This window comes from Streptomyces sp. WM6372, assembly GCF_001279655.1.
Classification (GTDB): Bacteria; Actinomycetota; Actinomycetes; order Streptomycetales; family Streptomycetaceae; genus Streptomyces.
This window is the reverse complement of sequence record NZ_LGDB01000200.1, coordinates 1-57,155: the sequence shown is the minus strand read 5'-3', so window position 1 is coordinate 57,155 and position 57,155 is coordinate 1. Positions and strand designations below refer to the sequence as shown.

Annotated in this window: 47 protein-coding genes and 2 pseudogenes (1 of these 49 running past the window's edge); 17 read left to right on the top strand and 32 right to left on the bottom strand. The window is 73.4% G+C overall.

Translation table 11 applies throughout. The features are described from left to right. Nucleotides 1-91: the 3' end of an ornithine--oxo-acid transaminase gene (gene rocD, locus ADK52_RS24655; RefSeq protein ID WP_053692025.1), read on the top strand. 1,112 nt of this gene lie to the left of the window's left edge; the window shows 91 of its 1,203 coding nt (coding positions 1,113-1,203); its start codon lies beyond the left edge, outside the window; its stop codon occupies nt 89-91. Between the two features lie 163 nt (nt 92-254). Then, nucleotides 255-797, top strand: coding sequence for a hypothetical protein (locus ADK52_RS24650; RefSeq protein WP_159046020.1), 543 nt, complete (start codon nt 255-257; stop codon nt 795-797). On the opposite strand, the gene ADK52_RS24645 is transcribed toward ADK52_RS24650, so the two are convergent. Both ADK52_RS24645 and ADK52_RS24640 read right to left on the bottom strand, forming a co-directional pair. Next, nucleotides 794-1,987 carry a glutathionylspermidine synthase family protein gene (locus ADK52_RS24645; protein ID WP_053692023.1) on the bottom strand — a complete coding sequence of 398 codons (1,194 nt, stop codon included), beginning with the start codon at nt 1,985-1,987 and terminating at the stop codon, nt 794-796. The genes ADK52_RS24650 and ADK52_RS24645 overlap by 4 nt on opposite strands. A gap of 6 nt (nt 1,988-1,993) precedes the next feature. Further along, nucleotides 1,994-2,320, bottom strand: a complete 327-nt coding sequence (locus tag ADK52_RS24640; RefSeq protein ID WP_053692022.1) for a hypothetical protein — start codon at nt 2,318-2,320, stop codon at nt 1,994-1,996. A gap of 97 nt (nt 2,321-2,417) precedes the next feature. Here ADK52_RS24640 and ADK52_RS24635 point away from each other — a divergent pair, with 97 nt between their 5' ends. Further along, the gene (locus tag ADK52_RS24635) at nt 2,418-3,278 is read left to right on the top strand and encodes a hypothetical protein (protein ID WP_053692021.1); all 861 of its coding nucleotides are present in this window, start codon (nt 2,418-2,420) and stop codon (nt 3,276-3,278) included. Between the two features lie 75 nt (nt 3,279-3,353). Here the strand turns inward: ADK52_RS24635 and ADK52_RS24630 are convergent, their stop codons facing one another. After that, entirely contained in the window at nt 3,354-4,805 is a 1,452-nt protein-coding gene (locus ADK52_RS24630; RefSeq protein ID WP_053692020.1) for a PLP-dependent aminotransferase family protein, read from the bottom strand. 46 nt (nt 4,806-4,851) lie between these two features. Between ADK52_RS24630 and ADK52_RS24625 the strand changes: the two genes are divergently transcribed. Beyond that, nucleotides 4,852-5,355, top strand: coding sequence for a carboxymuconolactone decarboxylase family protein (locus ADK52_RS24625; RefSeq protein WP_053692019.1), 504 nt, complete (start codon nt 4,852-4,854; stop codon nt 5,353-5,355). Between the two features lie 33 nt (nt 5,356-5,388). Here ADK52_RS24625 and ADK52_RS24620 read toward each other — a convergent pair whose 3' ends face one another. The 6 genes from ADK52_RS24620 to ADK52_RS24595 all read right to left on the bottom strand — a co-directional run bounded on the left by ADK52_RS24620 (nt 5,389) and on the right by ADK52_RS24595 (nt 11,300). Continuing rightward, entirely contained in the window at nt 5,389-6,270 is an 882-nt protein-coding gene (locus ADK52_RS24620) for a hypothetical protein (protein ID WP_053692018.1), read from the bottom strand. A gap of 3 nt (nt 6,271-6,273) precedes the next feature. Continuing rightward, on the bottom strand, nt 6,274-6,678 hold the full coding sequence (locus ADK52_RS24615) for a hypothetical protein (RefSeq protein WP_053692017.1): 405 nt from the start codon (nt 6,676-6,678) through the stop codon (nt 6,274-6,276). Beyond that, nucleotides 6,668-8,425, bottom strand: coding sequence for a hypothetical protein (locus ADK52_RS24610; RefSeq protein ID WP_053692016.1), 1,758 nt, complete (start codon nt 8,423-8,425; stop codon nt 6,668-6,670). The genes ADK52_RS24615 and ADK52_RS24610 overlap by 11 nt, the downstream gene beginning before the upstream one ends. A gap of 188 nt (nt 8,426-8,613) precedes the next feature. Next, nucleotides 8,614-9,603, bottom strand: coding sequence for a malate dehydrogenase (locus tag ADK52_RS24605; RefSeq protein WP_030154844.1), 990 nt, complete (start codon nt 9,601-9,603; stop codon nt 8,614-8,616). A gap of 271 nt (nt 9,604-9,874) precedes the next feature. Then, nucleotides 9,875-10,447 (bottom strand): DUF3017 domain-containing protein, encoded by a 573-nt coding sequence (locus tag ADK52_RS24600; RefSeq protein WP_053692015.1) that lies wholly within the window; start codon nt 10,445-10,447, stop codon nt 9,875-9,877. Then, on the bottom strand, nt 10,437-11,300 hold the full coding sequence (locus tag ADK52_RS24595) for a bifunctional methylenetetrahydrofolate dehydrogenase/methenyltetrahydrofolate cyclohydrolase (protein ID WP_030154841.1): 864 nt from the start codon (nt 11,298-11,300) through the stop codon (nt 10,437-10,439). Before ADK52_RS24595 ends, ADK52_RS24600 begins: the two co-directional genes overlap by 11 nt. Before the next feature lie 260 nt (nt 11,301-11,560). Between ADK52_RS24595 and ADK52_RS24590 the strand changes: the two genes are divergently transcribed. Further along, the gene (locus ADK52_RS24590) at nt 11,561-12,217 is read left to right on the top strand and encodes a hypothetical protein (RefSeq protein ID WP_053692014.1); all 657 of its coding nucleotides are present in this window, start codon (nt 11,561-11,563) and stop codon (nt 12,215-12,217) included. A gap of 133 nt (nt 12,218-12,350) precedes the next feature. On the opposite strand, the gene purH is transcribed toward ADK52_RS24590, so the two are convergent. Both purH and purN read right to left on the bottom strand, forming a co-directional pair. Next, entirely contained in the window at nt 12,351-13,940 is a 1,590-nt protein-coding gene (gene purH, locus ADK52_RS24585) for a bifunctional phosphoribosylaminoimidazolecarboxamide formyltransferase/IMP cyclohydrolase (RefSeq protein WP_053692013.1), read from the bottom strand. Beyond that, a complete protein-coding gene (gene purN, locus ADK52_RS24580) occupies nt 13,937-14,560 on the bottom strand; it encodes a phosphoribosylglycinamide formyltransferase (RefSeq protein ID WP_053692012.1) in 624 nt (207 codons plus the stop codon). The genes purH and purN overlap by 4 nt, the downstream gene beginning before the upstream one ends. Nucleotides 14,561-14,872: 312 nt before the next feature. Here purN and ADK52_RS24575 point away from each other — a divergent pair, with 312 nt between their 5' ends. Continuing rightward, a complete protein-coding gene (locus tag ADK52_RS24575; RefSeq protein WP_053692011.1) occupies nt 14,873-15,499 on the top strand; it encodes a hypothetical protein in 627 nt (208 codons plus the stop codon). Between the two features lie 10 nt (nt 15,500-15,509). On the opposite strand, the gene ADK52_RS42540 is transcribed toward ADK52_RS24575, so the two are convergent. Beyond that, on the bottom strand, nt 15,510-17,177 hold the full coding sequence (locus ADK52_RS42540) for a DUF6350 family protein (protein WP_159046019.1): 1,668 nt from the start codon (nt 17,175-17,177) through the stop codon (nt 15,510-15,512). 123 nt (nt 17,178-17,300) lie between these two features. On the opposite strand from ADK52_RS42540, the gene ADK52_RS44590 reads away from it, so the two are divergent. Beyond that, the gene (locus ADK52_RS44590; protein ID WP_053692009.1) at nt 17,301-18,944 is read left to right on the top strand and encodes a helix-turn-helix domain-containing protein; all 1,644 of its coding nucleotides are present in this window, start codon (nt 17,301-17,303) and stop codon (nt 18,942-18,944) included. 88 nt (nt 18,945-19,032) lie between these two features. Here the strand turns inward: ADK52_RS44590 and sucD are convergent, their stop codons facing one another. From sucD to ADK52_RS24540, 5 genes are all read right to left on the bottom strand, one after another. Next, on the bottom strand, nt 19,033-19,923 hold the full coding sequence (sucD, locus tag ADK52_RS24560) for a succinate--CoA ligase subunit alpha (protein ID WP_030864229.1): 891 nt from the start codon (nt 19,921-19,923) through the stop codon (nt 19,033-19,035). A 21-nt stretch (nt 19,924-19,944) separates the two neighbouring features. Continuing rightward, complete coding sequence (sucC, locus tag ADK52_RS24555; protein ID WP_030154827.1) at nt 19,945-21,123, bottom strand: ADP-forming succinate--CoA ligase subunit beta; 1,179 nt, start codon at nt 21,121-21,123, stop codon at nt 19,945-19,947. Between the two features lie 351 nt (nt 21,124-21,474). Beyond that, nucleotides 21,475-22,623: a VWA domain-containing protein gene (locus tag ADK52_RS24550; RefSeq protein WP_053692008.1), complete on the bottom strand. Its 1,149-nt coding sequence runs from the start codon at nt 22,621-22,623 to the stop codon at nt 21,475-21,477. Between the two features lie 94 nt (nt 22,624-22,717). Continuing rightward, nucleotides 22,718-25,054: a DUF5682 family protein gene (locus ADK52_RS24545; RefSeq protein ID WP_053692007.1), complete on the bottom strand. Its 2,337-nt coding sequence runs from the start codon at nt 25,052-25,054 to the stop codon at nt 22,718-22,720. Then, nucleotides 25,051-26,157, bottom strand: a complete 1,107-nt coding sequence (locus ADK52_RS24540) for an ATP-binding protein (protein WP_053692006.1) — start codon at nt 26,155-26,157, stop codon at nt 25,051-25,053. The genes ADK52_RS24545 and ADK52_RS24540 overlap by 4 nt, the downstream gene beginning before the upstream one ends. A gap of 134 nt (nt 26,158-26,291) precedes the next feature. Here ADK52_RS24540 and ADK52_RS24535 point away from each other — a divergent pair, with 134 nt between their 5' ends. Together ADK52_RS24535 and ADK52_RS24530 are read left to right on the top strand one after the other, a co-directional pair. Next, complete coding sequence (locus ADK52_RS24535) at nt 26,292-27,641, top strand: SWIM zinc finger family protein (RefSeq protein WP_053692005.1); 1,350 nt, start codon at nt 26,292-26,294, stop codon at nt 27,639-27,641. Between the two features lie 107 nt (nt 27,642-27,748). Continuing rightward, nucleotides 27,749-29,476: a DUF5691 domain-containing protein gene (locus tag ADK52_RS24530; RefSeq protein ID WP_234344209.1), complete on the top strand. Its 1,728-nt coding sequence runs from the start codon at nt 27,749-27,751 to the stop codon at nt 29,474-29,476. Nucleotides 29,477-29,613: 137 nt separating this feature from the next. Here ADK52_RS24530 and ADK52_RS24525 read toward each other — a convergent pair whose 3' ends face one another. After that, complete coding sequence (locus tag ADK52_RS24525) at nt 29,614-30,018, bottom strand: cobalamin B12-binding domain-containing protein (RefSeq protein WP_030154817.1); 405 nt, start codon at nt 30,016-30,018, stop codon at nt 29,614-29,616. 233 nt (nt 30,019-30,251) lie between these two features. Between ADK52_RS24525 and ADK52_RS24520 the strand changes: the two genes are divergently transcribed. Both ADK52_RS24520 and ADK52_RS24515 read left to right on the top strand, forming a co-directional pair. After that, the gene (locus ADK52_RS24520) at nt 30,252-31,037 is read left to right on the top strand and encodes an esterase/lipase family protein (RefSeq protein ID WP_053692003.1); all 786 of its coding nucleotides are present in this window, start codon (nt 30,252-30,254) and stop codon (nt 31,035-31,037) included. A gap of 78 nt (nt 31,038-31,115) precedes the next feature. Next, on the top strand, nt 31,116-32,780 hold the full coding sequence (locus ADK52_RS24515) for a M23 family metallopeptidase (RefSeq protein WP_078988570.1): 1,665 nt from the start codon (nt 31,116-31,118) through the stop codon (nt 32,778-32,780). 76 nt (nt 32,781-32,856) lie between these two features. Here ADK52_RS24515 and pcrA read toward each other — a convergent pair whose 3' ends face one another. Beyond that, entirely contained in the window at nt 32,857-35,385 is a 2,529-nt protein-coding gene (gene pcrA, locus ADK52_RS24510; RefSeq protein ID WP_053692001.1) for a DNA helicase PcrA, read from the bottom strand. After that, nucleotides 35,369-35,716, bottom strand: a complete 348-nt coding sequence (locus tag ADK52_RS24505) for an ArsR/SmtB family transcription factor (protein ID WP_053692000.1) — start codon at nt 35,714-35,716, stop codon at nt 35,369-35,371. The genes pcrA and ADK52_RS24505 overlap by 17 nt, the downstream gene beginning before the upstream one ends. Before the next feature lie 128 nt (nt 35,717-35,844). Between ADK52_RS24505 and ADK52_RS24500 the strand changes: the two genes are divergently transcribed. The 3 genes from ADK52_RS24500 (at nt 35,845) to ADK52_RS24490 (ending at nt 38,379) form a co-directional block, all read left to right on the top strand. Further along, a complete protein-coding gene (locus ADK52_RS24500) occupies nt 35,845-36,771 on the top strand; it encodes an alpha/beta fold hydrolase (protein ID WP_053691999.1) in 927 nt (308 codons plus the stop codon). Between the two features lie 26 nt (nt 36,772-36,797). Further along, on the top strand, nt 36,798-37,151 hold the full coding sequence (locus tag ADK52_RS24495) for a hypothetical protein (RefSeq protein WP_053691998.1): 354 nt from the start codon (nt 36,798-36,800) through the stop codon (nt 37,149-37,151). Nucleotides 37,152-37,299: 148 nt separating this feature from the next. Further along, nucleotides 37,300-38,379 (top strand): C40 family peptidase, encoded by a 1,080-nt coding sequence (locus ADK52_RS24490; RefSeq protein WP_053691997.1) that lies wholly within the window; start codon nt 37,300-37,302, stop codon nt 38,377-38,379. A 57-nt stretch (nt 38,380-38,436) separates the two neighbouring features. On the opposite strand, the gene ADK52_RS24485 is transcribed toward ADK52_RS24490, so the two are convergent. The 3 genes from ADK52_RS24485 to ADK52_RS24475 form a co-directional block, all read right to left on the bottom strand. Further along, nucleotides 38,437-39,549, bottom strand: coding sequence for an alpha/beta hydrolase (locus ADK52_RS24485; protein WP_053691996.1), 1,113 nt, complete (start codon nt 39,547-39,549; stop codon nt 38,437-38,439). Nucleotides 39,550-39,643: 94 nt separating this feature from the next. Continuing rightward, nucleotides 39,644-40,339, bottom strand: a complete 696-nt coding sequence (locus ADK52_RS24480) for a LuxR C-terminal-related transcriptional regulator (RefSeq protein ID WP_030154804.1) — start codon at nt 40,337-40,339, stop codon at nt 39,644-39,646. Then, a complete protein-coding gene (locus ADK52_RS24475; protein ID WP_053692078.1) occupies nt 40,336-41,631 on the bottom strand; it encodes an ATP-binding protein in 1,296 nt (431 codons plus the stop codon). Before ADK52_RS24475 ends, ADK52_RS24480 begins: the two co-directional genes overlap by 4 nt. A 131-nt stretch (nt 41,632-41,762) precedes the next feature. Here ADK52_RS24475 and ADK52_RS24470 point away from each other — a divergent pair, with 131 nt between their 5' ends. Both ADK52_RS24470 and ADK52_RS40455 read left to right on the top strand, forming a co-directional pair. Then, complete coding sequence (locus tag ADK52_RS24470) at nt 41,763-43,118, top strand: PspC domain-containing protein (RefSeq protein WP_053691995.1); 1,356 nt, start codon at nt 41,763-41,765, stop codon at nt 43,116-43,118. Further along, nucleotides 43,105-43,350, top strand: a complete 246-nt coding sequence (locus ADK52_RS40455; RefSeq protein WP_078988568.1) for a hypothetical protein — start codon at nt 43,105-43,107, stop codon at nt 43,348-43,350. Before ADK52_RS24470 ends, ADK52_RS40455 begins: the two co-directional genes overlap by 14 nt. On the opposite strand, the gene ADK52_RS24465 is transcribed toward ADK52_RS40455, so the two are convergent. The 4 genes from ADK52_RS24465 to guaA all read right to left on the bottom strand — a co-directional run bounded on the left by ADK52_RS24465 (nt 43,275) and on the right by guaA (nt 47,736). Continuing rightward, nucleotides 43,275-43,796, bottom strand: coding sequence for a TQO small subunit DoxD (locus ADK52_RS24465; RefSeq protein ID WP_053691994.1), 522 nt, complete (start codon nt 43,794-43,796; stop codon nt 43,275-43,277). The two genes, ADK52_RS40455 and ADK52_RS24465, sit on opposite strands and share 76 nt — an antisense overlap. A gap of 19 nt (nt 43,797-43,815) precedes the next feature. Beyond that, entirely contained in the window at nt 43,816-45,066 is a 1,251-nt protein-coding gene (locus ADK52_RS24460; RefSeq protein ID WP_420714932.1) for a hypothetical protein, read from the bottom strand. Between the two features lie 153 nt (nt 45,067-45,219). Then, the gene (locus tag ADK52_RS24455; protein ID WP_053691992.1) at nt 45,220-46,026 is read right to left on the bottom strand and encodes a class II aldolase/adducin family protein; all 807 of its coding nucleotides are present in this window, start codon (nt 46,024-46,026) and stop codon (nt 45,220-45,222) included. 117 nt (nt 46,027-46,143) lie between these two features. Then, nucleotides 46,144-47,736: a glutamine-hydrolyzing GMP synthase gene (guaA, locus tag ADK52_RS24450; protein ID WP_053691991.1), complete on the bottom strand. Its 1,593-nt coding sequence runs from the start codon at nt 47,734-47,736 to the stop codon at nt 46,144-46,146. Between the two features lie 316 nt (nt 47,737-48,052). Here guaA and ADK52_RS24445 point away from each other — a divergent pair. After that, nucleotides 48,053-48,349 (top strand): annotated as a pseudogene (locus ADK52_RS24445) (chorismate mutase); the annotation flags it as partial. Between the two features lie 286 nt (nt 48,350-48,635). On the opposite strand, the gene ADK52_RS24440 reads toward ADK52_RS24445, so the two are convergent. The 5 genes and pseudogenes from ADK52_RS24440 to ADK52_RS24420 all read right to left on the bottom strand — a co-directional run. After that, complete coding sequence (locus ADK52_RS24440) at nt 48,636-50,288, bottom strand: hypothetical protein (RefSeq protein WP_053691989.1); 1,653 nt, start codon at nt 50,286-50,288, stop codon at nt 48,636-48,638. A gap of 192 nt (nt 50,289-50,480) precedes the next feature. After that, a complete protein-coding gene (locus tag ADK52_RS24435) occupies nt 50,481-52,310 on the bottom strand; it encodes a GMC oxidoreductase (protein WP_053691988.1) in 1,830 nt (609 codons plus the stop codon). 83 nt (nt 52,311-52,393) lie between these two features. Beyond that, complete coding sequence (locus tag ADK52_RS24430; protein ID WP_053691987.1) at nt 52,394-54,022, bottom strand: succinic semialdehyde dehydrogenase; 1,629 nt, start codon at nt 54,020-54,022, stop codon at nt 52,394-52,396. Between the two features lie 93 nt (nt 54,023-54,115). Beyond that, nucleotides 54,116-55,753, bottom strand: coding sequence for a serine/threonine-protein kinase (locus ADK52_RS24425; protein ID WP_053691986.1), 1,638 nt, complete (start codon nt 55,751-55,753; stop codon nt 54,116-54,118). A gap of 124 nt (nt 55,754-55,877) precedes the next feature. Beyond that, nucleotides 55,878-57,155: pseudogene (locus ADK52_RS24420) on the bottom strand (serine/threonine protein kinase); the annotation flags it as partial.

The following is a 57,155-nucleotide window of genomic DNA, read 5'->3' as shown; positions in this document are numbered from 1 at the left end:
GGCGACGATCCGCATCGCACCCCCGCTGGTGATCAGCAAGGAGGACCTGGACTGGGGCCTGGACCAGCTGCGGGAGGTGCTGGCCGCCTGACGGCGTTCGGCGGCGTTTCGACGGCGTGCACGGCCGGGCTCGCGCTGGTCCCGGCCGTGCACGCCGCCGCGGTGGACAGCGTGTGCGGTCCGCCGGACGATGGAAGGACCCTTGCGGGTGCGCGCCCCTGATCATTCCGGGCCGACCTCCGATGGGAGCACTCATGCACCGACGCAACCGACGCACGTTGATCTGCGCCGTCCTGACCTCCTGCGTCGCACTCGGCGGCGTCGCCGCACTCGCACCGCCCACCGCCGCGGCGGCGCCCGCCGCCAGCTGTACGGTCACCCCCGCCCCGAACGGGATGTCCGTCATCATCACCGGCGAGGGATTCACGCCCCCGCGCAACCTCAACGACGGTGAATCCACCGAGCCCTTGAACATCGACGCGGACGGGAACTTCCGCGTGCAGCGGTTCCAGAAGAACGTCGACTACACCGTCCTCGCGGTGAACGAGGACCAGCAGTTCGTCTTCGTGAACTGCAAGGTCGGGCCGGCGGGCACTCCCCCGGCCCCGCAGTCGCCCAAGAAGGACTTCGAGCAGGGTTACGCGGCCGGGTTCTCGGCCGGCAGGCAGGCGGGCAAGACGGACTGCGCCGGCAAGCCGCCCGAGCCGGACCAGAGCCAGACGCGATCCGACGCCTACGTGAAGGGCTGGACGGCAGGCGCCGACAACGGCTTCAAGATCACCTGCGCGAACCGCTAGAGGATGACGTGGGGCAGGAAGCGGGCGTACTCGTCCGTGACCGGGCCCGCCGATTCGCGAATGCCCAGGCCCGCCGCCTCCTCCTCGACGACCCAGGCGCCGAGCACCACGCGGTTGCCGTCGAAGTCGGGGAGCGGGGCCAGGCCCTGGAAGACGTACGTCTCCCCCTCGGCCGGCGTGAACGGCTCGTCGCCGCCGGCCGGGTGCAGGGTGACCCCGGCGCCCTCGCGGCCCAGCAGCGGCTTCGCCGCGTACCCGGTGGTCTCCGCGAGCTCGCGCGGGCCGTCGAGGTAGGCGGGCAGCAGGTTCGGGTGCTCCGGGAAGAGCTCCCACAGGATCGCCAGCAGCGCCTTGTTGGACAGCAGCATCTTCCACAGCGGCTCGATCCAGGTGGTGGTCCCGGAGCCGCCGCCGTGGTCGTACGTGCCGAGGACCTGCGGGCCGAACGTGTCGGTGGCCAGCCACTCCCACGGGTAGAGCTTGAAGCAGCTGCGGATGAAGCCGAGCCCCCGGTCGACGAACCGGCCCGACAGGCTGTCCCAGCCGATCTGTTCGACGGACAGCTCCACGGTCGCCAGGCCCGCCTGCTCGGCGGTCTCCTGGAGGTAGGCGACCGTCATCAGGTCCTCGCCGAGCTCGTCCGTCTCGGAGTGCGCGAAGTGGACCGGGCCGGGCGGCAGCAGTTCCGCCTGCCGGCGCCAGGCTTCGACGAGCCGCTCGTGGAGGGAGTTCCACTGGTCGGCGCCGGGGAAGCGCTCCTCCATCCAGAACCACTGCGGACTGGCCGCCTCCACGAGGGAGGTCGGGGTGTCGGCGTTGTACTCCAGCATCTTGGCCGGGCTGCCGGAGCCGTCGTAGCGCAGGTCGAACCGGCCGTAGAGGGAGGGCTGTTCGGCGCGCCGGCGCCAGGACTCGGCGATGAGCCGCGCGAGGCGCGCATCGGTGATGCCGAGGTCGGCGAAGCGGTCGTGCTCGACGATGTGCGCGGCCGCGGCCAGGCACATGGCGTGCAGCTCCTCGACGACGTTCTCCAGCGCCTCCACCTCGGGGAGCGAGAAGGAGTAGTACGCGCTCTCGTCCCAGTAGGGGCGCAGGGAGTCGTCGGGGTAGCGGGTGAGGGGGTAGATCAGCCCCTGCTCCTCGACGGTCTTCTGCCAGTCGGGGCGCGGCTCGATGGTGTGGCGCTGCACGCTGGATCAGCCGCCCGAGGAGCTCTTGTGGCTGCCGCCGATGCCGCCGCGGGTGACGGCGGACTTGTCGAAGCTGCCGCCGCTGACGCGGTTGTTGGAGGCGCTGGAGCCGCCGTAGTAGTACGCGCCGCGGCCGCCGCTCTTGCACTCCTTGGTGTTCAGCTTCTCCAGGGTGACGCGGTCCGCGCAGCGCTTGTCGGGCTCGCTGCTGCTGCCGCAGGCCACGAGGGCGGCGGCGAGCAGGCCCATGCCGCCGAGGGCGACGCCGCCGGAGCGCATGCGGCGTCGGGTGGTGCCGGTGGTGTTGCTGCTGCTCGTACTGCTGTCGTCCATGGCGGACAGACTAGAACGGGGCGGCGAAGCGATGGAATCCGGCCGTCGAAACCCCCGCATGACCTCCATGATCTAGAGTCATTTCGTGCTCCTTGGGATGGTTTGCGCGCTCGGTGCGGCGGTCTGTTTCGGTACGGCGTCGGTGCTCCAGGCGATGGCCGCGCGGGCGGCGGAGCCGGGGACCGGGTCCGGGCTGGACACCGCGCTGCTGCTGCGGGCGGCCCGGCAGTGGCGGTACGTGGCGGGCCTGGGGCTGGACGCGGCCGGGTTCGTCCTCCAGATCGTGGCGCTGCGGAACCTCCCGATCTACACGGTGGGGGCGGCGCTGGCGGCGAGCCTCGCGGTGACGGCGGTGGTCTCGGCTCGGCTGCTGCACGTACGGCTGAGCGGGGCCGAGTGGGGCGCGGTGGGGATGGTGTGCGCGGGGCTGGCGATGCTGGCGCTGGCGTCGGGCGAGGAGGGCTCGGGGACGGGTTCGTTCGCGCTGAAACTGGGGCTGCTGGGAGTGGCGGTACTGGTGCTGCTGGTGGGGGCGGTGGCCGGGGGGCTCCCGGACCCGACGCGGGCGCTGGTCCTCGGTCTGGCGGCGGGGACGGGGTTCGGGGTGGTGGAGGTGGCGGTCCGCCTCATCGACGACGTCTCGCTCGCGTCGTTCGCGAACCCGGCGCTGTACGCACTCCTGCTGGGCGGCGGCGCGGCGTTCCTCCTGCTCACCTCGGCGCTCCAGCGCGGCTCGGTGACGGTGGCCACGGCGGGCATGGTGCTCGGCGAGACGATCGGCCCGGCGGTGGTGGGCGTGGTCTGGCTCGGCGACCGCACCCGCGAGGGCCTGGCCTGGCTGGCGGTCCTCGGCTTCGCGGTGGCGGTGGCCGGCGCCCTGGCCCTGGCCCGCTTCGGCGAACCGCCGAACCCGAACCCGGAGCCGGAGCCGGCGCGTCCCGGCCCCGTCGACGCCTGAGGCGCGGGGTTCGCCCCGGTGCGGCGAGGGGCCGCACCGGACGCCGCGGGTCAGGCAGGACCGTGCGGACACCCCCTACGGCAGAGCGGCGAGCAGGGCCGTCAGGGTCGCCGACCAGGCGCTCGTGGGCGGGGTGCCGTAGCCGACCACCAGCGCCTCCCGCCGGGGGAGCTCCGCGTCCGGGTGGGCGAAGAAGGACAGGGGCACCACCGCCAGGTCCTGCCAGGCCGCGGCCCGCAGGGCCGCGGCCTCGGTCCCCGCCGGGAGGTCCAGCACCGCGTGCAGGCCCGCCGCGACGCCCGACACCGCCACCCGGCCGGAAACCGCCGCGACCAGTTCGTCCCGGCGCCGCCGGTACCGCAGCCGCATCCCGCGCACGTGCCGGTCGTAGGCCCCGGACCGGATGAACTCCGCCAGCGTCAGCTGGTCCAGGGCGCTCGACGTCCAGTCGGTCTTCCCCTTCGCCGCGACGACCTCGTCCAGCAGCCCCGGCGGCACCACCATCCACCCCATCCGCAGCCCCGGCGCGAGCGACTTGCTCACCGTGCCGAGGTACACCACGCGGTCCGGATCCAGGCCCTGCAACGCGCCCACCGCCTGGCGGTCGTAGCGGAACTCCCCGTCGTAGTCGTCCTCCACGATCAGCCCGCCCGTGCTCCGGGCCCAGTCGACCGCCGCCGCCCGGCGGGCCGGGGTCAGCGCCGCCCCGGTGGGGAACTGGTGCGCGGGGGTCAGCAGCACCGCCCCGGCGCCCTCGCCCACCGGCCCCGACAGGTCCTGCGTCCGGGCGCCCGCGTCGTCCACCGCCAGCGGCCGGGTCCGCAGCCCCGCCCGCGTCAGCGTGTCCCGGTGCATGTAGAGGCCGTACCCCTCCACCGCCACGTCCCGTACCCGGCGCGCCCGCAGCACCCCCGCCAGCAGCATCAGCGCGTGCGCGAACCCCGCGCACAGCACGATCCGCTCCGGGTCCGCGTACACCCCGCGCGCCCGCGCCAGGTACCCGGCGAGCGCCTCCCGCAGCTCCACCCGGCCGCGCGCGTCGATCGCGTACCCGAAGGCCTCGTTCGGCGCGTCCGTCAGCGCCCGCCGGGCCGCCGTCAGCCAGGCGGCCCGCGGGAAGGCGCCCAGGTCCGGGGTGCCGGGCACCAGGCTGTACGAGTGCCGCCGGGGCGAGGGGTGGCGGACCCGGGCGGACCCGGCGGGCCGCAGCGGCCGGGCCCGTTCCGCGACCCGGGTGCCCGAGCCCTGGCGGGCCGTCAGCCAGCCCTCGGCGACGAGCTCGGCGTACGCCTCCGCGACCGTGTTCCGCGCGATCCCGAGGTCGGCGGCGAAGGAGCGCGAGGACGGCAGCCGGGTCCCGGGCGCCAGCCGCCCGCTGCGCGCGGCCTCGCGCAGCGCGTCGACGAGCCCGGCGCGCACGCCGCGCCCGGCGGAGAGGTCCAGATGCAGGTCAGCGCCGAAATCGGCACCGGCACCGCCGCCCGCGCCACCCGTCCCGTTCTCGGAAGTGGCCCATGATTCCGTCATGGATATGGACCATACGGGCGGGCCGCCTGCTTCTTAAAGTGGAGACATGACCACCACGTACGAAGACACCACCGCACACGCACCCGAGCACACCCCCCGCATGGGCTGGGCCAAGCACGCACCCGAGGTTTACAAGGCGATCGTGGGCCTGGAGATGGCCGCGAGGAAGGGCCTGGACCCGGCCCTGATCGAACTGGTCAAGATCCGCGCCTCGCAGCTGAACCACTGCGCGTTCTGCCTGGACATGCACACCAAGGACGCCATCGCCGCCGGCGAGAGCGTCGAGCGGATCATCCAGCTCAGCGCCCTGGAGGAGTCGCGCCACTTCTACACCGAGAAGGAAGTGGCCGCGATCGAGCTGACCGAGGCCGTGACCGTCCTGACCGACGGATTCGTTCCCGACCACGTGTACGAGAAGGCGGCGAAGCACTTCGACGAGAAGGAGCTCTCCCACCTGATCGCCATGATCGCGACGATCAACGTCTGGAACCGCTTCGCGGTCACCACGCGCATGGTCCCGGGCCACTACACCCCGGGCATGTTCAAGTAGCAGGCGGACGGCCGGCCGGGCTGAAGACCCCTCTCAGTCCGGCCGGAACGAGCCCAGGGCCGCCGCCATGCGCGTACGGACGGCCTTGGCCTCGCGGGCCGGGCCGTAGCCCATCAGCACCCAGCGGCTGCCGTCGGACGCGACGGTCAGCCGCCCGATGGCGTGCGCGGTCCCTTTCGTTTCCCCGTCGGGGATCTCGTAGACGAGCTCGCAGCCGGTGGTGTCCCTCGATTCGAGCGAGATCCGCCGGTAGCCGTCCCGGGAGCTGAGTTCCCTGGTGCCCTCGACCAGGACCTCGCACGGGTTGTCGGGGCCGCCGGTGACCCGGAAGACCTGGAGCAGGACGCCCCGGCCCTGCCCGGGGCGGAACACCGTGCCGGCCGCGCTCCCGCTCTCGGCCGTGCTGAGCTCCCAGTCGTCCGGGACCGCCACCTGGAACCCCGACCCGGCGCTGCGCAGCACCTTGTAGCCGTCGGGCAGGGCCGTGGGGGCCGCCATCAGGTACGAGGCGCCCAGCGCGGCTCCGCCGGCGGCCACCGCCACGCCGATCGCGATCCCGAGGCGGAGCCGCCACCGGCGCCCCGTGCGCCGCGCGGGCCGGGCGCCGGCCGGGGCGTCGGCGCCGGCCGGGGCGTCGGCGTCCGCCGGGCCCTCCGTGTCCGCCGGGGCCTCCGCGTCCTCGGGGGTCTGCGGGTCCTCAGGGGCCTCCCGGTCCTCCCGGTCCTCCCGGTCCGGCGGCGCGGTGCCCGGCGGGTAGGCGGGCTTCGGCGGGATCTTCGGCCCCGCGCGCCCCGGCTCCGCGCGCCCGGCCTCGGGATCCGGGCGCCCCCGTCGGTCGCGCCGCTCCGGGTCCTGCGGGCGCTCCCACCGCTGCGACTGCGGGTTCCAGCGGGCGGGGCCGCTCCCCGGGGCCACGGATCACCCCCCGAACGAGGTCAGCAGGGCGGCCAGCGCGGTGGCCGCGCTCACCGAGTCCACCAGCGGGGCCCAGCGTTCCAGCGCCCCGCGCAGCCGGGCGGGCAGGCCCGGCCGGACCCCCTCGCCGCCCGCCGTCTCCAACTCATCCGCCGCCGCGTCCAGTTCGGCGTCGAGGGCGGCCCTCCCGTCGCTCCGGGGCAGCCGTACGAGGGCCGCGCGGAGGTCCCGTACGGCCTCCAGCAACTCCTGCGCCGTCGGCCCGGCCGCACCGGCGTCCGTCCCCGTACCGCCGTGGTTGACCGTGCTGTTGCTGACGTCCGTGCCGCCGATGCTGAAGGCGCTGCCCCGTACGTCGCCGATCCGCACCGAGGGCTGCCCGGCGCCTTCGCCTTCGCTATTGGCCACTTCTGCTCTCCTTGCCCGCGCGCACGCGCCCGTCCTTCCGGTCCGACGTGTCCTTGCCCTGGTTCACCGTGCTGTTGTGGCTCACGCCGTTGATGCCGAAGGCGCTGTTGCTCACCGACTGGATGAACACCCCGCCCTCCGCGACGTTGACGGCGCGCTCCGCGAACTCCTCGGTGTGCCAGCCCGCGTCGTGCAGCGCCTGCGTCACCCCGCCGACGATGCGCTCCTGGATGGTCTTCACGTACCGGTCCAGGTCCATCAGCTGGAACAGCGACAGCTCCCGCTGCGAGGCGAGTTCGCGTACGGACGCGGCCGGCCCCGCCGCGTACGCGACGCCGTGACCGGCGGTCGCCAACCGCCACGGGAGCCGGCAGGCCCCGCCGAGGGTGGCGAGGGCCACGCCGAGCGAGCCGGGGGCGTTGCTGAGGGCCAGCAGCACCTTGGCGATCGGGGTGTTGCGGCGGTGGCGCCGGGCGATGTCGTCGGCGCGCTGGAAATCGGGGCGCACCGGCAGCAGCACGTGCGGGGCGACCTCCAGCATCAGCATGCCGCCCTGCGTGTGGACCCGGATGAACACGGTGATGACGAGGTTCTCGTCCCAGCCGCCGATCCGGACGCGCAGGAAGTGCCGGCGCCGCTCTCCGCCTTCCTCGACCGCCGCGGCGCGGTGTTCGGCGAACGCCTCCTCCGACACGTCGACCGCGTCCACGTCGGGCAGTCCGGCGGCCGGCAGGAACACGCACTCGTCGATGACCAGCTCGCGCAGCCGGTCCAGTACGCTCGCCTCCGCCCGCTCGGAGCTGCCCGGCGAGGGGACCCGCAGGGCCTCCAGCTTGGGCCGGATCCGCTCGATGATCCCCGCGTTGTCGAGGCTGCGGGCCCCCGCTCCGGCGCGCGGGCGCAGCTCCACCGTCAGCTGCCACGGCAGACGGGCCTGGCCGGCCCCGCAGAACGGGTTGTCGATGTCGTACAGGACCACCTGCGCGTGCTGCATGCGCAGGATCCGGTCCTGGGCCCGGTGGAAGCGCGGGCCCCCGACCGGGTCGGCCTCCCAGTCCGCGTAGTGCGCGCGGCTGAGCTTGGAGTTGATGGTCTGCGCGAAGTGCCCGCGCTGGAAGTAGACGAGCAGCGTGACCAGTACCGCGATCAGGATGACCGTCCACGAGTAGGCCTCGCCGTAGTACTGGCCGATCCGGGGCACCTCCATGAAGATGCCGAGCGGGTCGGTCTCCAGGACGTGCCCGAGGTACTGGCCGAGATAGCTCAGGTCCGGGGTGCCCAGGAAGCCCTCGAAGCCCGCGTCGTCCGCGAAGAAGCCGCGGAGCACGCCCCACAGGATCCGGCCGAGGAGGTAGGCGGCGCAGGCGCGCAGGATCCATTCGAAGGCCCGGCCGCCCCGGCCGGTCCGCTCGCGGCGCTTCTTGATGCGGCCGGCCCCGCTCAGGAGCAGCGCGGGGACGAGCAGGAAGAGGAAGAACGTGCGGGTGAGGAGGAGGCCGAGGCCCCACACCGCGACGATCGCCGCCGACCAGGCCACTTCGGCGCGCAGGGCGCGCAGGGCGTGGGCGAGGACGCGGGCGGCGTCGAACCCGTAGGAGGGTGCGGGGAACCGTTCCTCGTGAACGTACAGCTCCTCGATCACCCGGTCGCGGTAGGTGGGGTCGAGGTACGCGCCGGCGCACAGCAGGCGTCCCGCCTCTGTCGCCACGGGGTCCACGGGGGCCCTGCCGTCGGATGTGCCGCTCACGGGTTCTCCTCGCTCGGGAGGAGGGCAACCGTACGGCGCGCGGGGTGCGCGGGACAGGGCACTTCACGCCAAAAGGCCCCGGCGCGCGCGCCGGGGCCTTTCGGGTGTCGCGGGATCGGATCAGCCGGGTCGGACGGGGCGGCCGGGTCGTCGGCCGGGGCCCGTCAGGCCGGTCGGATCAGGCCGCTTCAGATCAGACCGAGCTCGCGGACCGCGTCGCGCTCCTCGACGAGCTCCGCCACGGACGCGTCGATGCGCGCACGGGAGAACTCGTTGATGTCCAGGCCCTGGACGATCTCGTACTTGCCGTCCTTGGTGGTGACGGGGAAGGAGGAGATGATGCCCTCCGGGACGCCGTAGGAGCCGTCCGACGGGATGCCCATGGAGGTCCAGTCGCCCGCGGCGGTGCCGTTGACCCACGTGTGGACGTGGTCGATGGCGGCGTTCGCGGCGGAGGCGGCCGAGGACGCGCCACGGGCCTCGATGATCGCGGCGCCGCGCTTGGCGACGGTCGGGATGAAGGTGTCGGCGAGCCACAGCTCGTCGCTGACGACCTCGGCGGCGTTCTTGCCGGCGATCTCCGCGTGGAAGATGTCCGGGTACTGGGTCGCCGAGTGGTTGCCCCAGATGGTGAGGCGCTTGATGTCGGAGACGGCGGCGCCGGTCTTGGCGGCCAGCTGCGAGATCGCGCGGTTGTGGTCGAGGCGGGTCATCGCGGTGAAGCGCTCGGCCGGTACGTCCGGGGCGGCGGCCTGCGCGATGAGCGCGTTGGTGTTGGCCGGGTTGCCGACGACGAGGACCTTGATGTCGTCCGCGGCGTGGTCGTTGATGGCCTTGCCCTGCGGCTTGAAGATGCCGCCGTTCGCGGAGAGCAGGTCGCCGCGCTCCATGCCCTTGGTGCGCGGGCGGGCGCCCACGAGCAGGGCGACGTTCGCACCCTCGAAGCCCGCGTTCGGGTCGTCGAAGATGTCGATGCCCTTGAGCAGCGGGAAGGCGCAGTCGTCGAGCTCCATGGCGGTGCCCTCGGCGGCCTTCATGCCCTGGGGGATCTCCAGGAGGCGGAGCTTGACCGGCACGTCCGCGCCGAGCAGGTGGCCGGACGCGATGCGGAAGAGCAGCGCGTAGCCGATCTGGCCGGCGGCGCCGGTGACGGTGACATTCACGGGAGTGCGGGTCATGGCCTTCTCCGTTAGACAGCTGGCGGTGGGGCGTCGCTGCCCCATGTGCTGGCGGACGCCGCTCCCCTGCGAATCTTGACGTGAAGAGACATCCGGCGTCAGGCTATCCGACCTTCCGGCGACCCAATCCCCCGGTCCGTGTGGTGCAGGGCACACGGACCGGGAGTTCGAAGGCCTGGAGGGGGATTTCCCCGCTCTTTTCGACCCTCTGACACCGCCGGACGGGTGTACGAGCGGGTACGAGTACGTCAGGTACCCCGGCTCGTCCGGCTCAGCGGACGGTGAAGTGGACCGCGTCCTCCATGAACGGGATGTCCAGCCCGTGGGGCTCCATCACCAGCGCGAGCAGCGTGATCGCCACGCCGAGCAGCCCGTACGTGACCATGTCCGTGAAGCGGGAGCGCACCGCGAGCATCCCCACCTGCGGCAGCACCCGCCGCAGCACGGAGGCCGCGATCAGGGCCACGCCCATCACCAGGCAGCCGGCGCGGGGGTGGCCCAGCGCGGTCAGGAGCAGCCCTACGGCGGTGGCGGCGAGCACGCTGAGCATCGGCCACTGGCGCGCCGCGAGGGCGTCACCGGGCGCGGCCCGGCCGTGGCCCTCGGGGCGGGCGGTGTCCTTGGTGATGGAGGGGAAGCGGCGCGACTTCGCGGCCTCGGGGGCGGGGGCGGCGGCACCGGCAGCACCGGCAGCACCGGCCCCAGGGGCACCGGGACCGGCGACCCCGGCCTCAGCACCGGCGGCCCCGGCACCGGCGGCCCCGGGCTCGGCCCCGGCACCGGCACCGGCGCCGGGCTCGGGCTTGGCGCCGGTCCCCGCTTCCGCTTCGTGCTCAGCCCGCACTGTTCGACGTCCGTTCCGCCGCCTCGACGACGTTCACGAGCAGCTGCGCCCGCGTCATCGGGCCGACACCGCCCGGGTTCGGGGAGATCCAGCCGGCCACCTCGGCGACGCCCGGGTGCACGTCACCGACGATCTTGCCGTTCTCGTCGCGGCTGACGCCCACGTCCAGCACGGCCGCGCCGGGCTTCACGTCCTCCGGCTTGACCAGGTGCGGGACGCCCGCGGCCGCCACGATGATGTCCGCCTGGCGCAGCTGGGCCGCCAGGTCGCGGGTGCCGGTGTGGCACAGGGTGACGGTGGCGTTCTCCGACTTGCGGGTCAGCAGCAGGCCCATGGAGCGCCCGACGGTGATGCCGCGGCCGAGGAGCACCACGTGCGCGCCGTTGATCTCGATGCCGTGGTGGCGCAGCAGCTGCACGATCCCGTACGGGGTGCAGGGCAGCGGGCCCGGCTCGTTCAGCACCAGCCGGCCCAGCGACATCGGGTGCAGGCCGTCGGCGTCCTTCGCGGGGTCCATCAGCTCCAGGACCCGGTTGGTGTCGATGCCCTTGGGGAGCGGGAGTTGGACGATGTAGCCGGTGCACTCCGGGTTCGCGTTGAGTTCCCGTACGACCGCCTCGATGTCCTCCTGGGAGGCCGTCGCGGGCAGTTCGCGCTGGATGGACGCGATGCCGACCTCGGCGCAGTCCTTGTGCTTGCCGTTGACGTACCAGCGGCTGCCCGGGTCGTCGCCGACCAGCAGGGTGCCGAGGCCGGGGGTGATGCCCCGGGCCTTGAGCGCCGCCACGCGGGCGGTCAGTTCGGACTTGATCGCGGCGGCGGTGGCCTTGCCATCGAGAATCTGGGCGGTCATGGCCCCATCCTCCCGGATGGACCGGCCTCGCTTCCAGTCGCGGGGCCCGGTCGGGCGCTCCGTACCGGGCTTGACCCGTTCATTGCACTTGCACAACAAGTGACCGGCCCGGCGCGCCGTCGCTGGACAACTCCGGCCCGATCGGCCCACGATGACGGATAAAGAGTGCCGCGGGCAGTGCCGGGGGGCGGACCGCACATCGCAGTGATTCCTCCGTGCGTGCCGTGCGTCCCCGCACTTCCACGGAGGAACACCCCAAGATGAGCTTCGGCGACCCGAACAACCCGTACGGGCAGCAGCAGCCGCCGGCCCCTCAGGGCCAGCCCGGCTACGGCTACCCGCAGCAGGCCCCGCAGGGCATCCCGCCGCAGGGCGGCTACGCCTACCCGCAGCAGGCCCCACAGGGCCAGCCCGGCTACGGCTACCCGAACCAGGGCTATCCGGCCGGACCCGGCGGCTACCCGGGCATGCCCATGCAGATGCCGGGTCTGCTGAAGACCGCGCGCGTGCTCCTCTTCATCATCGCGGGCCTTCAGCTGATCATCGGCGCGTTCGCCCTGCTCGGGGCGGCCTTCGTCTCCAGTGCCGACTCCAGCGGCTACGGCAGCAGCAGCTCGGGCCAGATGGCCGCCGGCGTGATCGCCGCCATCGCCCTGCTCGCCATCGCCTTCGCCGTGTGGGCGATCGTCCTCGGCGTGAAGTTCGGCAAGGGCGGCAACGCCACGCGGATCACGACGATCGTGTACTCCGTCCTCTTCCTGCTCAGCAGCCTCTCCAACTTCGCGACCATGAGCAGCAACGGAGCCGCGGGCCCCTCGATGGCGGGCGGTGTGATCGGCCTCGCCATCGGCGTGGTCATCCTGATCGCCGCGGTCAACAAGGACTCGGTGGCCTGGTTCAACCGCCCGCGCTACTGATCCCCGTACGGGTCCTCGTACGGATCCACGTACGGATCCACGTACGGATCCACGTACGGTCCCGGCAGCACGGCGAAGGCCGCCACCCGCAGGGGGTGGCGGCCTTCGCCGTGTTCGGGGAGCCGGCCCCGGCTCAGTGGAAGAAGTGCCGGGTCCCGGTGAAGTACATGGTCACGCCCGCCGCCTTCGCGGCCTCGACGACCTGCTCGTCACGGACCGAACCGCCCGGCTGGACCACGGCCTTGATGCCCGCGGCGGTCAGGATCTCCAGCCCGTCCGGGAACGGGAAGAAGGCGTCGGAGGCGGCGTACGAGCCCTGCGCGCGCTCGGCGCCCGCCCGCTCGACGGCCAGCTTCGCCGAGTCGACGCGGTTGACCTGGCCCATGCCGACGCCGACCGAGGCGCCGTCCTTGGCGAGCAGGATCGCGTTGGACTTGACGGCCCGGCAGGCCTTCCACGCGAAGGCGAGTTCGGCGAGCTCCTCCGGGGAGAGGGCGTCGCCGGTGGCGAGGGTCCAGTTCGCCGGGTCGTCGCCCTCGGCCTGGAAGAGGTCGGACTGCTGGAGCAGCGCGCCGCCGGAGATCGGCTTCAGGTCGCCCGGCTGGTGCGGGGTGCCGTCGACCTTGAGGACGCGGATGTTCTTCTTCTTGGCCAGGACCTCGACCGCGCCGTCCTCGTACGAGGGGGCGGCGATGACCTCGGTGAAGATCTCCGCGACCTGCTCGGCGAGCTCGACGGTCACCGGGCGGTTGACGGCGATGACGCCGCCGAAGGCCGACAGCGGGTCGCAGGCGTGCGCCTTGCGGTGCGCGGCCGCGACGTCCGCGCCGACGGCGATGCCGCACGGGTTGGCGTGCTTGATGATCGCGACGCAGGGCTCGTCGTGGTCGTACGCGGCGCGGCGGGCGGCCTCGGTGTCCACGTAGTTGTTGAAGGACATCTCCTTGCCGTGCAGCTGCTCGGCGTTGGCGAGCCCGCCCGGCTGGCCGTCCGTGTAGAGGGCGGCGGCCTGGTGCGGGTTCTCGCCGTAGCGGAGGGTGGACTTGCGGTCCCAGGCGCCGGCCAGGAACTCGGGGAGCACGGCCTCCGGCTCCGGGGCGTACGCATTCGTGAACCAGGAGGCCACGGCGACGTCGTACGCGGCGGTGTGCTGGAAGGCCTCGGCGGCCAGCCGCTTGCGCGCGGTGAGGTCGAAGCCGCCGCCCTGGGCCGCGGCGAGGACGTCGGCGTACCGGGCGGGGCTGGTGACGACGGCGACCGACGGGTGGTTCTTGGCGGCGGCGCGGACCATCGACGGGCCGCCGATGTCGATCTGCTCGACGCACTCGTCGGGGGTGGCGCCGGAGGCGACGGTCTCCCGGAACGGGTAGAGGTTGACGATCACCAGGTCGAAGGGCTCGATGCCGAGCTCGGCGAGCTGGCTGCGGTGGTCCTCCAGGCGCAGGTCGGCGAGGATGCCGGCGTGCACGCGCGGGTGCAGGGTCTTGACCCGGCCGTCCAGGCACTCGGGGAAGCCGGTGAGCTCCTCGACCTTGGTGACGGGCACGCCGGCCGCGGCGATCTTGGCGGCGGTGGAGCCGGTGGAGACGAGCGCGACGCCCGCCTCGTGCAGGCCGCGGGCCAGCTCCTCCAGTCCCGTCTTGTCGTAGACACTGACGAGCGCGCGCCGGATCGGCCGCTTCGACGAGCTCGACGAGGTGGTGCTGCTCTCTACGGCGGTCACTGGATCGTTACCTTTCGTCCCTCAATGCGGTAGCCGTGCCGGGCCAGGCGCCCCACGACGTCGACGAGCAGCTGGCGCTCGACTTCCTTGATGCGCTCGTGCAGAGCGTCTTCGTCGTCCCCGTCCCGGACCTCGACCACACCCTGGGCGATGATCGGACCGGTGTCCACGCCGGCGTCCACGAAGTGGACCGTGCAGCCGGTGACCTTCGCGCCGTAGGCGAGGGCGTCCCGTACGCCGTGGGCGCCCGGGAAGGCCGGGAGGAGGGCGGGGTGCGTGTTGACGAAGCGGCCGCCGAAGCGGCCGATGAACGAGGCGCCCACGATCTTCATGAACCCGGCGGACACGACGAGGTCCGGCGCGTGGGCGTCGGTCGCCTCGGTCAGGGCGGCGTCCCACTCCTCGCGGGTCGCGTACGCCTTCACCGGGCACACGAAGGTGGGGATCCCGGCCTTCTCGGCCCGCTCCAGGCCGGCGATGTTCTCGCGGTCGGCCCCCACGGCGACGACTTCGGCGCCGAAGCCCTCGGCTCCGCCGGGGTGGGCGTCGATGGCGTCGAGCAGGGCCTGGAGGTTGGTGCCGGAACCGGAGACCAGCACGACCAGGCGGGAGGCGGCCATGGGAGGCCCTTTCTGCGGGAATGCGTCCATACGTACTTCACGTACTTCCGTACATCTTGTGTGATCAGACGAAAGCAGGGCGCCCCGAAATACGGGTGACCCTACGAAGCCGCCGACCGCCTGCAACGATACCGGCACACCGGACGGCCCCCGAGGGACGGGGGGACGGGCGAGGGGTAGCGTCTGGCGTACAAGCCGCATACGGCGCGGTGCGCAGCACCGTGCCGCACGTCAACAGCCCTTCGACGCACGCCGCTCACGAGGCCCACGGCGTCCTTGGACGTCCACGACACAGGGGAAGTAACGCACTCGATGCCGGATCGCCGCCAGCCCGACTCCTCCACCGACGACAACCCCTTCGCGGCTCCCCCGGAAGGCCGGCCCGACCAGCCGTGGCAGCCGCGCAGCAGTGGCGACGGCGGCGGCCGCCCGGGCGAGGACCCCGGATCCGGCCCCGGCGGGCCGGCGCGCTGGGACCCGACGGACCCGATCCAGCGGCGCGCCCGGTACGCGCTGCTGGCCGGCATGTGGGGCTTCTTCTTCGGGATCTTCGGGATCCCGTCGGTGGGTCTGCTGCTCGGTGCGCTCGCCCTGTACTGGGGGATCAGCGGGCTGCGCGGGAAGCCGGTGGCGGCAGCATCCTCGTCCGCGTCCGCGGTGGACGCCCTGACGGGCCGCGCTCCCGATCCCGCCCCCGCCCCCCAGGGGGGCCTGGCGGCCCTGGGGCCGGCGGCGCGCCCGCAGCGGACGGCGGCGGTCGGCGGGCTGGTCACGGCCTCGCTCGCGATCCTGCTGGCGCTGAGCTCGTACGCCTTGCAGCTGGCCTACAAGGACTTCTACGTCTGCCGTGAGGACGCCCTCACGAAATCGGCGGAACTGCAGTGCAACAACCTGCTGCCGGACAACATGCTGGGCAAGATCCTGAAGGTCCAGCAGTAGGAGCGGGCTCTCAGGCCGGCGGCTTGCGGCGGACCACCACGCGGGCGCCGGCCACGGGCGGGACGAGGGGCCGCGGCGGCGCTCCGGCCGGTTTCGCCGGAATCGGAATCGGCGTCAGGCCCGTCGGCGTCAGGTCCGTCGGCGTCAGATCCGTCGGCGTCAGGTCCAGGTGAAGCCCCGTCACGACGGTGAGCCGGCGCCGCGGTTTGGGTGCGGCGGCGACCGGCCCCGCAGGGGCCTCGGCCGGCGGCGGTTCCTGAGGGGATTCCCGCGGCGGCTCCCGGGGCAGGTCCGGGATCAGGGCCCCCGCCGCCCGGCGCAGGGCCTCCCAGCGCAGTTCCCGTACGCCGCTGTCGTGCCACTCGTCCTCGGCGTCCAGCGCGAGCGCTTCCGCCTGCCGGGCGGGCCGGGTCCGCCAGGAGTGCACCGACACCGCGACCGGAACCGCCAGGAGCAGGGTCCAGGCGAAGGCGGCCGCGCCGGTCGTCCACCACACCGGGCCGAAGCTCGCCAGCCCCCGCGAGCCGAGCGGCCCCGAGGAGGCCGCCGCGAGCCCGGCCAGCAGCAGCCCGCACACCAGGGCGCCCAGAGCCGCCGTCAGGGCGGTCTCCTTGTACGAGACTTCACGCGCCCGGCGTACGGCGAACCACCCGACTGCCAGCCCGGCCAGCAGCGGCACCCCGGCGCTCGCACAGGTCAGCAGGGTCCCGGGCCCCTCCGGCGGCAGCGCCGCAAGCAGCGGGAACCTCGGCAGCGCAGGCGAACCGGCGAAGCCGAGCGGGGTCGCGGTCGCGCCCGCGCCGAGGGCGAAGCCGGGACCGAGGGCGTAGGCGGCGCCCCAGACCACGGCATTCGGGAGCAGCGCGAGGGCGAGGAGCAGGACCGCGAAACGGCCGGACCAGACCCCGGTCAGCGCCAGGAAGGACGCCTGGACCTCGGCGGCGTGCCAGGCGAGCGAGGCCCCGACGAGCAGCGCGCCGCCGCCCAGCAGGACGAGGGCCCCGGCGGCTCCGGCGCGCAGCGCGACGGGGTAGCGGGGGCGGGCGGCGGCCCGGCGCACGGCGGCCGGAACCCAGTGCGGCAGCGGCCCGACCGGACGCCCCTTGGCCGCCCAGACCCCGCCGGCGGCGGCGAGCACGGCGACGAGCGGGACGTGCAAGGCGGCGCTGAGGGGGTCGGCGGGCATCGGGCCGGCGGCCGCGTAGACGGTGGCGAGGGATCCGACGCAGAGGTATCCGCAGGTCACGGCGGAGAAGACGGCGGAGGCGGGCAGCACTTCGTCGCCGTCCCCGCCGTCGCCGCCATCGCGGCCGTCGCCGGATGCGCTGCCGAGCCGTGCCGCCCGGCGCATGAGCAGCGCGGGCAGCGCGACGAGCAGCAGCGGGGTCACGCCGACGGGGGCCGGCACTCCGGAGAGGGTCTCGTACCGGACGAGCTCGGTCCCGTGGGCGAGCAGCCAGAGCCCGGCGGCCAGGTGCAGGGCACCGCCGGGGCCGCTGTCGGGGTAGGGCGAGCTGATCCAGAGCACGATGACGAGCACGGCGAGGAAGCCGAGCCCGAGCCCGGCGGCGACGGCCCCGCCCAGCACGCAGGCGGCGGCGGCCGGCGAACGGCGCCGCCGGGCGGCGGCCCGGGGGGCCGCCGGCAACGGGGTCCCGCGTTCGGTCACTTGGGTCACCCCGCCATGGTGCCAACGACACGCGCTATGGACGGGTAACAGGCGAATGTCCGTGGTGTCGCTCAATATACGTTTTATGTACTTTTTCGCCCAGGTCTGTCGGCAGGTCACGGGGAGTGTGGCATGACAGAGAGCGTCGAGGAGCCGAGGCTCCCCTCGCCCAAGGAACGCCGCGGACTGCGCGAGGCGGCCGGCCTGACGTACGAGGCCGTCGCGACGGCGGTGGGCGTCAGGGCCGACACGGTCCGCTCCTGGGAATCGGGGCGCACCCACCCCCGAGGCCGCAAACGCGAGGCGTACGCCGCTTTCCTGGAGTCCCTCGCTCCGGCGCCCGCGGCGCCCGACACCGCGCCCGCGGGCGCGGTGTCGGGCGCCGCCGGGTCGACCACCGCCGTCCGGCCGACGGACGCGGGCCCGCAGGACACCGCGCCGGCTGAGCCGGTGTCAGCCCCCGCTGCCGTGACGGCGGCCGCCCGGACGGCCCCTGCGGCCGCGGTGCGGATGCCCGGGGCCATGCGGCCCTTCGGCATGACCGGGCACGGGCCGCGGACCCGGCCGCCGGTCGCGGCCAAGCGGGCCGCGAAGCCGCCGACGGCCGTGCCCCGCCACGAGGCGAAGTTCACCGTCAGGGCCACCGCCCGGGCCATCGGCACGCCCGGCCCCCTGCCGTGCCCCGCCCCCGTCCTCGCCCCCGCCGAAGCCTTGGTGCACCCCCCGGCCGAAGCCGGGGCGGCCTCCCCGGAGGCGTCCGAGCAGCCCCCGGCCGGCCCGGAGGGCCACGGGCCCGCGCCCGCACCCGCACCCGCACCCGCACCCGGAGAGGCTCCCGGGGAGGCCGGCGCCGAAGCCACAGCGGCCGCGGCCGCGGCCGCGACGGCCGGCCCGGAGGGGCACGGGCCCGCGCCCGCCGCGACGACCCCACCCGACCCCGCGGCGGCCGCGCCGCCCGGGCCCCCCGGGCCCGGGGCCGCGTTCGACGCGCTGTACGCGTACGCCGCGCCCGCGCTCGCGCGGCAGGCGTACCTGCTCACCGGCCGCCGCCGGCTCGCCCAAGAGGCGGTCGAGCGGGCGTTCGAGCGGGCCTGGGCCCGGTGGCCCGAGGTGGCCGTCGATCCCGACCCCGTCGGCTGGGTGCGCGCGGCCGCGTACGAGTACGCCCTCTCCCCCTGGCACGGGCTCCGCCGCGCCCACAAGCACCCCGACAAGGCCCCCGCCGCGCCCGCCGACCGGATCCTGATGGACGCCATGCTGGCGCTCCCGCCGGCCCACCGCCGTACCGTCCTGCTCTACGACGGCGTCGGCCTCGACCTGCCCGACACCGCAGCCGAGACCGAGGCCACCACCCCCACCGCCGGCCACCGCCTCCTGCACGCGCACGCCGCCCTCGCCGACCGCATCCCGGAACTGGCCGCCGCGCCCGCCGAGAAGCAGTCCGCGGTGCTGCGCGAGCGGCTCGGCGCCGTCACTCCGGCCGTCCCGCTGGAACCCCGCCCCGCAACCTCCGTACGCCTCGCCGCCGAGTACCGCGCCACGCGGTGGACCCGCGCGTTCCTGGGCCTGACCGCGGTGATCGCCGTGGCGACCGCGTACACCACCGCGACCGCGCCCCGCCAGTACGAGCCCCCCATCGCGCCCGGCGCGAGCGTCTCCGGGGTCCCCCCGCTCGCCGGCCCCCAGCGGCTCACCGACGAGACCCGGCAGCTGCGCGAAAGGCTGCGCGCGCACCCCGCCCACCGGCCCGAGCGGCTCGCCCCCAGCCTCGAATAGCCGACGGAAACGGGCGTGGCCCGCACCCCACTCGGGGATGCGGGCCACGCCCGTACAGCCGTACGCGCACGTACGGCAGCGGCAAGCGTTACTTCGCGGCGTTCAGGATCTCGCGCGCCAGCTTGGCCGTCTCGGTCGGCGTCTTGCCGACCTTGACGCCGGCGGCCTCGAGGGCCTCCTTCTTGGCCTGCGCGGTGCCGGAGGAGCCGGAGACGATGGCGCCGGCGTGGCCCATGGTCTTGCCCTCGGGGGCGGTGAAGCCCGCGACGTAGCCGACGACCGGCTTGGTGACGTTCTTCGCGATGAAGTCCGCCGCACGCTCCTCGGCGTCGCCGCCGATCTCGCCGATCATGACGATGAGCTCGGTCTCCGGGTCGGCCTCGAAGGCCTCCAGGGCGTCGATGTGCGTGGTGCCGATGACCGGGTCGCCACCGATGCCGACGGCGGAGGTGAAGCCGATGTCGCGCAGCTCGTACATCATCTGGTAGGTCAGCGTGCCGGACTTGGACACGAGACCGATCTTGCCGGGCTTGGTGATGTCGCCCGGGATGATGCCGGCGTTGGACTGGCCGGGGGTGATCAGACCCGGGCAGTTCGGGCCGATGATCCGGGTCTTGTTGCCCTTGGCGGTCGCGTACGCCCAGAAGGCGGCGGAGTCGTGCACCGCGATGCCCTCGGTGATGACGACGGCCAGCGGGATCTCGGCGTCGATGGCCTCGACGACGGCGGCCTTGGCGAAGGCCGGCGGGACGAAGAGGACGGAGACGTTGGCGCCCGTCTCCTTCATCGCCTCGGCGACGGAGCCGAAGACCGGGACCTCGGTGCCGTCGAAGTCGACGGTCGTGCCGGCCTTGCGCGGGTTCACGCCGCCGACGATGTTGGTGCCGTCAGCCAGCATCAGCTTGGTGTGCTTCATGCCCGTGGCACCGGTCATGCCCTGGACGATGACCTTGCTGTCCTTGTTGAGGAAGATAGCCATGTGAGTCTGTGACCTCTGCCCTTACTTCGCAGCCGCGAGCTCGGCGGCCTTGTCGGCCGCGCCGTCCATGGTGTCCACGCGCTGGACCAGCGGGTGGTTGGCGTCCGAGAGGATCTTGCGACCCAGCTCGGCGTTGTTGCCGTCGAGACGGACGACGAGGGGCTTGGTGACCTCTTCGCCCTTGTCCTTCAGCAGCTGGAGCGCCTGGACGATGCCGTTGGCGACCTCGTCACACGCGGTGATGCCACCGAAGACGTTGACGAAGACGGACTTGACGTCCGGGTCGCCGAGGATGATCTCGAGACCGTTGGCCATGACGGCGGCGGAGGCGCCACCGCCGATGTCCAGGAAGTTGGCGGGCTTGACGCCGCCGTGGTTCTCACCGGCGTACGCGACGACGTCGAGGGTGCTCATGACGAGACCCGCGCCGTTGCCGATGATGCCGACCTCGCCGTCGAGCTTCACGTAGTTGAGGTTCTTCGCCTTGGCGGCGGCCTCGAGCGGGTTCGCGGCCGCGTGGTCCACGAACTCCTCGTGGCCCGGCTGGCGGAACTCGGCGTTCTCGTCGAGCGAGACCTTGCCGTCAAGGGCGATGACGTCGCCGGAGGCGACCTTCGCGAGCGGGTTGACCTCGACGAGGAGCGCGTCCTCGGCGATGAAGGTGTCCCACAGGGTCACGAGGACCTCGGCGACCTTCTCGGCGACCTCGGCCGGGAACTGCGCCAGGGCGACGATCTCGCGGGCCTTCTCGATGGTCACGCCCTCGTTGGCGTTCACCGGGACCTTGGCGAGCTTCTCCGGGGTCTCCTCGGCGACCTGCTCGATGTCCATGCCACCCGCGACCGAGGCCATGGCCAGGAAGGTGCGGTTGGTGCGGTCCAGCAGGTACGAGACGTAGTACTCCTCGAGGATCTCGGGGGCGGTCTCGGCGATCATCACCTTGTGGACCGTGTGGCCCTTGATGTCCATGCCCAGGATGTCCGTCGCGCGGGCGACGGCCTCGTCCGGGGTGGCGGCGAGCTTGACGCCGCCGGCCTTGCCACGGCCGCCGACCTTCACCTGCGCCTTGACGACCGACTTGCCGCCCAGCCGCTCGGTGGCCTCGCGAGCCGCCTCAGGCGTGTCGATGACTTCACCGGCCAGCACCGGTACACCGTGCTTGGCGAAGAGGTCCCTCGCCTGGTACTCGAACAGGTCCACGCGCGTCCGTCCCTTGTCTTCAAAGATTCGCAGTGATTCGCGGTTGTCTGCGTGGGCGTGCCGCGGAGGGCAACGTGACGGCGCTGTCACTAGGGAGGCGCACACGGTGACCGTGGACGCGGCATGTCCGTCCCGCAGGTTATCCCCGTGGGACGTGGGTCCCTAAATCGCAGATCACACCTGAGCGGTGATACCTGTCACAGATCCCCTCACGGTTGAGCTGGATATTCGTGCGATCCGCCAGGTGTGGTGGCGCACGGTGGAGGAGGATCGCGACCCCGCCGCGGGAGGGATCGCGACCGCGTGGCGGGGCGGGGCGCGGGGCCCGGCGGGAGGGGACCGACAGGTCGGTCAGGGGACGGGCAGGGGGCGCTTCTCCAGGGCCGCGGCCATCACCTCCGGGAACAGGTCGGGGGTGCAGGCGAAGGCCGGGGCCCCAAGTGCCGCAAGGGCTGCGGCGTGTTCGCGGTCGTAGGCGGGAGCCCCCTCGTCGGACAGTGCGAGCAGGGTCACGAACTCGACCCCGGACGCCTTCATGGCCGCGACCCGGCCCAGCATCTCGTTGCGTATGCCGCCCTCGTAGAGATCACTGATCAGGACGACGACGGTGTCGGCGGGACGGGTGATCTTGGACTGGCAGTAGGCGAGGGCGCGGTTGATGTCGGTGCCGCCGCCGAGCTGCGTACCGAAGAGAACGTCGACCGGATCCGCCAGCTGATCCGTCAAGTCCACGACCGCGGTGTCGAACACGACGAGCCGGGTCGCGAGCGAACGCATCGAGGCGAGCACCGCGCCGAAGACGGAGGCGTAGACGACGGAGGCCGCCATCGAGCCGGACTGGTCGATGCAGAGGACCACCTCTTTCTTCACCGCCTGGGCGGCGCGCCCGTATCCGATGAGCCGCTCGGGAACGACGGTGCGGTACTCCGGCAGGTAGTTCTTCAGATTCGCCCGGATGGTCCGGTCCCAGTCGATGTCCGCGTGCCGGGGGCGGCTGGTGCGGGCGCAGCGGTCGAGGGCTCCGGTGAGGGTGGCCCGGGTGCGGGACGCGAGCCGTTTCTCCATCTGCTCGACCACCTTGCGGACGACGGCGCGGGCCGTTTCGCGCGTGGTCTCGGGCATGGCCTTGTTGAGGGAGAGGAGGGTGCCGACGAGGTGCACGTCGGGCTCGACGGCCTTCAGCATCTCGGGCTCCAGGAGGAGGGAGGCGAGGCCGAGCCGCTCGATGGCGTCCCGCTGCATGATCTGGACGACGGAGCTCGGGAAGTACGTACGGATGTCCCCGAGCCAGCGGGCCACGCGCGGCGCGGAGCCGCCGAGCCCCGCACCCCGCTGCCCGCCCTTCCCGTAGAGCGCCGAGAGCGCGGCGTCCATCGCGGCCTCCCGCCCGCCCAGCACGCACCCGGTCCCGTCCTCCTCCCCGCCGAGCACCATCCGCCACCTCCGCAGCCGGCCCTCTCCGGAGGCGTCCGCCGCTGCCGCGTCCCCTGTACCGGTCATCTCCCCGTTCCCTTCCGCTGCTGGTCCTGTCCGCCGCTGGTTGGCCACCTGTTGGCCGCTCGCCGCCCGCCGCCCACCCGGCGCCCGGCGGCGGTCATGCCGGTGGGCCGGAGAGGAGGAGGGCGAGGACCGGCAGGACCGCGTCCGCGCGCGACGGGTCCCCTGCGGGGGCGAAGCCCGCGGGGGCGCCGCCCGGTGCGGGTTTCGGCGAGCGGCCCCGGCGGACCAGCTCCCCCAGGCTCCGCTTGACGCCCGGCTCGTACGCCCCGAACGTCCGCCGCAGCAGCGGGAGTACGTCCGTGAAGGCCCTCTCCGGGACCCCGGCCAGCCAGGTGTCGATCAGCGCCAGCAGCCGCTCGTCATGGACGAGGAGCGTGCCGTCCTGCGCGAAGCCCTCTATCCAGCCCGCCGCGTCGGGCGGCGGCGCCGCCGGGGACAGGGCCAGGCCCATCAGGCGCGCCGTCTCGTCGGCCGGAAGGCGTCCGTCGTCCAGGAGCAGTCGGGCCGCCCGGCCGCGGATCAGCCCCGGCACCCTGTCCCGGCCGGCCAGCGCCCGCAGCACCGCCGACCAGCGCTCCCGCAGGCCGTCCTCGTCCAGCAGGCCGATCGCGCCGTGCACGGCGTCCACATGGCCCCGCAGTTCCGCCGCCGCCTCCGCCTCCAGACCCGCCGCGCACGCCGGCGGCAGCGCCACGCAGATCCGCTCCGCGAGCCCGCCCGCGACCGTGGCCAGCGCCGACGCGTTCGTCCCCCGTACGTCCCCGTACCGCAGCGAACGGGCCAGCGCCGGCAGGGCCTTGGCGAGGCGCGCCACGTCGGTGTCCAGGGCGGCCCGGTCCGCGAGGGCCCGCAGTACGGCGGGCAGTGCCCCGGACAGCCCGGCCAGCAGGCACCGCTCGGCCAGCGCCGTCACCTCGCCGAGCTCCGCGGCCCCGGCCGCGTCCGCCTCGGCCTTGGCGGTGGCGGCCGCCACGACCGTCGTGCCCCAGATCCCGGCTTCGGCGACCCGCACCGACAGCTCCGGCTCCCAGCGCAGCCGCCACGTCTCGCGGAAGGTCCCCGTACTCCCCCGCGAAGCCGCCGGTGCGCCCCAGTCGATGCCGAGCAGCCGCAGCCGGTGCAGCAGCACGGACTTCGCCGCGTCGGTCTCCTTGCGCAGGTCGAGTTCCAGCTCGCGCTCCCGCGCCTCGGCCTTGAGCCGCAGCGAGCGCTGCTGCCGGGTCAGGTCCCGCTGCAACGGGACCGCGGGGGCCCCGTCGGGGACTTCGCCGAGCACGTCCCCGACGACCAGACGGTCCTCGATCAGGGCGAGCGGCACGTCGGAGCCGTCGCACATCACCGCCCGGACCGCCTCCAGCGTCTCCGCCAGCCCGGGCAGGGGTCTTCCCCGCATCGCGGCCAGGGTCCCGGCCAGCCGGACCGCCTCGATGACGTGCGCCGGCGAGACCTGCCGGTCCTCCTCCCGGAGCAGCCCGGCGACCTTGGTCAGCCACCGCTCCACCGGCCGGTCCCGGGCCGCGAACAGGTGCGCGTACCAGCCGGGCGAGGTGATGCCCGCGCCGTACCCGCCGGCCCGGGCGAGCCGCCGGTGGGTCCACGGGACCCAGGCGGTCTCCACCTTGACCTTGGGGAGCCCGGTCAGCAGCGCCTTGTCCGCGGCCGCCGTGGTCCTCGCGCCCAGCGCCGGCACGTGCCAGGCCCCGCAGACCACGGCGTACGCGTCGCCGAACTCCCGGCGGGCGGCCCGCATCCGCTGGCGCATGTAGGCCTCGCGGACCCGGTCCCGGGCGTGGCCGCCGTCCCCGTAGGCCTCGCGCAGGGCCCCCATGGCCTCCCCGAGCGCCTCGAACGCGCCGAGCGGATCCGTCGCCCCCGGGCCGCGGTGTTCGACCACGTCCTCCCACCAGCGTTCGGGGTCGTCGTACCCGGCGGTCTCGGCCAGTACCGCGAGCGGATCCAGCCGTACGGAGTCGGAGTCGGAGCCGCCGTCCGGGTCAGGGTCGGGGGCCAGGTCCAGGTCCGGGCCGGGGTCCGGGGCGGGCCCGGGACCGGCGTCGGAACCGGCCGCTCCCCGGCCCGGCTCCGCGGCCAGCGTGTGCGCGGCGGGGAGGTCGATGAACCGGACCGGAACCGGTACCTCCTGCTCCTGCGCCCAGCGGATGGCGACCCACTCCGGCGAGAACGCGGCCAGCGGCCAGAACGCGGCCCTGCCCGGATCGTCGGCGGCGTGCGCGAGCAGGGCGACGGGCGGCCGCATCCCGGGATCGGCGGCCAGCGGGAGCAGTGCGTCCCCCTCCGGCGGGCCCTCGATCAGCACGGCCGCCGGACGGGCCGCGTCCAGGGCCGCCCGCACCGCACGGGCCGAGCCCGGCCCGTGGTGCCGTACGCCCAGCAGCAGCGGCCCCCGCCGCCCGGCGGCCGGCCCGCTCATGCCGTCACCTCCCGGCAGGCGCGGTAGAAGTCCTTCCAGCCGTCCCGCTCGCGCACCACGGCCTCCAGGTACTCCTGCCAGACGACCCGGTCGGCGGCCGGGTCCCGGACCACGGCGCCGAGGATCCCGGCGGCCACGTCGGACGGGCGCAGGACGCCGTCCCCGAAGTGGGCGGCCAGCGCGAGGCCTCCGGTGACCACCGATATGGCCTCGGCGGTGGACAGCGTGCCGCTCGGCGACTTCACCTTCGTACGGCCGTCGGCGGTGACCCCCTCGCGCAGCTCGCGGAAGACGGTGACGACGCGGCGGATCTCCTCCAGCCCCTCGGGCGCGGCCGGCAGGTCGAGGGCGCGGCCCATCTGGTCGACGCGGCGGGCGACGATGTCGACCTCGGCGTCGGCGGTGGCGGGCAGCGGCAGCACGACGGTGTTGAAGCGGCGGCGCAGCGCGCTGGAGAGCTCGTTGACCCCGCGGTCGCGGTCGTTGGCGGTGGCGATGAGGTTGAAGCCGCGCACGGCCTGCACCTCCTGGCCGAGTTCCGGTATCGGGAGCGTCTTCTCGGACAGGACGGTGATGAGGGTGTCCTGGACGTCGGCCGGAATGCGGGTGAGCTCCTCGACGCGGGCGGTCGAGCCCTCGGCCATGGCCCGCATGACGGGGCTCGGTACGAGGGCCTCCCTGCTGGGCCCGTGGGCGAGGAGGCGGGCGTAGTTCCAGCCGTACCGGATCGCCTCCTCGGGGGTGCCGGCGGTGCCTTGGACGAGGAGGGTGGAGTCTCCGCTGACAGCGGCGGCCAGGTGCTCGGACACCCAGGTCTTGGCGGTGCCGGGGACCCCGAGCAGGAGCAGGGCGCGGTCGGTGGCGAGGGTGGTGACGGCGACCTCGACGATGCGGCGCGGGCCGACGTACTTGGGCGTGATGACGGTGCCGTCTTCGAGGGTGCCGCCCAGGAGGTAGGTCGCGACGGCCCACGGGGAGAGCTTCCAGCGCGTCGGGCGGGGCCTGTCGTCGGCCGCCGCGAGGGCTTTCAGTTCTTCCGCGAAGGCGTCTTCGGCGTGCGGCCGCAGCGCGTCCGCGCCCTTGTCGTTCTCGGGCATGGTCATGGTCCCCCTCCAATGCTCGGCAGCCGTTCCCGACCGCTGGAACAACCGTGCACCATGCCACTGACAACACCCCTTCCCCACAACATCGTTGCAGGTCAGCGCGATTGTCAGTGGGGGTCTCTACGGTGGAACACATGACTGAGCAGGGGGTCCGCCCGACGGCGGAACAGGTACTGGCTCTGGCTCCTGACGATGCGTCGCGCACGGCGGGGGCCAAGCTGGGCAGGGCGGGTCCGTGGTCGCAAATCGGAGGTTCCGCTTCTGGTTTGGTGTGGGGGGTGTGCACGGGCAGCGGCAGCACGCCGTACCGGACGGTCGTGGACCTGACGGGCCCGGCGTACCAGTGCTCCTGCCCGAGCCGGAAGTTCCCGTGCAAGCACGCGCTCGGGCTGCTGCTGCTCCGGGCGGCGGAGGGGTTCGGCGAGAGCGCCGAGAGCGGCGAGGCGCCGGACTGGGCGGCCGAGTGGTCGGCGGGGCGGGCGGCGAAGGCCGCGCGGGCGGCAGCCGCGCCGGGCAGACCGGCGGACGCGGAGGCGGCGGGGCGCCGGGCCGAACGGAGGGCGGCCCGGATCGGCGCGGGGGTCGCCGAGTTGGAACAGCGGCTGGAGGACGTGCTGCGCAGCGGCCTGGCCGGCCAGCAGCGGGCGGGGTACGCGCCCTGGGAGGAGACCGCGGCGCGGATGGTCGACGCCCAGGCGCCGGGACTGGCGGCGCGGGTACGGGAGTTGGGGACGATACCCAGTTGCGGTCCCGGATGGCCCGCCCGGATGCTGGAGGAGGGCGCGCTGCTGCACCTGCTGAACCGGGGCTGGCTCGGTTTGGCGGGCCTGCCGGAGCCGCTCGCCGCGACGGTCCGGAGCAGGGTGGGGCTTCCGGGTCCGGCCGCGGAGGGGGAGGTCGTACGGGACCGCTGGCTGGTCCTGGCCCAGTACGACTCGGTGTCACCGGACGGCAGGCTCACCACCCGCCGGACGTGGTTGTACGGGCTGGGGAGCGGGCGCCCGGCCCTGGTGCTGGACTTCGGACCGCCTGGGCGGCCCCCGGAGCTGGCACTGCCCGTGGGACTGGCGGTGGAGGCGGAAGCTCGCTTCCGGCCCGGTACGGCGGGGCTGCGGGCGGATCTCGGGGAGAGGTCCGCGGCGGCCGCACCGAGCCGGGTCCCGGCCGGGGTCGGTACGGGGGCGGCGCTGGAGGCCTACGGGGCGGCGCTGCGGGAGGACCCGTGGCTCGACGCGTGGCCGGTGGTGCTGGGCCCGGTGATCCCGATACCGGGGGAACTGGGCTGGCAGCTGGCGGACGCGGAGGGCACCTCCGCGCTCCCGGTCACTCCGGCCGGTGGCGGCGGATCGCGGTCCGGGCTGTGGCAGCTGGCCGCGCTCTCGGGCGGCGGCCCGGTCACGGTGTTCGGCGAATGCGGACACCGCGGATTCACTCCGTTGACGGCGTGGCATCCGGGCTGCCCGGAACCGGTCGCCCTGGGGTGACGGGCCCTGGGGTGACTGGCCCGGGGGGCCGGGCCCGCCCTGAGCCGAAAGAGCACGGCCCAGTAGGGGAGGGAGCGTTGGCGCGGGGGCGCTGACGTGCACGAACGATGAAGCCGGGGGGCTTTTGTGAACGACAACCACGCAAGCTGAAGGGTCGACCGACGGGGCACGAAATCCGCTCCGGTCCCGCGGAGGGGGCGGGACCGGAGCACTGCACGACGAGAGGGAGGGGCACGGTGACCACGACGGGGACAGCACCGGGCGCGGCCGTGGGCGGCGGTTACGGCGAGTGGGAGGAGTTGGTCGGGGCCGCGGTGCTGGGGACCGCGCGGCGGCAGGGGGATCCGCGGGCGCTGCTCGATGCGGCGGCGGTGCAGACCGTACGGCGGCGGGCCGGGCTGCGGCCCGCCGAGGCAGGGCCGCGGCCGGAACCCGCGCCGCGGGATCCGCGACCGGCTCCCCCGGCGGCGGCCCGGCTGCGGCTCGCCCAGCTGCTGGCCGGCCGCACCGGCGCGGCCGGCGGCGGGCGCCGCGGGGCCGCACCGGACCTGACGGAGCTGCTGCCGCAGTGGCTGGCCGCCGCCGGGCGGCACGGGTACCGGGCACCGCACGCGCTGGTGCCGGCGCTGCTGGACGCGGCGCGGGCCCGTACGGACCTGCGCGCCCCGGCATTGGCCCTGACCGGGGCGCGGGGACTGTGGCTGGCCCGGCTGAATCCGGACTGGCGGTTCGCCCTGCGCGGCGGGGCAGGTGGCGCCGGGGAACCGCCCGATCCCGCGGATCGGGTGGGGGTGGAACGGCTGTGGCAGGAGGGGCTGTTCGCGGAGCGCGTGGCCCTCCTGGGCGCCGTGCGCGCGCACGAGGCGGCGGCTGCGACGCGGCTGCTGTCGACGACCTGGGCCACCGAGCGGGCCGAGGACCGGCTGATGTTCCTCGACTCGCTGCGGGTGGGCCTGACGGGAGGGGACGAGCCGTTCCTGGAGGCGGCCCTGGGCGACCGGAGCCGCAACGTCCGGGCGACGGCCGCCGAGTTGCTGTCCGCGCTGCCCGAGTCGGCGTTGGCCGGACGGATGGCCGAGCGGGCGCTGGCCTGTGTGGGGCCGCAGGGGGTGACTCCGCCGGCGGAGTGCGATGCGGGGATGCTCCGTGACGGGGTGGTCGAACGGCCGCCGGCCGGGCGCGGGGAGCGGGCCTGGTGGCTGGGCCAGCTGGTGGAGGCGGCGCCGCTGTCCTGCTGGCGGGCGCGGTTCGGGGGGCTGGGGCCGGCGGAGATCGTGGCGCTGCCGGTGGCCGGGGGCGAGAACTGGCGGGAGGAGCTGCACGCGGCGTGGTGCCGGGCGGCGGTGCGCCAGCGCGATCCGGCGTGGTCGAAGGCGCTGCTCGGCTCGGCGTCGGCGCCGCCCGCGACGGCCCCGGGCACGGCGTCGCTCGCGGAGCGGGCGAAGCTGCTGTCGGTCCTGCCGGACGGGGAACGGGCGCGGTGGGTCGCGGAGTTCATACGGGCCCACGGCCTCTCGGAGGCCTTCCAGCTGCTCGGGGTGTGCGTGGTGCCGTGGGCGGGGACGCTGGGGCGGGCGGTGGTGGACGCGCTGGACGCCGCGCGGGAGGCGGGCAGCTACCCGTGGAGTTTCAGCGGGGTGATGGGACTGGCCGAGCGCTGCCTGGATCCTGCGGAGGCGGAGCGGCTGGAGGCGGTGGTGGCGCGGGGCGCCGGTTTCGCCGACCCGGCGGAGGGCTCGTCCGGCGCCGCCGCGTACTGGGCCGAGGCCTTCCAGCGCCTGGTCGCCACCTTGCGCCTGCGCGCCACGATGCTCTCGGAACTCGCTCCCGCCTGACCGTCTCCGACCGTCGCCAACGGCCCGCGGCGCGGCCCGCTCGCGGCCGACCGCCGCCGGCACCCCGCCCCGATGGCCCGGGCAACCCCGCCTACCCGGCCGACCCTGGCAGGGGTCGGCGGGCCGGGCGACGGGGGCTACGCGGTGCGGACGTGGGCGCGGACCCAGTCGACGATCGACGTCGTCGTCGCGCCGGGAGTGAAGATCTCGGCCACGCCCTTGGCCTTCAGCGGGGCGATGTCGTCCTCCGGGATGATGCCGCCCCCGAAGACCTTGATGTCCTCCGCCTCGCGCTCCTTGAGGAGTTCCAGGACGCGCGCGAACAGCGTGTTGTGGGCGCCCGAGAGGATCGAGAGGCCGATCGCGTCGGCGTCTTCCTGGATGGCGGTGTCCACGATCTGCTCGGGGGTCTGGTGGAGGCCCGTGTAGATGACCTCCATACCCGCGTCCCGCAGCGCACGCGCGATCACCTTGGCCCCGCGGTCGTGGCCGTCGAGACCCGGCTTGGCCACCACCACACGGATCGGACCGGTCACACCCATCGCACTGCCTCCCGAGTGAACGAACGTTAAGTACAGCATCGCGCACACCCCCGTTTCACGGTCAACCACGAGGGGGAAATCACACGTGGGACGGCGTTGATTCACCGCCAGGGGAGCCGCACCGGGGGCGCCGCGCCACCGTACCGACAGCCGCACGGCACGGTGGCGCGGCCGACCGCGGCCCGAAGGCACATTCCGAAGGCGACGTCCCGGAAGGCTGAGGGGGGCCGTCGATGGGGGTGTCCATACCCGTACCCGTTTCCGGGGCCGCACTGCGGGCGGGCGTGCTGGAGGCAGTGGTCCTCGGCGGCCACCTGCTGCTCTACCCGACCGGGATACGGTCTGAGAAGCCCGCCGGGACACACGGAAAGGACCACGCTCGGCCGCCCGTGCTCCTGCTGCACGGGTTCACCGACAACCGGTCCGTCTTCATCCTGCTGCGCCGCACCCTCGCCGCGGGCGGACGGCGGCACGTGGAGACGTACAACTACTCCCCCTTCACGCGCGATCTGCGCGTCACCGCCCGCCACCTCGCCCGGCGCGTCGAGGAGCTGTGCGAGCGCACCGGACAGGAGCGGGTGGACCTGGTCGGGCACAGCCTGGGCGGTCTGGTCGGGCGGTACTACGTCCAGTGCCTCGGCGGCGGGGCCCGCGTGCGCACGCTCGTCACGCTCGGCACCCCGCATTCCGGTACGCGGGTCGCCCCCTTCATGGACGCCCACCCCCTGGTCCGGCAGATGCGCCCGGACTCCGAGGTGATGGCCGAGCTGCGGGCGCCCGCGCCCGGCTGCCGGACCCGATGCGTGGCGTTCTGGAGCGAGTTCGACGAGCTGATGGACCCGACCGAGACGGCCCGCATCGAGCACCCGGACCTCTACGCGGAGAACGTGCAGGTCACCGGCATCGGACACCTCGCCCTGCCCGCGCATCCCGCCGTCACGGCGGCGGTCCGGCGCGCGCTCGACGGGCCCGGCCCGGCCGCCCTCACGAGCCTCGGAGACACCGCTTCCGTCGCGTGAATGCCAACCCGCCGGAACTCGAACGGATTTCGAACTCAAGGCCAAGGCTCGGCCTTGCCGCGACCGAAAGACGGCCGAATGCCCGGTTCCGCAAAGCTCGAAACCCCTGGAAGATTGTCGTTGCCAGTAACCGCCGGGTACAGTCACGCCACTGCTCTCCCCAAGGAACCTCCCGTTCCCTGGCCACCCAGGCCCCCCACTGCCGAGGCGAAAGAGAAGTTGGTGAACGACCGCCCCTCGTCGGGCCTGTACCCCGATTCCGGGTACGACGGCCTTTCCAACACCACTTTCGCTGGTGACTCGCCCTACGTTTCCTACGAAACGCAGGGCCAGGGGTACGACTACTCCTCTGCCTACCCCTCGTACGAGACCGGCGCGTACGACTCCACCGCCTGGTCCACGCAGGACGGTTACGCACAGGACGGCGGCTACCTGTCGTCGATCCCCGCCCAGGGCGGCGTCCCCGAGGACGCCGGGACCGGAACCGGGCAGTGGGACGCGAGCGCCTGGAACCAGCAGAGCGGCAGCACCGACTACCAGGCCGCCGCCACCACCCTCGGCTACGAGCAGACCGGGCAGTGGGCGGTACCGGGTTACGGCACCACGGGCACCGAGACCGGTGCGTACGACGCCACCGCCTGGAACACGGTCCCGCAGCACGAGCAGCAGACCCAGACCTTCTCGTACGACCACCACCAGTACGAGTACCAGCGGCAGCACCAAGAGCCGGCCTACGGCTACGAGACCCCGGCCGCCGGCGTCTACAGCGAGACCGCCGTCTTCGAAGTCCTCGACACCGCGGACCCCGCCGAGGGCGCCGACAGCGCCGAGCCGGACTTCGGTCCCGGTCTCGACCTCGACCTCGATGCCGACCTCGCGGCCGACCCCGTGCACGACCTGCCCACCCAGGCCATGCCGGTCACCCCGGACGCCCCGCCCGCGCCCCGCGCCTCGCGCCGTGCCGGTGCCAAGACGAAGTCGGCGCCCGCCGCTGCCGCGGGCTCCCGGCGCCGCACCCCGGCGAAGCGTTCCGCCCTGCTGACCGTGGCCGTTCCCTCCGCCTGCGTGATGGGCGTCGCCGGCGTCGCGGCCGCCTCCGTCGGCGGACTCACCGGCACGGACAAGCCCGCCGCGGACACCACCACGATGGCCGCGCCCGACCCGGCCTCGGTGAAGCCCGTCGCGGCGAACAGCAAGCTCGACACCCAGCTGACGGCGCTCAGCGCCGACGCGGGCGACTTCGCGGACCGCGCGAGCCGCACGCAGGAGCGCATCGACCTGCGCCAGCGCCAGGAAGACGAGAAGAAGAAGAAGGCGGAGGAGGAGGCGGCCAAGGAAGCGGCCCGCCCCAAGTTCGCGATCCCGGTCGAACAGCACGGCCTCAGCGCCAGCTTCGGCCAGGCCGGCGGCATGTGGATGTCCGTGCACACCGGCATCGACTTCCCGGTCTCGTACGGCACCCCGGTCATGTCCGCCACCGACGGCACCGTGCGCACGCAGTGGAACAGCGCGTACGGCAACATGGCCATAGTGACCTCGCCCGACGGCACCGAGACCTGGTACTGCCACCTCAGCAGCACCAAGATCCGGTCCGGGAAGGTCAAGGCAGGCGACGTCATCGCCTACTCCGGCAACTCCGGCAACTCGACCGGCCCGCACCTCCACTTCGAGGTCCGGCCCGGCGGCGGCTCGGCGATCGACCCCCTGCCCTGGCTCCGCAGCCACGGCCTGGACCCGACCTAGCCGCGACCCGGGCCCGACCGGCCCGGGGACCGATACCGATCCCCGAACCGATTCCCCGGGCCCCGGCCCGCCCCCCTTACAGCTTCTGCACCGGCGCGTAGCGCAGCAGCAGGCGCTTCGGCTTGTCGTCCCCGAAGTCGACGGTGGCCTGCGCGTCCGCGCCGGCGCCCTTGACCTCCATGACCGTGCCCAGCCCGAACTGGTCGTGCGTGACCCGGTCCCCGACCGACAGCGCGATGACCGGCTTGTCGGCGGCCCGGCGCGTGGCGAACCCGGACGGCCCCGACTTCGTGCGCGACGAGGACAGGAACGCCTCCGGCGAGGTCCCGAACGTGGCCTTGCCGCCCCCCGAGCCGGAGGATCCGTACCCGGAGCCCGAACTCCGCATCGGGCCCGCCGGCTTCTGCGCCGCGCCCGTGCGCTTCCACTGCAGGTACTCGGCCGGGATCTCCTCCAGGAACCGCGACGGCGGGTTGTAGGAGGGGGTGCCCCACGCGCTGCGCATGCTGGAGCGGGTGAGGTACAGCCGCTCGCGCGCCCGCGTGATGCCGACGTAGGCGAGGCGGCGCTCCTCCTCCAGCTCCTTGGTCTGGCCCAGGGCCCGCATGTGCGGGAAGACCCCGTCCTCCATGCCGGTCAGGAAGACCACCGGGAATTCGAGGCCCTTGGCGGTGTGCAGGGTCATCAGCGTGATGACGCCCGAGCCGTCCTCGTCCTCGTCCGGGATCTGGTCGGAGTCGGCGACGAGCGCGACCTGCTCCAGGAACTCCGCGAGCGTGCCACCCGCGGCGCCGGCCGCAGACGCCCCGGTGTCCTCGCCGCGCGCCTGCTCGAACTCCAGGGCCACGGCCGCGAGTTCCTGGAGGTTCTCGATGCGCGTCTCGTCCTGCGGGTCGGTCGAGGCCTGGAGCTCGGCGAGGTAGCCCGTACGCTCCAGCACCGCCTCCAGCACCACCGCCGGGCCCGCGCCCGAGTCGACGATCGTGCGGAGCTCCTCCATCAGCACGTTGAACCGCTTCACCGCGTTGGTCGAGCGCGCGGCCATGCCGAACGCCTCGTCCACGCGCCGCAGCGCCTGCGGGAAGGTGATCTTCTCGCGCATCGCGAGCGCGTCGATCATCGCTTCCGCGCGCTCGCCGATGCCGCGCTTGGGTACGTTCAGGATCCGGCGGAGCGGGACGTTGTCCTCGGGGTTCGCGAGGACGCGGAGGTACGCGAGGATGTCCCGGACTTCCTTGCGCTCGTAGAACCGGACGCCGCCGACGACCTTGTACGGGAGTCCGACGCGGATGAAGATCTCCTCGAACACGCGCGACTGCGCGTTCGTCCGGTAGAAGATCGCGACGTCGCCCGCCTTGGCGTCCCCGGCGTCCGTCAGCCGGTCTATTTCGTCGGCGACGAACTGCGCCTCGTCGTGCTCGGTGTCCGCGACGTAGCCGGTGATGACGGCGCCGGTGCCGGCCTGGGTCCACAGGTTCTTGGCGCGGCGGTTCTCGTTGCGCTCGATGACCGCGTTGGCGGCGGAGAGGATCGTCTGCGTGGAGCGGTAGTTCTGCTCCAGCAGGATCGTCGTCGCGTCCTTGTAGTCCTCCTCGAACTGGAGGATGTTGCGGATGGTCGCGCCGCGGAAGGCGTAGATCGACTGGTCGGCGTCACCCACCACGCACAGCTCGGCCGGCGGCAGGTCCGGGTAGCCGGTGCCGACGAGCTCGCACACCAGCGTGTACTGGGCGTGGTTGGTGTCCTGGTACTCGTCCACCAGGACGTGGCGGAAGCGCCGCCGGTAGTGCTCGGCGACGTCCGGGAACGCCTGGAGCAGGTGGACGGTCGTCATGATGATGTCGTCGAAGTCGAGCGCGTTGGCCTCGCGCAGCCGCCCCTGGTACATCGCGTACGCCTGGGCGAGGGTCTTCTCGAAGCCGTCGGCGGCCTGCCCGGCGAACTCGTCCTCGTCGATGAGCTCGTTCTTGAGGTTCGAGATCTTGGCGTTGAAGGCCTTGGGCGGGAACTTCTTCGGGTCCAGGTCCAGGTCGCGGCAGACGAGGGCCATCAGGCGCTTCGAGTCGGCCGCGTCGTAGATCGAGAAGGACGAGGTGAACCCGAGGCGCTTGGACTCGCGGCGCAGGATCCGGACGCACGCGCTGTGGAAGGTGGACACCCACATGGCGTTGGCGCGCGGGCCGACCAGGCCCTCGACGCGCTCCTTCATCTCGCCGGCGGCCTTGTTGGTGAAGGTGATCGCGAGGATCTGGCCGGGGTGGACGTTCCGCGCGGCCAGCAGGTGGCCGATGCGGTGGGTCAGGACCCGGGTCTTGCCGGAGCCGGCGCCGGCCACGATGAGCAGCGGGGAGCCGGCGTGCACGACGGCCGCGGCCTGCTGCTCGTTCAGCCCGTCCAGGAGCGTCGCGGGGTCGATGACGGGCCTGGGGGCGCCGTCCCGGTAGTACGCGTCGCCGCGCCCCCCGCTGTCGACGGGCGCGTCGAACCGGCCCCCGAAGAGATCGTCCGCGCCCTCCTCCGGGGCGGGGTGATCCTCGGGCGGCGGGGGGACCTCGTCGGAGGGGGAGAGGTCCGCCAGGAAACTGTCGTCAAAGAGGCTGCTCATCGCTTTCCGAGTCTAGAGGTCGGGACCGACACGCCAGGACGAGTTCCAGGAGACCGGGGAAGCGCAGTTCCAGATCGTCGCGGCGCAGCGCGAGGTAGAGCTTGCGGCCTTGCGGGCGCTGGCAGATCACCCCGCCCTCGCGGAGCGTCTTGAGGTGGTGCGTGACGCTCGATCGGGGCAGGTCAGGCACTACCTCGCCGCAGAACGTCTCCTCGCCGGAGGCGAGCTTGCGGACGATCTCCAGGCGGACGGGGTGCCCCAGGGCCGCGAGCACCTCGGCCAGGTCGAGGTCCTCGGCGCAGGGGTGGGTCAGCTCGGCAGCGGCAGGCATGCCCTCACTGTACGCAGATCTCGTACGGACATTGCCAGATCGTTCGAAGATCTCGTACAGTCGAGAGCGCCGCGACCGTACGAAATATTCGAACGGTCGGTCCGGCGCGCCAGCAGGAGGGACCTCCCATGCCCAGCAGCACCACCGGCCCGCTCACCGAGACCCCGCGCATCGAGACCCCGCTCGACGACGCCGCGCTCGCCGCCTCCCTCGACGGCGGCTTCACCAGCCACCACGCCGACGTCAACGGCACCCGGCTGCACTACGTCGAGGGCGGCGGCGGCGAGCCGCTCGTCCTGCTCGGCGGCTGGCCGCAGACCTGGTGGCAGTGGCGCAAGGTGCTGCCCGCGCTGGCCGCCCGGCACCGCGTGATCGCCGTCGACCTGCGCGGCATGGGCGGCTCCGCCAAGCCCGCCACCGGGTACGACAAGAAGACCCTGGCCCGCGACGTCCACGCGCTGCTCGGCCGGCTCGGCATCGCGAGCGCGCACGTCGTGGGCCACGACATCGGCGCGATGGTGGCCTACGCGTTCGCCGCCAACCACCCCGAGGCCACCCGGAAGATCGCCCTCCTGGACGTGTCCCACCCCGAGGAGAGCTGGGCCCGGCAGACCCTGCTCCCCGAGCAGGGGCAGCGCCACAAGTGGTGGTTCGCCTTCAACCAGGTCCACGGCCTCCCCGAGCAGCTGCTCGCCGGCCGCTTCCACCTCCTGCTGGACTGGCTGTTCGCGAACGCGGCCGCCGACCCCGGCTCCGTCGACGCGCACGCCCGCGCGGTGTACGCCCGGGCCTACGAAGCACCGGAGGCCGTGCGCGCCGCGAACGACTGGTACCGGACCTTCACCCAGGACATCGCCGACCTGGCGTCCTACGCCCCGGTGACCGCGCCGATCCTGGCCTTGGGCGGCGAGTACAGCAACTACGAGAGCCTCGTGAGCGCCGTCCCCGCCCTCGGCACCGACACCCGCGTGGTCCGCGTCGACGGCAGCGGGCACTACCTCCCGGAGGAGCGTCCGGAGGTGGTTTCCCGGGAGCTGACCCGCTTCCTGGGCTGACCGGGAGCCCCCGTACGCTCGACGCCATGGACGTACTCATCAGTGTCTTCGTGGGCCTGCACATCATCGGGATCGCCTCCCTCCTGGGCGGCTTCCTGACCCAGATGAAGGCGATGAACGCCGGCACCGCACGCTTCGTGCCCGCGATGCTGCACGGAGCGCTGACGATGCTCGTCACCGGCGTCCTGCTGGTCGGCTTCCGCGAGATGGACGGCGGCCACGTCAACAACATCAAGATCGGTGTGAAGCTCGCCGTCCTCTTCGTGATCCTCGCGCTCGTCTACGTGAAGCGGGACGAGGAGCACGTGGAGAAGGCGCTGTTCGGTGCGGTCGGCGGGCTGACCGTGGTCAATATCTTCATCGCCGTCCTCTGGCACTGATCCCGACACCGAACCACAACAGCCACATCCGTTCACGTCAGGTCACGTCGGGGCACTTGCGATCATCTCGTCATCCGACCGTTACCTTCCGGTCTAGCGTCCTCCTCCAAGCACCGAGCTCCCGAGCGAGGAAGGACGTGAGGCCCTCGTGGCCAGTCACCGAAAGCCCAGGCAGCGCCCGCTCCATCCGCTCTCCCGCGGCACCGTGCGGACCGCCGCGACGCTCGCCCTCGCGGGCGCTGCCACCGCCACCGCCTTCGAAGGCACCTCGCAGGCCGACCCCCAGCAGACGCCCTCCCAGGTGAAGGCCGAGGTCGACCGGCTCTACGAGGAGGCCGAGGAAACGGCCGAGCGGTACAACGGGGCGAAGGAGCAGGCCGACGAGGCCCAGCGCGCGCTCGACGCACTGCGCGACGAGACCGCCCGCAAGACCGACCGGCTCAACACCGCCCGCCGGGCGCTCGGTTCCCTGGCCGCCGGCCAGTACCGCACCGGCGGCCTGGGGCCCGCCATGCGGCTGGCGCTGGCCGAGAACCCCCAGGACTACCTGGACCAGGCCTCTTTCCTCACCCGGACCGGCGACCGCAGCGCCGCCGAGGTCTCCTCCGTACGACGGCAGCTCGACGAGGTCGGGCAGCTCAGGGACAAGGCCTCCGGCCGGCTCGCCGACCTGCGCGCCCGCGAGGGCGAACTCGCCGGGTACAAGGCCACCGTCGAGGGCAAGCTCGACGCCGCCAAGCGGCTGCTGGCCAAGCTCACCGCAGAGGAGCGGGCCGCGTACGAAGCCCAGTCGGGCGGCGCGGCCCCGGCCGGTCCGCGTGCCACGACCCCGCCGCCGCCGTCCGGATGGGGGCACCTCCCAGCGGTAGCTGGGGGAAGTACGCGCGCCGCCCGCGCGGTGGCCTTCGCGTACGGGGCGATCGGCAAGCCGTACGTCTGGGGCGCGACGGGACCGGGCTCGTTCGACTGCTCCGGCCTGACCCAGGCGGCCTGGCGCTCGGCCGGGGTCTCCCTCCCCCGCACCACCTACACCCAGATCAACGCGGGGCAGCGGATCTCCCGCGACCAGCTGGCCCCCGGCGACCTGGTGTTCTTCTACTCCGGGGTCACCCACGTCGGCATGTACATCGGCAACGGCCAGATGATCCACGCCCCGCGCCCCGGGTCGACGGTCCGCGTGGCGCCGATCGACTCGATGCCCTGGGCGGGCGCCTCCCGCCCGGCGTGAGCCCGCTCCCGACGGCCCTGCTGTCCGACGGCCCGACGGCCCCGCGGCGCCCGGCCCCTACGGCGCCTTGACCTGTGCGGTCAGCCAGGTGAAGGCCTGCGGGAGCTGCTTCGACCACGAGTCGAGGTTGTGCCCGCCGGTGACCTTCTCCGCGTGCACCGCGGTCGGGGTCAGCGCGATGGCCTTGAGGTCCGTGCCGGACAGGTAACCGTCCTGCTCGGCGCCCGACATCCACAGCGAGACCGCCGGCGGCGCGGGCGCGGCCTTGAGCAGCGCCTTCAGGTTGTGGGTGCGCCGCATCTCCGGGTCCTGGGCGACCAGCGACGTGGGCTCCTGGCCCGGGTCGTTGTAGCCGGACAGGGAGACGGCCGCGCTGTAGCGGTCGGGGTGCAGGATCGCCAGCTTGGCGGCGCAGTACGCGCCCGCCGAGTACCCGGCCACGCCCCAGGTGCGGGCCTCGTCGGAGGCCCGGAAGTTGTCGACGACCATCTTGCGGACGTCGACGCTGAACCAGCTGTCCGCGTTGACCTTGCCGGGGATGTTGGCGCAGCCGGTGTCGCCGTTGCCCAGCAGCATGGCGCGCGGCGAGACCAGGATGAACGGCTGCACCTTGCCGCTCTTCATCAGCGGCTCCAGCACCTCGGCCGCCTTGAGCCCCTGGAACCAGGACTTGCCCGTCCCCGGTATGCCCGGGATCAGCTCGACCACCGGGAACTTCTTGTTCTTGAACGCCGGGTCGTCGTACTGCGGCGGGAGCCACACCATGACGTCGCCCTTGACCCCGGAGATCTTGCCGTCGAGCTCGGTCTTCTTGACCCGGCCGCCGAGGCCCTCGACCGGCTGGAAGTCCTGGAGGACCTTCGGCTCCGCCTTGACCTCCGCGGCCTTCTTCCCGCCGAGCCCGTCCGCGCCGAGGTCGGGGGCGGCCGTGACGTACTTGCCGGTGCCGAGCAGATCGCCCCAGGAAGCGTAGAAGTTCTCCTGCCGGTTCACCGAGATGAACACCAGCGCGACGGCGGTGACCTGGGCGAAAACGACCATCAGGGCCCGGGTCGACACGCGTACGACGGCGGGGCCGCGCACCTTGCTCCACACGGCCAGCGGCAGGAGAACGGCGATCGCCGTCAGGGCGATCGCCGTCACGAACAGGGGAAACCCCGTCAAGCTCATCACGCCACCCAAGAGGGCGCCGCGGCACCGCGCGGTTGCCCCCGCCCCCTGCGGCGTCGGTCACACCCGCGCGGCCCTCAGACCAGCGCGGACGTCACACCAGGCGGCGCGCCGTCGCCCAGCGGGTCAGTTCGTGCCGGTTCGATAGCTGGAGCTTCCTGAGCACCGCCGAGACGTGGGATTCCACGGTCTTCACCGAGATGAAAAGCTGCTTGGCGATCTCCTTGTACGCGTACCCGCGCGCGATCAGCCGCAGCACCTCGCGCTCGCGCTGCGTGAGGCGGTCCAGGTCCTCGTCGACCGGAGGCGCGTCCGTCGAGGCGAAGGCGTCGAGCACGAAGCCCGCCAGCCGCGGCGAGAACACCGCGTCCCCTTCCTGCACCCGGAAGACCGAGTTCACCAGGTCGGTCCCGGTGATGGTCTTGGTGACGTACCCGCGCGCGCCGCCCCGGATGACCCCGATGACGTCCTCGGCGGCGTCCGACACCGACAGGGCCAGGAACCGCACCGGGTTCTCGGCGGCCGCCATCAGCGGGGCGCAGCGCCGCAGCACCTCGACGCCGCCGCCGCCGGGCAGGTGCACGTCGAGCAGGACCACCTCGGGCCGGGTGGCGGTGATGACGGTGACGGCCTGGTCCACGTCGGCCGCCTCGCCGACGACCTCGACCCCGGTCCGGGCGGTCTCGCCGATCTCGGCCTGCACGCCCGCGCGGAACATCCGGTGGTCGTCGACGAGCACCACCCGGACGTGCCTGTCCGCTGCCGCGCTGCCGGTCGTCTCCTCGGTCATGCTGCGTTCGCCGCCCTCTCCATCTCCAGTTCGACTTCCGTGCCGCCGTCGGGCGCGGACCGCAGCCGTGCGGTCCCGCCGTTGCGCTGCATCCGGCCGATGATCGATTCTCGTACGCCCATGCGGTCGTCCGGTACCGCGTCGATGTCGAAGCCCGGCCCCCGGTCCCGTACGGACACGAACACCGTCTGCCCCTCCACCTCGGCGTACACCTGCACCGGCCCGCCCTCGCCACCGTACTTGGCGGCGTTGACCATCGCCTCGCGCGCGGCCTGGACCTGTGCGCCGAGCCTCTCGTCGAGCGGGCAGTCGCCGACCACGACGACCTCGATCGGGACCCCGTGGTGGTCCTCCACCTCGGCGGCCGTCTTCTTGACGGCCTCCGCGAGGGTGGTGGGCTCCTCGGCCTCGTCCTTGCCGGTGCCCTCCGGCTTGTACAGCCAGTTCCGCAGCTCCCGCTCCTGCGCGCGGGCGAGGCGGCGCACCTCGCCGACGTCCTCCGCGTTGCGCTGGATCAGGGTCAGGGTGTGCAGCACCGAGTCGTGCACGTGGGCGGCGACCTCGGCGCGCTCCTGGGCCCGGATGCGCATCAGGCGCTCCTCGGAGAGGTCCTGGGTCATCCGGATCAGCCAGGGGCCGGCGAGCAGGGCTGTGCCGACGAGGACGGCGAGGGCGGCGGTCAGTACGTTGCCGAGCTGCGCGGCCGAGCCGCGCACGACGATGAAGACGGTCAGGCCGACGCCGACCAGGGCGACCCCGGCGAACCCGCGGGCCATCTGGAGCAGGCGCGCGTTGCGCCCGCCGGCGGCGCCCCAGTGGGCGCGGCGGGCGTTGTCGGCCTGGCGCCATACGAGGACCACACCGGCGCCGACCAGCAGCGTCGGCCACACGTACCGGCCGGAGGTACCGCCGAGCTGGACCTTGGAGATGAAGATGCCGGCGCCGACGCACAGGGCGATGAGGGCGGTGATCTGTCCCCGGTCGGGTTTGCGCAGGCGGCGGCTGCCGTCGGAGAGGGTCTCGAAGAACGAGCGGTGGCCCGTGCGCCCGCCGACCCCCAGCGGTACGAAGACCCAGAACGCGGCGTACAGCAGTACGCCGAGCCCGTCCCCCCACATGAACAGGCCGAGGAACGCGAGCCGGACCCAGACGACCGGCAGCCCGAGGTGCCCGGCCAGACCGCGCGCGACACCGCCGAGCATCCGGCCGTCGGCGCTGCGGTAGAGCTTGCGCTGGGGCGGTTCGTCGGCGTCCGCTGCGTGCGGGGGACGGGGGGCGGTGGAGACGGGCATGCCATTGATGGTCACACGCGGGCGCCGTACGGGACATCAGGGCAGCCCCCCAGTTCCGTCGGGGGGATATCAGGGTTGCGCCAGGGTCGGACCCGGTGCCGCGGGGCGCGGCGGATTGTCACCATGGAGCCATGACCAAGCACGACTCCCCGCCGCCGACCGGTGCCGGCACCGGCACCGGCACCGGTACGGCACCGCCGCCCGGCGACCGGCTCGCAGACCGCGCCACCGACCGGCCGCCGCTGCGCCGCAGCAAGCGCGACAAGGTCCTCGCGGGCGTGTGCGGCGGCCTCGGCCGGTACTTCGACCTGGACCCGGTGATCTTCCGGATCGTGCTCGGCGTCCTCGCGGTCACCGGCGGGGTCGGCCTGATCTTCTACGGCTTCGCGTGGCTGCTGCTGCCGGTGGAGGGCGAGGACGACAGCGAGGCGAAGAAGCTGCTGACCGGCCGCGTCGAGGGCGCCACCCTGGCCGCGGTGTTCGCGGCGCTGGTCGGCTGCGCGCTGTTCCTGTCGATGCTGGACAACGGCGGGCTGGCGGTGTTCTCCGTCCTGGTCATCCTGGCCCTGGGCGGGGCCGCGTACTGGTCGCAGCGCCGCCGGAAGGGCGCCGCCCCCGAGGCCGAGCCGCAGGCGGCGCACCGCCCGGCCCCGCCGGAGACCCAGGCGCCGCCCGTGCCCGGCAGCCCGTCCTGGTGGCGGGACCCGCTGGTCAAGGACGGTACGACCGGCCCCGTGGGATCCACCGGGTACCTGTGGGGGCCCGACGAATCCGCCGACGCCAACGCCGCGCGGAACATCGGGGGCGGCCGCGCCCCGGGCGCTCCCGAGCGGGCCGCTTCCCCGAAGGTCCCGCGCGGCGGGATCGGCGGCCGGGTGTTCGTCCTGGCCCTGCTGGCCGGGGGCGCCGCCACCGCCGCGGTCTGGCAGGGCAGCACCCTCTCGCACGCGCTGCAGATGGGCCTGGCCTCGTCGCTCGCCGTCTTCGGGCTCGGCCTCGCGGTCAGCTCGGTCAAGGGCCGCACCGGCTTCGGCACCGTCCTGCTGGCGATGATCACCGCCGGGCTGCTGGCCGGCGCCTCCGCGCTGCCGCGCGAGATCGGCACCGACTGGAAGTCCGTGGAATGGCGGCCGGCCGCGGTGGCCGACGTCAAGCCCGTCTACACGGCGGGCACCGGGCTGGCCACGCTGGACCTGAGCCGGCTGGACGTACCGAAGGGCACCACGCTGTCCGTCCGCGCCACCGTGGAAGCGGGCCGGCTCAAGGTGATCGTGCCCCGCGAGGTCACCGCGCAGGCCGACGTCTCGGTGAAGCTGGGCGACATCCACATGCCCGGGGAGACCAGCCAGGACGTGCGCATCAAGAGCGGCGGCGAAACCCAGCAGGCGACCCTGAAGCCGCCCGCCGGCACCGAGGCCGGGGGAACGATCGATCTGCACCTGAACGCGGGTGTCGGACAGGTGGAGGTGGCCCGTGCCGCGTCATGAGTTCCAGCCCGGTCGGCTGCTGGCCGGCCTGATCCTGGTGGCGGCGGGCGTGCTGTACCTGCTCGACGCGACCGGGGAGGCCGATCTGCCCTGGTTCCTGGTCATCCCGATGACCATGGGCGGGCTCTGCCTGGCCGCGCTGGTGGGGGTGGTGACCTACGCCGTGCGCCGGGACCGGCGCGACCGGGTCCGCGAACCGCGCGAGCGGATCAGCGAGTCCAGCGAGAGGTAGGGCGCACCGGCCAGGATCATCGGGATCCAGGCCATCAGGTAGACCAGGTCGTTGCCGTAGTAGTACGGGGTCACCTGCCAGGACACCGTGAGCCACAGGCTGAGCGAGATCAGCGCTCCGCCGGTGGCCGCGATCCGGGTCAGCAGGCCGACCAGGGTGCCCAGGCCCACCAGGAGTTCCCCGACGGCCAGCACCGCCCCGAACCCGACGGGCGAGAGCAGCGCCCAGTCCACCAGGGCGGGGATCGCGGAGGTGTCGCGCACGCCGTGCATCTGCTCGCCGATGGAGCCGGCGCCGGAGGCGGACAGGAACGCGGGGTCGGTCAGCTTGTCCAGGCCCGCGTAGACGAAGGTCACGCCGAGGAAGATCCGCAGCGGCAGCAGGGCGTACCGGGCGGCCTGTTCCCGCAGTCCGGAACGGCCGGAAGGGACATCAGTTCGGGTCACGTCCCATGTGTACCCCGGTTCACTCGGCCACGTCGATGGTGCAGCGGTTGGATTCCACTCCGGCGGCCGTCACCACCTGCACCTCGATGCGCCCGGGTTCCACTTCCGCCGGGACCGGCACCGTCAGCGCCGCGTCCGAGGGGTTGGTGAACCCGCCGGCGACCGGCACCAGCGGCACGTGCACGTGGACCGACCCGACCCGTACGACCAACCGGGCCAGCATCTCCGGCGTCTGCGCCCCGGGCGGCACGAAGCCCACACCGCGGATCTCGATGTCGTCGCCCGGCCGGATGGCCGCGTCGAGGTCGCCGGGCTCCCTTCTGCGCACCACCGACAGGATCAGCGGACGGGTCACCTCGGCGAACTTCGCCGCCAGGTACACCGCCGCCGACAGGGCCACCAGCATGGCCAGCGCCCACGGCAGCCGCGGCAGCCGGTCCGGGAACCGGGCCATCGACACCGCCGCGTAGGCCAGCACCACCATGGAGACCAGGACGTACTGCGCGTCCGGGAAGCTCCCCCGGCCCGCGTCGTCCGTCAGGAGGTCCACCCCGCGCGGCCGGTCCGCGGGCAGCTTCTGCATCCGCTGGCCCATGATCCGTACGGTGACCACCCGGCGCACCAGCACCGCCACGGCCGAGGTCAGCGCGACCACCGCCAGCAGCGGCAGCGCCCGCCCGAGCGCCAGCCCCGCGTACAGGGCCTGCCGCTCCGGGCCGGGCGGCGAGGCAGCCAGCCGCAGCGCGGGCAGCAGCGCGGCGAACGCCGTCAGCACCACCCAGGCGCTCGGCACCGCCTTCGAGGTGGACAGCCGGTTGTCCTCGCCGACCAGCGGGGCGAGCAGCCCGCCGCGCAGCGACTGGGCGCGGGCCGCGACCGTGAGAAGCCCGGCCAGGACCACCGCCGCGAGCAGCCCGGCGGTGCGGGCCGTGGACCAGCCGGTGCCGAGCGCGGTGCCGACCTGCACGAGCAGCAGCACCCCGGCGGCGATCCACACGGCGAGCACGGCCCGCCGCGAGAACAGGTACAGCCAGGAGTTGCCGGCCTCCCGGCCCCGGTCGGCGACCGTACGGGCCGACAGGGTCAGCTCGTCGGAGACCCACTGCCGGGAGGCCCCGGCGGACCGGGCCACCGCGGCCGGCAGCCCCTGGCCGGCCGCGAACTCGTCGCGCTTCTCGGTGAACGCGGCGACGGCGCGCCGGTGTCCCTCCTGCGCGCCGTGCGGGCAGTCGTCGCAGGTGCAGGCGCCGCCGTGGGTGCTTCGGGACATCTCTTGGACAGCCACGTGCGTGCCGCCTCTCTGAACTACGGTGCAATGCCAGCGAATTGTGCACCACTGCGGCAGTGCTCCGGATTGCGCACGATGTCAGAGCAGGTGATTAACCGTTCATGATGTTGACGCCACCCGCCCGGCCCAGCCGGGTCAGGGGGCGACGGTCTGCCAGAGGGGCTGGTAGCTGACCCAGGCGGCGAGATCCGTACCGAAGCGCTCCCGCGCGGCGAGCGCCGCGCGGTGGTCGATCGGCACCGGCTTCCCGGCGGCCCGCGCGATCAGCTGCACCTGCGCCGCCCGCTCCGCCGCGATGAACCACCAGGCCGCCGCGTCCACGGAGCCGCCGACCGTCAGCAGCCCGCGGTTGCGCAGGACGAGCGCCTTGTACGGGCCCAGGGCGCGGGCGATCCGCCCGCCGTCCTGCGGTCCGGCGAACCCGTCCAGGAGCGCGTGGTCCTCGTAGAAGGCGCAGGCCTCCTCGCTGATGGGGGCGAGCAGTTCCCCGAGCGCGGCCAGCGCCCTGCCGTACGGGCCGTGCGCGTGCACCACCGCCACCGCGTCGGGGCGGGCCCGGTGCACGGCCGCGTGCACGGCGAAGGCCAGCTCGTTGACCCGGCGCGCGCCCCGGCGCACGCGACCGTCCCCGTCGACGAGCAGCAGGTCGTCGGCGGTGAGCGCGGACAGGGCCTGCCCGAACGGATTCACCCAGTGGCAGTCCGCGAACTCCGGGTCCCGCACGGTGATGTGCCCGGCCACCCCGTCCTCGTACCCGAGGCGGCCGAACAGCCGCAGCGCCCCGGCGAGCCGCTCCTTGCGGTACGCGCGCTCCTCGTCCGGGCCGGTGTGGACGGGCGGCAGCGCGAACCGCAGCCGGTCCACCGGTACGGGCGCGGGTACGGGTGCGGGCGCGGGCGCGGGTACCGGCGGTACGGGTACGGGTTCGGGCTGATCCGGCATGACCCCCTCCTTCGGCTCGCCGCGCAAGGTACCGGCGGCCGCGCCAAGTGGCCATACACGCGGCGAAGCCGCCGCTCCCGGGGGAACGGCGGCTTCGTCACGGGCGTCGGGCGGGGACTACTCCCACTCGATGGTGCCCGGGGGCTTGCTCGTGCAGTCGAGGACGACGCGGTTCACGTCCGGCACCTCGTTGGTGATGCGGGTGGAGATCCGCGCGAGCACCTCGTACGGCATGCGCGTCCAGTCCGCCGTCATCGCGTCCTCGGAGGAGACGGGGCGCAGCACGATCGGGTGGCCGTACGTGCGGCCGTCGCCCTGGACGCCGACGCTGCGGACGTCCGCGAGCAGGACGACCGGGCACTGCCAGATCTCGCGGTCCAGGCCGGCCGCGGTCAGCTCGTGGCGGGCGATGGCGTCGGCCTCGCGGAGCAGGTCCAGGCGCTCCTTGGTGACCTCGCCGACGATGCGGATGCCCAGGCCCGGGCCCGGGAAGGGCTGGCGCTGGACGATCTCCTCGGGCAGGCCGAGTTCCTGGCCGACCATCCGGACCTCGTCCTTGAACAGCTGGCGCAGCGGCTCGACGAGCTCGAACTCGATGTCGTCGGGCAGACCGCCCACGTTGTGGTGGGACTTGATGTTCGCGGTGCCGGTGCCGCCGCCGGACTCGACGACGTCCGGGTACAGGGTGCCCTGGACGAGGAAGGCGACCGCGGGGCCGTCCTCCTGGAGGATCTCCAGCTGGGCCTGCTCGAAGACGCGGATGAACTCGCGGCCGATGATCTTGCGCTTGGTCTCCGGGTCGGAGACCCCGGCCAGCGCGGTCAGGAAGCGCTCCTGCGCGTCGACGACCTTCAGCTGCACGCCGGTGGCGGCGACGAAGTCCTTCTCGACCTGCTCGGTCTCGCCCTTGCGCATCAGGCCGTGGTCGACGTACACGCAGGTCAGCTGGGAGCCGATGGCCTTCTGGACGAGGGCCGCGGCGACTGCGGAGTCCACGCCGCCGGAGAGGCCGCAGATGGCGCGCTTGTCGCCGACCTGCTCGCGGATGGCCGCGATCTGCTCCTCGACGATGTTGCCGGTGGTCCAGGTGGGCTCCAGGCCGGCGCCGCGGTAGAGGAAGTGCTCCAGCACCTGCTGGCCGTGCGTGGAGTGCATCACCTCGGGGTGGTACTGCACGCCGTACAGCCTCTTCGCGTCGTTCTCGAAGGCCGCGACCGGGACGACGTTCGTCGACGCGGTGACGGTGAAGCCCTCGGGGGCGGCGGAGCAGGCGTCGCCGTGGGACATCCACACCGACTGGTTCTCGGGGGTGCCCTCGAAGAGGGTGGAGCCGGCCTTGGAGACGGCGAGCGGCGTACGGCCGTACTCACGGGCGCCGGTGTTGTCGACGGTGCCGCCGAGGGTGGTCGCCATCAGCTGGAAGCCGTAGCACATGCCGAAGACGGGGACGCCGGACTCGAAGAGCGCGCGGGCGTCGTCCAGGCGCGGGGCACCCTCCTCGTACACGGAGGACGGGCCGCCGGAGAGGATGATCGCCTTCGGGTCCTTGGCGAGCATCTCGGCCACCGGCATCGTGCTGGGGACGATCTCGCTGTAGACCCGTGCCTCGCGGACGCGACGGGCGATGAGCTGGGCGTACTGGGCGCCGAAGTCGACGACGAGAACCGTGTCCGGGGCGCTGTCGTGGGCGGCGGAGGGTGCTTCTGGCACGGGGCGGCCTTCCGGCGGAAGAGGGTGGCTGTTTTGTCGATTCTACCGGTGGCACCGGCCGTCACTTTGTCGCACCATCCGAGGCCCACGTCACCGTGACGCCCGTCGACCCCTTCGGACGGGGCGTCTCACGATCCGGGCCGGGTTGGCCCGGAGGGCGGTGGGCGGACATAATCCGGTTCATGCGCAAGCAGCTGAGCTTCCTCTTTACCTATGGCACCGGCCGGTCCGGTCGCCATGGGTCCGTGTGATGCTCGCTTGAGCCGCTGACTTCCCAGAGCGCCCCGGTCCGCCAGGACCGGGGCGCTCTGGCGTTTCCGCTCCTGGCGGGACGACCCACAGGAGTAAGAACATGACCGTGACCACCACCCCCGCGCAGCTGATCGCCGAGTCCCGCGAGCGGATCGACGCCATCGACGACCGGATCATCGGGCTGATCCAGGAGCGGATGGCCGTCTCGACCGTCATCCAGGACGCCCGGATCGCCTCGGGCGGCCGCCGGGTGCACCTCTCGCGCGAGATGGAGGTGCTCGCGCACTGGAGCGACGCCCTCGGCAAGCCGGGGACCACCCTCGCGATGACGCTGCTGGAGCTGTGCCGCGGCCGGGTCTGAGGCCCGTTGCGGGCCTTGCGCCCGTTCTTCACCCGTCCGGACCGTGACCGGCCCCGGCGCCCTTCGTTGGTGTGGATGGCCGCGTCAGCCAGGCGCGGGACCGCAGCACCACGCGTGGCTCTTCGGGAGCGATGAGACGTACGGCCCCTCGGGAGGTACGTCGTGGGACCTCGCTCCCTCGCGTGACCGGACGGCAGGGGACAGCAGCCCGGTCACCCCGAAATAGGACGGCCGGCCAGGGGGACGCCCCCGGCCGGCCGTTCTCTGCTTCCACCTGCCTACGTGCCTACGCGTGCCCGCCCGAGCGGCGGCGCACCCCCACGTACAGCGCACCGCCGACGGCCACCGCACCCAGCGCGCCCAGCGCGATCGGGCCGACGGAGCTGCCGGTCGAGGCCAGGTTGCCGCCCGTGGCGCCGGCGGCGGACGCGGACGTGGACGTGCTCGGCGAGACCGACGCCGAGGGCGAGGCGGAGGCCGACGGGGACGGCGACGCGGAGGCCGAGCCGGACGGGCTCGGGCTCGTACCGCCCTTGACCTCGACCGCGAACACGGCCTTGGCGTTGCCCGCGACCGGGTCGAAGGCGAGCGGCTTGGTGCCGCCCGCGACCGGCTCGCCGACGGTGACCGAGCCCTTGGCGTCCGCCACCGCCTTCTCGATCTTCATCGAGAACCGGCCGGTGTACGTACCCGGGACGTCCGCGAAGATCCCGCCGTCGCAGAAGTAGCGCGGCGCGCCCAGCTGCTCCGCGCGGTCGCTCCCGTCCGCGTTGGCCGCGCGGCAGTTCCGGGGCACGTCCGTGACCTGCACCCCGGCCGGCATCACGATGTCCGTACGGGCCACGCTCTCGCCCGAGCGCAGGCTGATCACGGCCGGGCCCTTGTTGCGGAAGCCGAGCTCGGCCACGACCGTGTCGCCCACCTTGCCGGAGGGCGCGGCGGTGACCGCCTCGAAGTCGGCCCGGGCGCCCTTGGCGGTGAACTCGAACGCGCGCTCGTTGTCGCGCGGGTTCAGGTCGGTGTCCTCGGCGCGGCGAGCGTCCCGCGCGTCCAGGTTGGAGTCGGTGACCGGCACCGCGGCCGACGCCTTGACCAGCTTCAGCTTCTTGCCGGTCGCCGCCGGCTTGCCCTCGGTCGCGTCCTTGACCGGCGCCGGGTCGGGGACGACCCCGTACCGCAGCCGGTCCTGGTAGGCGCGGTCGGTGGTCTTGAGGTGCAGCGGGGAGTCGGGGGCGAGCTGGTAGGACTCGCCCGGCAGGAACTCGCCCTCGACGAGGCACACGGTGGTGGCGCCCATGCCGCCGTGGTCCTGTCGCCGGCAGTTGTCGTACGTCTCCGCCGGCTCCAGGCCCGCCGAGGTGTCCAGCTCCAGCGCCACCGACCTGGCGGGCAGCGTGCCGCGGTTCGCGAAGGCCAGCGGCAGGTCCTGCTGCTCGCCGGCCGTCACCTCGGCCTTGGGCTTCAGCTCGCCCAGGTGCAGGTCGGGGCCGCCGACGGTCAGCTTGGTGGTGACCGGCGTGACGCCGGCGCCCGCCACCCGGCCGGTGACCGCGATCTCGCCGCTCGCGCCGTTCTTGGCGTCCTTGGCGGCGGATACCAGCAGGTCGAAGCTGTTGCCGTTCCCACCGGTCCCGACCGACAGGCCCTGCTGCTTGCAGACGATCGCGGTGGCGCTCGTCGTGCAGTTCGGCCGGGGCTTGGCCGGGTCGAGCCGGACCGACGCCACCCCGGCGGCCTTGGCCAGGTCGACGGTGACGGTGAACTCGCCCGGGAAGCTGTTCCCGGGGCCCACGTAGGCCAGCTCGTAGCGAAGGGTGCGCTCCTTCGAGGCGCCCGTGTCCGGGGACGGCTGGAGCACCAGTGCGGAGGGGCCGCCGAGCGGAAAGACCGGTTCCGCGGCGAGCGCGGGGGCGGCCGCGCCGAGGCTCAGCGCCGCCAAGCCAGTAGCGGCCAAAAGGGAGATGCGCTTGTCCATGAAGATCGAGACCGCCGAGTACGGGTCTCGGTTGCCCCCTCCGGAGGGTGACGGGCATCACATGCAACCATCCGGACTGATCACCTGTCACTTATGTACGCGGCGGCGGGGTCTGCGCTCGGAGGGGGAGCGCAGAACCCGCCGCCGCGACACGTGTCAGGCCTTCTTCGGAACCTCCGGTACCGGCAGCAGCAGCGGCAGCCGCAGCGCGCCGAAGGCCTCCTTCGGGACCGCCGGACGGGCCGGTTCCACCGCCGCCAGGCGGATGTAGGCCGCGCCCTGCTCCGGCCGCGGGTCCCGCTCGCCCTTGTTCGGCCAGTACGACATCGCCCGCTCCGCCTGCGCCGTGATCGTCAGCGACGGATTGACGCCGAGGTTCGCGGAGACCGCCGAGCCGTCCACCACCGAGATCCCCGGGTACCCGTACAGGCGGTGGTACGGGTCCACCACGCCCTCCTCGGCACCGGCACCGATCGGGCAGCCGCCGAGGAAGTGCGCGGTCAGCGGGGTGCCCATCAGCTCGCCGATGTTGCTGCCGGCGAAGCCGTTGATCTCCTCGGCCAGCAGGGTGGCCGCCTCGGTGGCCTCCTTGATCTGCACCGGGTTCGGGGCGCCGTGCCCCTGGCGGGCCGTGAGCAGCCCCTTCCCGAGGCCGCCGGGCTTGCGGTACGTCGTCAGCGAGTTGTCCAGCGACTGCATGACGAGCCCGATGATCGTCCGCTCCGACCAGCGCCGGTTGGAGAGCGAGCGCGCCAGCTGCACCGGGTGCCTGGCGGTCCGGGCGAACCAGGCCCGCACCCGGTGCCTGCTGTACGGCACTTGGAGGACGGTCATGAACCCCATGGCGTTGGAGCCCTTGCCGTAGCGGACGGGCTCGATGTGGGTGTCGGCGTCGGGGTGCACGGAGGAGGTGATCGCGACGCCCCGGGTGAAGTCGGCGCGCTGCTTCCCCCCGGGGGCCGCGCCGTGGCGCCTGCGGTAGCGGCGGTCGTCGGTCTGCGCGCCGACCAGGCCCTCGGAGTTGGTGCGGGTCAGCTCGCCCAGCCGGTCCGAGATGCGCGGGAGCAGCCCGTTGTCCTTCATGGTGTGCAGCAGGGTCTGGGTGCCGTACGTGCCCGCCGCGACGACCACGTACCGGGCGCGCAGCTCCTTGGCGGCTCCCCGGCGGCGGGCGTCGGTGGGGACGGTGCGGACGCGGTGGCCGCCGTCGGGGTGCTCGGCTAGCGCGGTGACGGTGGTCATCGGGTGGATGACGGCTCCGGCGCGCTCGGCGAGGTGGAGGTAGTTCTCGTTCAGGGTGTTCTTCGCGCCGTGGCGGCAGCCGGTCATGCATTCGCCGCACTCGGTGCAGGCCTTGCGGGCGGGGCCGGCGCCGCCGAAGTACGGGTCGGGGACCTCCTCGCCGGGGCGGGCCGTGCGGGCGCCGTCGCCGCCGTCGCCGTCAGCGCCGCCGGCGCCGTCCGCGTCCGCGCCGTCGCCGAAGAAGACGCCGACCGGGGCCATGTGGAAGGAGTCCCCGACGCCCATCTTCTCGGCGGCGGCCTTCAGGTGGACGTCGGAGGGGGTCATCGTCGGGTTGAGGCGTACGCCGAGCATCCGCTTGGCCTGGTCGTAGTACGGGGCGAGTTCCTCGCGCCAGTCGGTGATGGACGCCCACTGGCGGTCCTCGAAGAAGGCGGTGGGCGGCACGTACAGGGTGTTGGCGTAGTTGAGCGAGCCGCCGCCCACCCCGGCGCCCGCGAGCACCATCACGTTGCCGAGCAGGTGGATCCGCTGGATCCCGAACAGTCCGAGGGCCGGGGCCCACAGGTAGTTGCGCAGGTCCCAGCTGTTGCGGGGCAGGCTCTCGCGGGTGAACCGGCGCCCGGCCTCCAGGACGCCGACCCGGTACCCCTTCTCGGTGAGCCGCAGCGCCGAGACCGACCCTCCGAAGCCCGATCCGATGACGATGACGTCGTAGTCGTACTCGTCGGTGTGGTCCGACACTGCGTTGCCTCCCCGGCGGTCGTGCCCTGGCCTTGGTGCCCTTCGTGCCTTCGTGCCCGTCGTGCCCGTCGTGCCCGTCGTGCCTAACGGAATCCGAGCGTCTTCATGACCTTGAGGCTGCGGGTCATGAACGCCGCGTACTTCTCGTCGTCCATCCCCAGCGAGGGCGCCATCGGCAGCAGCCGCTGGTGGGCGACGGTCTGGGCCTCGGTGTACTTGAGGATGCCCTCGGAGCCGTGCCGGCGGCCGAGGCCGGAGTCCTTCATGCCGCCCATGGGTGCCTGGGCGCTGCCGTAGGCCGGGGCGTAGCCCTCGTTGATGTTGACGGTGCCGGTGCGCAGGCGGGCGGCGACGGAGTGGCCGCGGCGGGCGTCCTTGGTCCAGACGCTGGAGTTGAGTCCGTACGCGGTGGAGTTGGCCTGCGCGATCGCCTCGTCCTCGTCGGTGAACCGGTAGATCGAGACGACCGGGCCGAACGTCTCCTCGCCGCAGACCGCCATCGGCGCCTCGACCCCGTCCAGGATGGTGGGCTCGTAGAAGAGCGGGCCGATGTCGGGGCGGGCCGCGCCGCCCGCGACCAGGGTGGCGCCCTTGGCGACGGCCTCGTCGACGTGCCGCTGCACGGTCTCCAGCTGGCGCTCGCCGACCAGCGAGCCCATGTCCGCGCCGTACGCGAGGGAGGCGCCGAGCCGCATGGCCTTCGTACGGGCGGCGAAGCGCTCGACGAACGCGTCGGCGATCGAGGCGTGGACGTAGAGCCGCTCGATGGAGATGCAGAGCTGGCCGGCGGAGGAGAAGCAGGCGCGGACGGCGCCCGCGGCGGCCTTCTCGATGTCGGCGTCGGCCAGGACGAGCATGGCGTTCTTGCCGCCGAGTTCGAGGGTGACGCCGACCAGGCGGGCGGCCGCGCCCCGGGCCACCTCGCGGCCGGTGCGGGTGGAGCCGGTGAAGGAGACGTAGTCGGCGTGCCGGACCACCTCGGGGCCGATGACGGGTCCGTCACCGAGGACGATCTGGAAGACCTCGGCGGGCAGTCCGGCCTCGATCAGCAGGTCGCGGGCCCACAGGGCGGTGAGCGCGGTCTCGGTGTCGGGCTTCATGACGACGGCGTTGCCGGAGACGAAGGCGGGCAGCGCGTCGCCGACGGAGAGTTCGAGGGGGTAGTTCCAGGGGGCGATCTGGCCGACGACCCCGCGCGGCTGGCGCAGCTCGGTGACCTTGGTGAGGGTGGGGATGGCGCCCGTGTGGCCCTTGGGGCGCAGGTACGAGGGGGCCTTGCGGCCGTAGTGGCGGGCCGCGACGGCGACGGCCTGGACCTCCTCGTGGGCGTGCAGGCGGGCCTTGCCGGTCTCCAGCTGGATGAGGTCGAGCACCTCGGCCTGCCGGGCCAGGACCAGGTCGTGGAAGCGCAGGAGTACGGCGGCCCGCTTGCGTACGGGGACGGCGGCCCAGGCGCCCTGGGCGGCGCGGGCCCGGTCGAAGGCCGCGGCGACGTCCTCGGGGGTGGCCTCGGGGAGGTCCGCCAGCTTGGCCCCGGTGAAGGGGGTGTGGTTGGCGGTCCGACCGGAGCCGATCACTCCGCGCGTGAGCCGGGCGACCAGGTCGGGGGTCACCACGTCGGCGGCGGTACGGGCACCGGCCGGGGCGGGGGCGACCGGGTTGGTGGGCTGCGGTGCGCTGCGGAGGGGGGCCGGGGCCTGCGAGTCCGTCATGGCGGTGAGCGTATTCCGCCCGGGGGGCTTTGGGTACCCGTCGGTAACCGGATTTTGCCATTTCTGCCAGCGATCGCTGGCAGGATGCCGGAATCAGGGCTTCTCGGCCGGCGGCTTCCAGCCGCTGAGCACGACGTCGAACTGCTGCTCGGTCTTGGCCCAGTCGGCGATCGGGCTCGAGATGTAGACCGCGTACTCCGTGCCGTCCGGGGCGACGTACATCTGCTCCTTGGCGCGGCGCGGACCCGGGTGGTTCTGCTTCTCCGTCCAGGTGAAGTCCCAGAGCGCGGCCCGGGTGCTGTCCCGGAAGGTGTTCTGGTTCAGCCGCACCTTCTTGTAGTCCGTCCGCTTCTGCACCTGCTTCTCCAGGTCGAGCAGGTGCGCGTACGGGTCCTGGTAGTCCGGGGTGGAGTCGGAGGCGATCCGGATGAAGTGCTTCCCGTCGTCCGGGGTGTAGTCGATCTGGTCGCCGTTCGCCTTGCGCGTCCAGCCGTCGGGGACGAACAGCGTGAAGCCGGCCAGGGGGTCGACGACCTTGGTGTAGCCGGCGGGCGGGGCGGCCTCGTCGCCGTCGTCCTGCTGGTCGGGGGCGCTCGCGTTCTTGTCGGTGCCGCCGTCGCCAGCGTCCTCCGCGGTGAACTTCAGGACGCCGAAGACGGCTCCGCCGCCGACCAGCGCCGCCACGAGCGCGATGGCGGTGGCCCGCTTGACCCAGCCGCCACCGGTCGCCTGCGCCGGCGCGGGGCCGGGCTGTTCGGGCAGGGCGGCGGTGCGCGCCGGATCGGCGGCCGGGGCGGGCGCGGGAACGGGCTCCGCCTCCGGCTTCGTTTCCTCGGCGGCGTCGGCGAGCTCCTCCGAAGTCACCGCGCGCGTGGGTACGTACGCCTGCGCCGCCTTCGGCGGCCGGCCCTCCATCGCCTCGATCAGCATCCGCTCGGTCTCCTGCGCCGAGGGCCGCTCGGCGGGGTCCTTGCGCAGCAGCGCCGTGATGACCGGGCCGAGCGCCCCCGCCTGGCGCAGCGCCGGCGGCTCGTCGTTGACCACGGCCTGGAGGCTGGAGATGGGCGAGGTGCGGCGGAAGGGCGAGCGCGCCTCGACCGCCGTGTACAGGGTCGCGCCCAGCGACCACAGGTCGGAGGCGGTGCCGGGGGTCCCGCCGGTGACCCGCTCCGGGGCCAGGTAGTCGATGGAGCCGACGATCTCGCCGGTCCGCGTGATGGAGGAGTCGCCCTCGATCGCGGCGATCCCGAAGTCCGTGAGCAGGACCCGGCCGTCCTTGGCCAGCAGCACGTTGCCGGGCTTGACGTCCCGGTGCAGGACGCCGACCGCGTGTGCCGCGCGTAGAGCGCCCAGGACGTGCAGGCCGATCCGGGCCGCCTCGGCGGGCTCGATCCGGCCGGCCGCCTTGGCCGCGTCCGCGAGGGAGGGGCCGTCGATGTACTCCATGACGATCCACGGCCGGTCGTCGTGCTCCAGTACGTCGTGGACCACCACGACCGCCGGGTGCTGGATCCGGGCCGCGGCCCGGGCCTCCTTCTGGGTCCGGGCGTGCAGCACCTCCCGGTCGGCCTGGGCCACGTACAGACCCGCCGTCAGTTCCTTGACGGCGACCGTCCTGTGCAGCAGCTCGTCATGCGCGCGCCACACCTTGCCCATGCCGCCGCTGCCGATGGGCTCCACGAGCCGGTACCGGCCAGCGAGCACCGCGCCCGCACCTGTCTGCTGTTCCACGAAACCCCGCCACTCTGTGCACTTCGGGCCAGATTACGGAGCGCCCGGGGCTGCCGGAACCGTGAAGGCTCGGTTCCGGCAGCACTGTGACGCAATCGCCGTACTGAGTCACCGTCAGTCGGCCTCAACCACCCGATTTGTAACTCCCCGTGGCCTTTTCGAAGACCTCGGTGACCTTGCCCTCACCGTCCTGCGGACCCGTCACCATGACGACGTGGTAGCTGCCGCCGAGCGCCACGACGAAATTCCGGGCGACGACGCTGCGGCCGTTGCCGTCGATCCACGTGTAGCGGCCGGTGACGCGGAGCTGGCTGCCGACCTTGGTGGTCTTGACGTCGCCGCCGCTGGCCCAGGTGGAGGACCGGTACGGGGCCAGCTCCGGCTCCTTGTCCTTCTGGTACGTCGCCGGGTCGGGGTTTCCGTCGACCTTGTCCCGGCCGGGGACGACGGTCAGGACGTACTCCCCGTCGGTGTACCGGACCTGCCCGGCCTCGTTCATCCCGCGCCGCTCCCAGCCGCTCGGGACCGCGATCTCGAAGTGCTCGGGGTCCTGCTGGGTGGTGTAGCCGGGGGGAGCGGGCGCGGGGGCGGCCTGGCTGGGCGAGGACTTGGGCGACTCCGAGGCCGGCGCCGGGGCGGACGGGGAGCGGGGGGACTGGGACTGCGCCGGGGGCTTGGCGACGGCGGCGGGCTGCTGCTCCTCGCTCCTCGGCAGGAAGAGGATGGCGTAGGCCACGGCCCCGGCGAGCAGGACCAGGACGCCGAGGAGGAGGGTGCGCCCGAGGGAGCGGGGCTTGCGGGAGGCGGCGGGATTGCGGTGGCGGCCGTGCAGGTCGCCCCGCCGGCGTACGACGGGAAGCCGCGCGGGATCCGGCTCCGGCGTCGGGAGCACGGCGGAGCCGCCGTCCGGCTCGGGGGCGGAGCGTACGAGCGAGCGCAGCCAGCCGCGGAGCTCCTCGAAGTCGGGGCGCTCGGTGGGGTCCTGGCGCAACAGCGACTCCACGATGGGGCGCAGCGGGCCGCACTCCTCGGCGAAGGCCGGGGACTCGGCGCAGACCATGTCGACGAGCTCGGTGACGTTGTCCTCGGGGTACGGGGCGTGCCCCTGGACGGCGCGGTACAGCAGCGCGCCGAGCCCCCAGAGGTCGGTGGCGGGCCCGACGGGCGCGGCCAGTTGCCAGGGCCCGGTGACGGAACCGGCCTGCTCGGGGGCCCACCGCTCGGTGACGGCCCCGACCACGGCCATCCGGGTCAGCCGGGCCCGCTCGGCCCCCAGCCCCCGCAGCCCGCCCTCGCCCCAGCCCCCGGCTTCCCGGCGCTCGGCGCCCTGCGGTCCGGCCTGGCCGGGGCGGGGGTGGGCGCCCGGCCGCTCGGGGAGGGGGTACGCGGCCGGGGCCGGGGT

Coding starts and splice junctions, on each gene's coding strand:
- ADK52_RS24650 (WP_159046020.1), top strand. CDS start 255: ATGCACCGACGCAACCGACGCACGTTGATCTGCGCCGTCCTGACCTCC.
- ADK52_RS24480 (WP_030154804.1), bottom strand. CDS start 40,339: ATGACCGAGGAGACGACCGGCAGCGCGGCAGCGGACAGGCACGTCCGG.
- ADK52_RS24475 (WP_053692078.1), bottom strand. CDS start 41,631: ATGCCCGTCTCCACCGCCCCCCGTCCCCCGCACGCAGCGGACGCCGAC.
- ADK52_RS24590 (WP_053692014.1), top strand. CDS start 11,561: ATGAGCTTCGGCGACCCGAACAACCCGTACGGGCAGCAGCAGCCGCCG.
- ADK52_RS24575 (WP_053692011.1), top strand. CDS start 14,873: ATGCCGGATCGCCGCCAGCCCGACTCCTCCACCGACGACAACCCCTTC.
- ADK52_RS24470 (WP_053691995.1), top strand. CDS start 41,763: ATGACCAAGCACGACTCCCCGCCGCCGACCGGTGCCGGCACCGGCACC.
- ADK52_RS24635 (WP_053692021.1), top strand. CDS start 2,418: ATGGTTTGCGCGCTCGGTGCGGCGGTCTGTTTCGGTACGGCGTCGGTG.
- ADK52_RS24550 (WP_053692008.1), bottom strand. CDS start 22,623: ATGACCGGTACAGGGGACGCGGCAGCGGCGGACGCCTCCGGAGAGGGC.
- ADK52_RS24625 (WP_053692019.1), top strand. CDS start 4,852: ATGACCACCACGTACGAAGACACCACCGCACACGCACCCGAGCACACC.
- ADK52_RS24595 (WP_030154841.1), bottom strand. CDS start 11,300: ATGACCGCCCAGATTCTCGATGGCAAGGCCACCGCCGCCGCGATCAAG.
- ADK52_RS24630 (WP_053692020.1), bottom strand. CDS start 4,805: ATGACGGAATCATGGGCCACTTCCGAGAACGGGACGGGTGGCGCGGGC.
- ADK52_RS24605 (WP_030154844.1), bottom strand. CDS start 9,603: ATGACCCGCACTCCCGTGAATGTCACCGTCACCGGCGCCGCCGGCCAG.
- ADK52_RS24530 (WP_234344209.1), top strand. CDS start 27,749: ATGAAGCCGGGGGGCTTTTGTGAACGACAACCACGCAAGCTGAAGGGT.
- ADK52_RS44590 (WP_053692009.1), top strand. CDS start 17,301: ATGACAGAGAGCGTCGAGGAGCCGAGGCTCCCCTCGCCCAAGGAACGC.
- ADK52_RS24535 (WP_053692005.1), top strand. CDS start 26,292: ATGACTGAGCAGGGGGTCCGCCCGACGGCGGAACAGGTACTGGCTCTG.
- pcrA (WP_053692001.1), bottom strand. CDS start 35,385: ATGAGCAGCCTCTTTGACGACAGTTTCCTGGCGGACCTCTCCCCCTCC.
- ADK52_RS24520 (WP_053692003.1), top strand. CDS start 30,252: ATGGGGGTGTCCATACCCGTACCCGTTTCCGGGGCCGCACTGCGGGCG.
- ADK52_RS24455 (WP_053691992.1), bottom strand. CDS start 46,026: ATGCCGGATCAGCCCGAACCCGTACCCGTACCGCCGGTACCCGCGCCC.
- ADK52_RS24460 (WP_420714932.1), bottom strand. CDS start 45,066: ATGTCCCGAAGCACCCACGGCGGCGCCTGCACCTGCGACGACTGCCCG.
- ADK52_RS24525 (WP_030154817.1), bottom strand. CDS start 30,018: ATGGGTGTGACCGGTCCGATCCGTGTGGTGGTGGCCAAGCCGGGTCTC.
- ADK52_RS24540 (WP_053692006.1), bottom strand. CDS start 26,157: ATGACCATGCCCGAGAACGACAAGGGCGCGGACGCGCTGCGGCCGCAC.
- ADK52_RS24495 (WP_053691998.1), top strand. CDS start 36,798: ATGGACGTACTCATCAGTGTCTTCGTGGGCCTGCACATCATCGGGATC.
- ADK52_RS24640 (WP_053692022.1), bottom strand. CDS start 2,320: ATGGACGACAGCAGTACGAGCAGCAGCAACACCACCGGCACCACCCGA.
- purN (WP_053692012.1), bottom strand. CDS start 14,560: ATGGCCGCCTCCCGCCTGGTCGTGCTGGTCTCCGGTTCCGGCACCAAC.
- ADK52_RS24500 (WP_053691999.1), top strand. CDS start 35,845: ATGCCCAGCAGCACCACCGGCCCGCTCACCGAGACCCCGCGCATCGAG.
- ADK52_RS24545 (WP_053692007.1), bottom strand. CDS start 25,054: ATGAGCGGGCCGGCCGCCGGGCGGCGGGGGCCGCTGCTGCTGGGCGTA.
- ADK52_RS24485 (WP_053691996.1), bottom strand. CDS start 39,549: ATGAGCTTGACGGGGTTTCCCCTGTTCGTGACGGCGATCGCCCTGACG.
- ADK52_RS24430 (WP_053691987.1), bottom strand. CDS start 54,022: ATGACGGACTCGCAGGCCCCGGCCCCCCTCCGCAGCGCACCGCAGCCC.
- ADK52_RS24515 (WP_078988570.1), top strand. CDS start 31,116: ATGCCCGGTTCCGCAAAGCTCGAAACCCCTGGAAGATTGTCGTTGCCA.
- sucD (WP_030864229.1), bottom strand. CDS start 19,923: ATGGCTATCTTCCTCAACAAGGACAGCAAGGTCATCGTCCAGGGCATG.
- ADK52_RS24505 (WP_053692000.1), bottom strand. CDS start 35,716: ATGCCTGCCGCTGCCGAGCTGACCCACCCCTGCGCCGAGGACCTCGAC.